The sequence below is a fragment of the Clostridium perfringens genome (assembly GCF_016027375.1).
GTDB classification, from domain to species: domain Bacteria; phylum Bacillota; class Clostridia; order Clostridiales; family Clostridiaceae; genus Sarcina; species Sarcina perfringens.
The window spans coordinates 3,200,386-3,258,056 of record NZ_CP065681.1 but is presented as its reverse complement, the minus strand read 5'-3'; the positions used below and the strand labels follow the sequence as shown (position 1 = coordinate 3,258,056).

Sequence of the window (57,671 nt, the reverse complement as noted above, 5' to 3'; positions counted from 1 at the left end):
TATGTCTAATCCTTTTATTTTATCAAGAGCTTTTAAAACATATGGTTTAAATGGTCCCATTATACAATCAAAGTAGTATTTTAATGCTTCCATATATTCTTCTTCATTAGGAATTAAATCATCAAACATTTCTTCACAAGAATAGTGGCTTCCGAATGAATCACAAGTGATAAGAGTTTTATCTTCTTCTACGTAAGTGTAGATTGTATCAGGCCAGTGTAAGAATGGTACTGACATGAATTTTAAAGTTTTATTTCCTAAAGAAATTGAATCTCCATCTTTAACTGGGATTGATTCGAAATCTCCATTAACTATTTCTTTTATATAGTTAATAGCTATAGGTGACGCTACTATTTTAGCCTTAGGAGCTAATTCTAATATTTTACCTATAGAACCAGCATGGTCAGGCTCAGTATGACTTACAACGATATAGTCAATTTCTGAAGGTTCTACACCTAAGTCTTTTAATCTTGCTATATACTGATCGAAGAATTCAGCTTTTACAGTTTCAAATATTGCTGTTTTTTCACTACCTTTTACAACATATGAATTATAAGTTGTTCCGTAAGGTGTGTACATTATTATGTCAAATACTCTAAGGTTTGGATCTAATGCTCCTACCCAAAATAAATCGTCTTTAATATTTAAGTGCTTCACTACATACGCTACATATTTTTTGTAGAATAATATGCAGCTACCTCCCTTCAAAATGTAATATTTTTTATAAATTAAGAATTATTTTATACATAAACCTAAAATGATATTAAATTAATTAAAAGTACAAATTAGCTTTATATAGAATTACCAATAATTATTTCACTATGTTAAACAAATTTATAAATATTTGATAAAATGATATAAAAAAGTGTAATTATCCTTTTAATTAATTAATAATATCAATTAATAAAATTTATTATTTGATATTATTAATTATACACTTTTAGGGTTAAAAGTAAATAGAAATTGGGCATTATTAACTGATTTTTAAACTAAAAAACAATTGAGAATTTTCAGAAAATTAGCATGAATATTTAATAAGTTTTAGTTAAAAATTGCATGAAACCCTTGGTATAAACTGTAAAAATATCTTTGGATAGAAGTAAAAATAGCCATACTAAAGTATGGCTATTTTAAATTGATTTTTATTTATAATTCATTATTTATTTTTTTTTTTCTTTAAAGTTAAATAAACACCAGCAGATGATAAAGCAAGTCCAGTAGTAGCTAAAGTACCAGCCCCTATAGGTGATCCTGTATTAGGTAAATTTCCATTATCTTTTTTATTTGTAGTAACTTCTAATGATATTTTATCTGATTCTTTTCCGTTTTTATCAATTGAAGATACTTGGAAGTTATATTTAGTATTAGGTTTTAAGTCTTTAGCTAAGAACTCAAGTGGAGTTTTGTCAGCAGGAACTCTACCAATTTCTTTTCCATCTTGATAAATAACGTACTCTTTAATTAAGTCTACTTTTTCAGGAGCCTTCCAACTTAATAAAGCACTATTTTCAGTAATTTCTTTACTAACTAAAGCAGATGGCTCAGAAGGTTTTTCACCTGAATTTTCTGTATCACCAGGTTTGTTTGGATTTTCTGGTTTTTCAGAATCGCCAGGTTGATCAGGATTAACAGGTTTATCTGTATTACCAGGATTATCTGGGCTTTCAGGATTGTTTGGTTTGTCTGGATTTACTGGCTTATCAGGATCAACTGGTTTATTTGAATCATCAGGGTTTATTACAGGTGGTAAATCAACATTTCCATCTAATCCCTTTACAGCAACCTCGTATATTCTAGCTGCAGAGTCTGCACCTTGAGTTGGCTGAATAATATTTAATCTAACATATCTAGCTTTAGTAACAGGGAAAGCATCATTGCTTATAGCCTTTGTATTATCATCTACATTTAATACAGGAGTAAAGTTTTCACCATCATTACTAACTTCAAGAGAGTAAGCTTTAGTGTTCATACCACTGCTTTCTCCACCTGCTTCTGCATGGCTTATTTCTAATTCTCCTATAGTTTTAATATCTCCTAAATCTATTGTTAATGTATGAGGAGCAGAGCCTACGGCACACCATTTAGTTTTAACATTTCCATCTAAAGCATATTGAGGAGCTTCATTCTCGTTTACAAAGCTTGATGCTGTAGCTGATTTATTAAGTGATAAGTTTACTAAACCATCTTTTGCAGCATTTGTAACAGTTATAAGTTCAGTTTTAGTTTCTACATTTTCTCCAGAAGAGTTTTTAGCAGTAAGTATTACTGGATAAACACCTTCTTTTTCATAAGTAACAGTTGGATTTTGTTCTGTACTACTTTCAACTTTAGCACCTGGGAATTTCCATTGGATTTCTTCTGTAACTTCAGAACTAGTGTTAGTAAAGGTTACTGATTGTCCTGGGGCTATTAGGGTATTTGAAACCTTAAATGATGCTGTTGGGGCAGGATAATCAGGCCATTCCATATTTATACTTTGACTATTTCCTCTGTTATAGTTTTTGTTAACAGCAATTACCTCAAAATTAGTATTTGTTTCTTTATCATTTCTTCTTAAATCACTAACATAATAACTTGTATTAGGAGTTGCACCTAGTAAAACTTTAGTTCCATCATTCATAACTCTGTAAATTTCATAATGATGTACATCAGAAGAATTTCCTTCAGGACTCCATGAAAGTCTAGCACCTGCATATATTCCATCTTTAAAGTCAACATCATTTAATTTAGCATTAGATATATTTACTTTTGAACTTGAGTTAGGAATTTCTATTGTTATATTACCTAAGTTTGCAGAGAAGTTATCAACACATACTGGGCTTGAAAGTTTATAAGAAATAGTTTTAATTGATTTTCCTACATATGGTGAAACATCATAAGTAAGTTTAGTCCAATCAGTACCAAGTTTCTTATCAGCAGAAATAGTAGTTTCTGTACCATCATGGAATGTAAGAACTAAATCCATATCTACAGTATTTCCATTAGCCTTAGCAGTAGTAGTGAATTGTACACCTTCAGGTAAAGTCAAATCAGAACTATAAAGTTTTATTGTAGAAGCTTTTCCTTCAGCTAGGTAACCAGAAAGTTTAATTGAGTTACCACCATAGTAAGCAGTAGTATAATCTATGTCAGCTTTTACATTATTATTTTCTTCATTTGAAATAACCCATCTGTAAGTTGGCATTATATCATTTAAACTTCTATTATTCCAATCTTGAGTAGATACTTTATTACCATTAACATAAAAATCATATCCATTACCCATATTAAAGTTAGTTGTAAATGGAAGGCTAGTTACAGCACTTTTTTCAACAGAGTATGTTGAAATCCCTCTCCAATCAACTCCTTGAGCATTAGTTGCCTTTGATGGATCACCATGTTCATTAACCCATAATCTACTTTCGTTTTCTTGGAATTGTTCTGGAGTTTTAGCATCGAAATAAGTCCAGCTTGGACAATATAGACCTAATGAAGTAAATGGAGCTTGGTCATCTCTTTGATAATGAGTCCATCTAAGAGGAGTTTTATATCCATTTGCTTGAACATCTATTCCAGCATATAAGTCATAAGGGTTTATTCCTATTTCTTTAGCTTTTTCATTAGATACTCTTAATAAATCTTTATCTTTTAAACTATTATATGTCCACCAGAAATTTAAGAACATACTATCAGCAACTTTGTTTTTATCTCCATCTAATAAGAAATATTCATTTTTATCAGTTAAAGCATTTTGCCAATCCATATCCCCATCTTTTGTCATGGAATCATACCACATGATTTCAAATTTTCCGTTAGACTTAGCTTTAAATTGCTTTATTAATTCTTGCATAAGCTTAGCATGTTCAGGAGTTAAAGGTTCTTGTTCAGTTCCTTCTGTTTCTTGATTTATGAACCAACCATCAAAGCCATAGTTTTCTGCAACTTCAATTAATTTATCTACTATAGGGAAGTTTCCATTAGCATCTTTTTCAAGGAATTTATTTAACCATTCCATTTTTCCACCATGAGCTGTCATAGGGAAGAATACAGTACCTAAAACAGGAACCCCATTTCTGTGTGCTGAGTCAGTAACATCTGGACTTGGAGGAACTATTAATCCTTCTCCAGCTGATCCGCCCCAGTAAACTAATTTATCTATGTATTGCCAATAAGAGAATGTATTAGCACTAAATTTATTTGAACCTTGTGATGGATTACCACTAGTGTTAGCATTCATTATTGAAATTGCTACAACTTTAACATCTTTATTTTGAGTGTCATTAATAGTATCAAGTTTATCTTTTTCGACTCTTTTTGCTAATGGAACTGTGCTTTTATTAAACTTTGCATCTTTATCATTGTTAGCACTCCATTTTAATAAATCTTCTGGATACCAATAAGATGAGATTGGTTGATTCTGAATTGAGTTTGAAGTTTCTTCTTGAGTTTTCACATAATTTACAACACTTGTATCTTGTTTAGGTGTTGCGTAAGCTATCTTTCCTAAAGGATTAAAAGAAAATGCAAATGCTGCAAAAACACAAAGTAAAGCCCTTCTACGCTTACGCATTTTTTGTTTGTTAGTCATAAAAAATCCCCCTAATATTTAATTTATGTATAACGATTACAGGAAGAATTATTACATAATTAGATATTTTCATAAATATAACTAATTACATAATAAGTGGATAAATTATAGAATTTACATCGTTTTCATAAAATTTATTACTAAATTATGAAAAGATAAAAAAATAAAGATAAAAAAGAAGAAATTTTCACAGAAAAATACAAAAAAAATGAAATTTGGGTTTCTATTAAGAGACTTATGTCGTTAAATAACGATAAAAAATATGTTTATATGTGCATGATTTGACATGTTTTTTTTTATAAAGGTGATAAGATAAAGGTGATTAAGGTTTACATTTATATAAGATTAGGGGAAATAGGGAGGAAATTAAATGAAAATCGTAAAAAATCTGTATAAGGAAATAAATTTAGAAGATAAATGTTACAAATTCTGTTATAGATTAATAGAAAGTTGTTTTAAGGGAACAACAGTGTATGGAATAGAAGTTGAAAGAAAAGATTTTAAGGATTCAGATTTAATTAATATAGAAAGAGATTCAGTTGATAAGATATCTCCAAATAAAGATAAGGTAGAAGTCTTAGTGGAGAAATTGCATAAGTACGAAGTATCACCTATACATCTAATTGATGTTATAGGTGAAGACGTTGATAACTGTGTGGCTGATTTTGCTTTCTAGTAGTATCATAGTAGATAAATATATTAATGATTAAGGGAGAGGATCTCTATGATAATAGGTATTGGTGTGGACATCATTGAAATAGAAAGAGTTAGACAAGCTATTCAAAATAATAAAAATTTTTTAAGTAAGTTATTTACTGAAAGAGAAATAGATTATTTTATTAGTAGAAACATGAATAGTGAGGTTATAGCTGGAAATTTTGCTGCTAAGGAAGCTGTAAGTAAGGCTTTAGGAACTGGTATAAGGGGATTCTCTTTTAAAGATATTGAAATTCTTAGAAATGAATTAGGAAAACCTGAAGTTATTTTGCATAATGGTGCAAATTTAATAGGAAATAAATTAGTTGGAAATAATAATTCACTAAGGGTACATTTAAGTATCTCTCATAATAATAGTAGTGCAATTGCATATTCTGTTTTGGAGGGTGAATATTATGGAAATATGTAGTTCTAATAGCATAAGAAATATGGACAAAGATTATATAGAAAAGTTTAATATGCCAAGCATAGTTTTAATGGAAAATGCCATAATTAAATTTTTAGAAAATATAGATTTAACTAAAGAAAGTTTTACTATTATTTCTGGAAGAGGCAATAATGGTGGTGATGCCTTAGGTATTGCAAGACATCTATTAAATAAAGGTAAAAAAGTTTATGTACATATATTAGAGAAAGAAAAAGAGGGGTCTGTAGATTATAAAACTAATCTTACTATATTAGAAAAGCTAGGTTGCTATATAAAGGGTATCTCTAATAATAAGGATTTAGAGATACTAAAAAATAACATAATAAATAGTGAAATACTTATTGATGGTATTTTTGGAACTGGACTTAATAAGGAGATTTCTGGAATATATTTTGAGGCTATAAAATGTATAAATGAAAATAGTAAATTTACAGTTTCTATAGATGTTCCATCAGGTATAAATTCAGATGATGGTAGTATTTGTGAAATAGCTGTTAAGGCTAATGAAACTATAAGTTTTCAGGTTTATAAATTAGGATTTTTAAATTACAAAAGCTTTGAATATTTAGGCGATTTAAAAATTGTAGATATAGGAATACCTAAGTGTATAGTTTATAAAAACTCAGATAATATGAGATTTACAGATAGAGAGTACATAAGAAATAAATTTCCTTATAGAAATAAATATGGTCATAAAGGTACATATGGAAGATCCTTGATATTTGCTGGACATAAAGGATTTATTGGAGCTGCTTACATGGTAGGGCAAGCAGCCATAAAGACTGGAGCTGGTTTAGTTACAGTTTTTACTCATAAAGATGTCCAAAGTGAATTATCTATTAAGTTAAACGAAGGAATGACAGGAACATATAATTCTAAAGAAGAATACGAAGAATTTATTGGTGGGGCAAATGTAATTGCTTTTGGTCCAGGTATGGGTAATAATGATTTAACATTTGAAGTGTTAAATAATATATGCAATCTTTATAGTGGAACTCTTGTCATAGATGCAGATGGAATCAATGTGTTAGAGAGAAAAAAATCCATTTTAAAAGAATTTAAAGGGGACATAGTATTAACACCGCATCCAGGAGAGATGGCAAGATTATTAGGTATAGAGATTAAAGATGTTGAAAGAGATAGAATTGGAATTGCTAAGGATTTTGCAAAAGAAAATGGAGTTACAGTTCTATTAAAAGGATATAATACAATAATAACTGATGGGGATAAAGTATTTGTGAATCCTACTGGAAATAGTGCTATGGCATCAGGGGGAATGGGAGATACATTAACAGGAATTATAACTTCATTAATATCTCAAGGAGTAAATAGTTTTGATGCGGCTATTTTAGGAGCATATATACATGGATACATAGGTGATGAATTATCCAAGGAGAATTTCACAGTAAGTGCTATGGAAATTATAAAAAATATTCCTAATAAAATTAAAGAATTGATTAGCTTTTAGAATAAAAAGGATTACTAATTAATAGTATGTAAGGTATAAGGTTTCATTGGGAGGATTTTCATGAAGGGTAAAAGAAATGCCATACTCATAATACTATTAATTATAATCTTAGGTGTTATAGGTGGACTAGCTATCTATCAAAGAACTTATAATTTAACACCAGAAGATATATTGGAAGATATGTTTTCTATAGAATCTTATGAAACAGAAATAATATATGATGTTAAAAATTCTAGAGGTCAGTTCCAAGAAAAAGGTAGAATTTATTATGACGAAGAAGTTGGCACAAAAATTGTTTTAGATGATAGAGAACAATTATTTGAAAAGGACAAAATAATAATAAACTACGTTAAAGATGAAAAGACTTATGAAGTTGGAAGAGACTATGATCAGTTCTATAGATTTATGTTCATAAATGAATTAAAGGATTTATGTAATGAAGAACATGAATTTACTTACAAGTGGAATGATGAAAATGAGAAGTCTGAAATAATACTAGAGTTTAAAAATTTAAATGGGAATGAAAATTTTTCAAGAGAAGTAATGATTATAGATGCAAAGAAAAAAGTTCCTAAAGAAGCTACAATTTATGATAGGGATGATTCAGAAAGTGTTTCTATAAAGTTTAATAACTTTAGTAAAGTTAAAAATTAAAATTAATATTGTGATTGCTTTTTTAGCAATCACAATATTAAATGTTGTAAATTATTTATATTTAAGTATAATTCTACATATTTAATATATTTTATTAAGAAAAAATAATAGTAAACAAATTTAATAATAAATATTATGTCAAAAAATATCATTTGCATAAGATGAAATCTTTGACAAGGTGGCATATTTTGTAATATAATCTATACATAATTTTATAACTCTTTTTGCATTTAGGAGTGATGTACATGTCAGTATCAAAGATTAATAAACAAGATTCAAAAAAAGAAAAGAAAATCGAAAATTTTAGTCAATTAAAAGGAAGAAATATAATAACATATAGTGAGGACAAAAAAGAAGACGACTTTTACGAAGCAATGAAGGAAGGATATAAGGCTATGGCTTTAATAAATTCACAATATGCTGAAGAAGGAACTTCTGTAGAATACTTTGATCAAATAGAATATGAGACATGGCTTTGCGGAGTGTGATATAAATGGCTAGTTTGAATGTAAAAAGAGGGGATATATTTTATGCTGACCTTAGTCCAGTTGTTGGATCAGAGCAAGGGGGAATAAGACCAGTCATAATAATACAAAATGATATAGGAAATAGGTATAGTCCAACTGTAATTGTTGCGGCTATAACTTCACAAATAAATAAGGCAAAATTGCCTACACATGTAGAAATTTCTTCTGAGGAATATGGGTTAAATAGAGATTCTGTTGTTCTTTTAGAACAAATAAGAACTTTAGATAAGAAGAGATTAAAAGAGAAAATTGGACATATGACAGAGGATGATATGAAAAAAGTAAATAAATCTTTGTTAATAAGTTTAAATTTACAATAATTAGATAACTTAGGCTATGATTAAATATTTAATCATAGCCTTAATTTTTTACTCTTAAAAAGGAATTTTTCAATATTTTTTAGCTAATAATATATAAAATTTAAAAAAATAATTAACTGTAATCGATATAATTTCTGTATAGTATTAAAGCTATAAATGTGATACTCTAATTAAAACTTTTTCATATAAAAATTTATCCAGGATATACTATTATAGTCTTTAATATTAAAAAGATCAGTTTAAGCCATAAAAATCAAAGAGAAATAGAGTAGTCTAATAGGGTATTAGAGTACTCTTAATGAAAGCAAAAAGCACAAAAAGATTAGCATAAATAAAAAATTACTATATGAAAAATCAATTTTTTGTGATAGAATGAACTTGGCAAAAAGGTAAAACAATATTTTAAAAAAGTTTACATAAATGTACAGGAGGTCATTATGAGCAACAAGATACAAGAGTTAAAAAGCATGTCTAAGGTTATAAGAAAAGACATAGTAACTATGCTTACTGAGTCAGCATCAGGACATCCAGGTGGATCTTTATCAATAGCAGATATAGTAACAATTTTATACTTCGATGAAATGAATATTGATCCAAAAAATCCAAAGGATCCAAATAGAGATAGATTCGTTTTATCAAAAGGACATGCAGCACCAGTATTATATAGTGCTTTAGCAAGAAGAGGATATTTTGATCCAGCAGAATTAACAACATTAAGAAAATTTGGTTCAAACCTTCAAGGACATCCAAATATGAACGACTTACCAGGAATCGATATGTCAACTGGTTCTTTAGGTCAAGGTATATCAGCGGCTGTAGGTATGGCATTAGCTGGTAAATTAGACAACAAAGATTACAGAGTATTTACTATTTTAGGAGATGGAGAGTTAGAAGAAGGTCAAGTTTGGGAAGCAGCTATGTCAGCAGCTCACTACAGACTAGACAACTTAACTGCTTTCGTTGACTTCAATGGATTACAAATAGATGGTGACATTAAAGAAGTAATGAGTCCATGTCCAATAGACAAGAAATTCGAAGCTTTCGGATGGAATGTAATAGTTATAAACGGACATGATTATGAAGAAATAATAAATGCTATACAAAAAGCTAAGAGTACAAAAGGAGCACCAACTTGCATAGTTTGTAACACAGTAAAAGGTAAAGGTGTTTCATTTATGGAAAATGAAGCAGCTTGGCATGGAACAGCTCCAACTAAAGAGCAATGTGAGCAAGCTATAAAAGAGATCGGAGGGGACAACTAATGGCGAAAAAAATAGCAACTAGAGAAGCATACGGAAAAGCATTAGCTGCTTTAGCTAACGAAAATAAGAACATAGTAGTTTTAGACGCAGACCTTTCAAAATCAACTAAAACTGCTGATTTCAAAAAAGCATGTCCAGAAAGATTCATAAATATGGGTATTGCAGAAGGAAATATGATGTCAGTAGCAGCAGGTTTATCAACTTGTGGAAAAATTCCATTTGCTAGTACATTTGCTATGTTTGCTGCTGGAAGAGCATTTGAGCAAATAAGAAACTCAATATGTTACCCAAGATTAAATGTAAAAATATGTGCTACTCATGCTGGTTTAACAGTTGGTGAAGATGGAGCATCACACCAAGCTATAGAAGATTTATCTTTAATGAGAAGTATACCAAACATGACAGTAATATGCCCATCAGATGCAGTTGAAACAGAAGCTGCAATAAGAGCTATTGCTGAATACAATGGACCTTGCTATGTAAGATTAGGAAGAGCAGGAGTTAATGTAATAAATGATAGACCAGAGTACAAATTTGAAATTGGAAAAGGTATAGAATTAAAAGAAGGTAATGATGTAACATTATTTGCAACAGGTATAATGGTTGATGTAGCTATAGAAGCTGTTGAAGCTTTAGCTAAAGAAGGAATTAACGCTAGATTAATAAACATTCATACTATTAAACCAATAGATTCAGAGCTTATATTAAAAGCTGCTAAAGAAACTGGAGCAATAGTTACATTAGAAGAGCATAATATAATCGGAGGATTAGGATCAGCTGTAGCTGAGGTTGTTGGAGGAGAATATCCAGTACCAGTAGTTAGAGTTGGTGTTAAAGATACATTCGGAGAAAGTGGTAAACCAGACCAATTATTAAAGGCTTATGGATTAACTTCAGAAGAAGCAGTTAAGGCTGCTAAGAAAGCAATGAGCTTAAAAAGATAATCTATAAGATATAAAAAAGAAGCAGCATGAGTAATTTTTCTCATGCTGCTTTTTTCTTTATACATAAAAATACAAAAAAAGTATTAATTTGAATTTTATTGCCAAAATATGAATATAAATGTTAATATTAAAAATTGAGGGCAATAATATAAATGATGAATTAATAATTAATTTAAAATGGGGAGAGCAAATTAAATATAAATCTATTTAAGAGGGGGTTTTTAAAATGAAGATTAGTATGAAAACATTAAAAGAGTATGGAATAATTACTTTAGGAGTAATTCTTTTAGCTATATCTTTAGAATACTTTTATTATCCTAATGATATTGCTGCTGGTGGAGTATCAGGTTTAGCTTTAGTTGTTAATAAGATAACAGGTATATCACAAGGAATGTTTATGAATGTTGCTAACGTTATATTATTTGCTTTAGCATTTTGGCTTATAGGTGGAAGCTTTGGAGGACGTAGTATATATGCAGCCTTTGGATTATCCATAACAATAAGTTTAATAGAAAGCTTCTTACCAACTTTTGCAGTAACAGAAAATATGCTTTTAGCTACTATCTTTGGTAGCGTAGTTGGAGCCTTTGGAATAGCATTAGTGTTTAGCCAAAATTCCTCAACAGGGGGAACAGCTATTGTAGCTAAAATATTAAATAAGTATTTACATATTGAAATAGGAAAATCACTTTTATGTGCAGATTGTGTTGTTGTAGTATGTGCACTTCTAGTATTTGGAGTTGATAAAGCCTTATTTGGATTAATTGGTGTTTTTATAATGGGAATATTGATTGACAAAATAATAGAAGGTTTTAACTCATGTAAACAACTTTTAATAATTAGTGAAAAAAGTGAAGAGATTTCTCAGGTAATAATGAAAGAAATTGAAAGAGGATGTACTAAAATAGAAGGTACTGGAGGATATTCAAAGGAACCTGTAACAATACTTTATGTAGTAGTAAATAGAAGACAGTTTATAAGTCTTAAGAAGAAAATTAAGGAAATAGATCCAAGAGCCTTTATAACAGTAAATGATTCTAAAGAAGTCTTTGGAGAAGGTTTTCTTGATTTAGTAGAAATGTAGAACTTTGTTATGATATAATTAAGATGCTTTACATTAAGGTATGAAATATTAACAAAAATTAAGTAGATTAATGTAGAAAAGTAGGGTAAAATAGTAAAATAGATTAGTGTTGATAGCAATCGGGTAAATTTATATATATATTTTCTAAATATTTGTTTAGATTTTAATTTGTTGAGTAGAAAAAAGTTATTAAGGAGTGTTAACAATGATAGAATTTAGGAATGTTAGCAAGGTCTATAATAAGAATGTCAAAGCACTTACAAATGTCAATATAAATATTGATAAAGGTGAGTTTGTATTCTTAGTTGGACCGAGTGGTGCTGGTAAGTCAACTTTCATAAAAATGTTATTAAAAGAAGTTGAACCATCAACTGGAAACATAGTTATGGGAAACGAAGATTTATCTAAAATAAAAAGAAGACAAATACCTTATCATAGAAGAAAAATAGGAATGGTATTCCAAGACTTTAGATTAATACCAACTCTTAATGTTTATGAAAATGTTGCCTTTGCAATGAGGGTAGTAGGGGCTTCACCAAAAGAAATAAGAAAGAGAGTTCCAATGGTATTATCACTAGTTGGATTATCTAATAAATATAAAATGTTCCCAACTGAATTATCAGGAGGAGAGCAACAAAGGGTTTCAATAGCAAGAGCTATCGTTAATAATCCAAAAGTTTTAATAGCTGACGAACCAACAGGTAACTTAGACCCAGAAACAGCTAAAGAAATTATGGAATTAATAGATGATATAAACAAGGCAGGGACAACAGTAGTTATGGCTACTCATGCTAAAGAAATAGTTAACTCAATGAAAAAGAGGGTTATAGCTATAGATAAAGGTGAAGTAGTTAGTGATGTTCAGAAAGGAGGATATGAATATGAAGTTTAGTACTATAGGATATTTCATATCAGATGCTTTCAAAAGTTTAAAGAGAAATAGAACAATAAGTATAGCTTCTATAGCAACTGTTCTTACTACATTATTTATATTTGGAGCATTTTTATTAACTGCTTTAAATGTTAAAAATGGGGTTACAGATGTTCAAGACAAAGTTGAGGTTAAGGTTTTCCTTAAAGATGACGTAACACAAGAGCAAAGGGATGCAGTTGAAGCAAAACTTAAGACTGTTCAAGGGGTAAAAGAAGTAGAATTTGAATCTAAAGATCAAGCCTTTGCAAAGATGGAAGGTTCAAGTGATTATAATAAAGAGATTTTAGCTGGATATAGCAAAGAAAATAACCCATTACCAGCTTCATACATAGTAAGATTAGAAAGCCCAGAAGTAGCTTCAAGCGTTGAAAGCGCTATGAAAACTAATGATAAATTTATGGCTGGTGTAGAAGATGTAGGTAATGACGAAGAGCTTATAGGTACTATAAACTCCTTTGTAAAAGTTATTAATACAGTAGGATTAGTTTTAGGTGTAGTATTCGTAGGTGTATCACTATTCCTAATAGTAAATACAATAAAGATAACAGTTTACTCAAGAAGAAGAGAAGTAGGAATAATGAAATTCGTTGGAGCAACCGACTGGTTTATAAGATGGCCTTTCGTAATAGAAGGGGTTATAATCGGCCTTGTAGGTGGTATTCTTTCAACACTTTTATTATTCGCAGGGTATAACTTCTTATATGGAAAAATTGTATCTTCATCATCACTATATATGCCACAATTTGTACAACCAATGTATGTTTTAACAACAATGTCATGGCAGTTTATACTAGCAGGTATTGTTATTGGTGCAATAGGTAGTATAATAGCTTTAAGAAAATTCTTAGACGTTTAATATCTAATATAGAATATAAAAAGCTTAAAATACGTAAACTATTTAAATATAGCGTATTTTAAGCTTTTTTTTGAAAGGGTGGGTTTTTATGAGTCGCAATAAGGATGAAAAAAATAAATATAATAATATTATTAAAAATCTTAAGAAGAAAAAAGGATTCAGAGCTTTAGCCATGGGTGTTGCCTTAACTTTAATAATTGGTGTTTCTGTATATGCAGGGAATAGATTAACTGCCTTTGGTATTTTACCTATAACTAGTGTAAGTGCAGTTCAATCTTCATTAGAGAAGGTAAATGATACAGAAAATTTTAAAAAGGTATTAGAAGTAAGGGAAATGCTTTATAGATGGTATGATGGAGAAATTGATGATAGTAAATTAGCTGAAGGTGCTATAAAGGGTATGGTTTCATCTTTAGGTGATCAATACACATATTATATGAATGAAAAAGAATTTTCAGATTTTAAAGAAAAAAGTCAAGGAAACTACATGGGAATTGGGATTCAAGTAGCTGTTAAGGATGGTAAGATAGTAGTAATTTCTCCTATTCAAGGAGGGCCAGCTGAAAAAGCAGGAATAAAAACTGGAGATATTATCTTAAAAGTAAATGGAGAACCAGTTTCAGGAAATGAATTGGATAAAGCCGTTTCAATGATGAAGGGTACTACAAAAGAAAATATAAAATTAACATTATATAGAGAAGGTAAAGGCGAATTTGACGTTGATGTTATGAGAGATGTAATTAAAACAGTTAACGTTAAAAGTGAAATGATTGATGGAGATATTGGATATATAGAAGTTTTAGCTTTTGATGAGGGAACAGCTAAAGACTTTGAAACTCAATTAAAAGCTTTAGAAGAGAAAGGTATGAAGGGGTTAATCCTTGATTTAAGAGGAAATCCAGGAGGATTTATGAAAGAATGTGTAGACCTAGTATCAAACTTTGTTCCAAAGGATAAGGTTATAGTGTCTACAATAGATAAGTATGGTAATAAAGAGGAAAGTGTATCTAAAGGCGGAATCGCACAGGGAATGCCTTTAGTAGTTTTAATTGATGGAGGTACTGCTTCTGCCTCAGAAATAGTTGCGGGAGCTATTAGAGATTATGATTTAGGAACTCTAGTTGGAACAACATCCTTTGGTAAAGGAATAGTTCAAGTTGTTTTAGATAAGATAGGTCAAGAAAAAGATGGTACAGCTTTAAAGGTAACTATTTCAAAATACTATACTCCAAATGGAGAAAATATTCACAAAAAGGGTATAGGACCAGATGTTACAGTTGAATATCCAAAAGAGCTTAAAGAAAAGACATATTCAAGAAGTACTGATCCTCAATTTGAAAAAGCCTTAGAAATCATACAAGAAAAGATAAAATAAATAAATTTTTGGAGGACTTAAAATGAATTTACTTATAGAAAATATAAGAGGTATATCTTATGCATTAGTAAGTCCTACCTTGTCTTTAATGTTAATAGTAATAGCTATAATATTTTATTTTAAAAATAGGAAGATAGCTTTTATGCAAAAGTTAATGCTTGGGAGGAGTATTCAATCTCCTCTTGAGATGACTTTACTTCAGATATTAATTGGTATATTAGGAGGGCTAATAGCTAGTTTATTACTAAGTATTTTAGGAGTAACCTTTGAAAATAGTTCTTTAATAGATGTTATTTTAACAGTATCAGTATTTTCTGTTTTATATAAAAATAGATTTCTTAAATTCCCTTATATAGCATCCTTGCTAGGGGTTATAGGAGTTTTAGTAAGTAAAAATACTGAATACTTTGGAAGGGGCTTTAGTTTTTCTATTAATTTAACTTCAATTATTGTATTAATAGGTGTTTTTTCAATAGTTGAGGGTATCTTAGCAATGATAGATGGAGACAAAGGTTATTTACCTATCTTTACTCAAAAGGATGGAAAGTTAGTAGGTGGATTTGGCTTTAAAAGATTTTGGGCACTGCCTTTATGCTTATTAGTTGTTTTAGGAGCTAATAGTGGAAATTCAATTATTAATGAAGTTAAAGATTTACCACAGTGGTTACCATTTTTTAATGGAGATAAAGCAAGAGCACTAATGAGTGTTGCGGCCTTAGGAACATTAGCAGCTTATGGAGCAACTTCATATGAAGGAACTACGTTTACTCAAAGTAAAAGATGTAAGACCATATCATCTGGATTAATTAATATTGCATATGGTATAGTAGTTATAATATTAGCTTATTTATTAAAAGAAAGCTTTATTTTTACTATTGCACTAATTATTTTAATTCCATTACTATATGAACTTAGAATAAGAATGGAACTAAAATTAGAGTCTCTTAGAGAGCCTTTATATTTTTCAAATGATGATGAAATATGCATTTTAGATGTTTTACCAAATTCTATTGCATACAAGAAGGGATTAAGAAGTGGAGATAAAATAGTTAAAATTAATGAAGAAATCCCTAAGAATGAAAAAGAAGTATTTATGGCAATAAAGAGAAATTTTTATGGTTTAGATCTTGAAATAAGAAAAAATAATGGAAATATTGAGAAGCATACAATTACAGGCGAGGATAGAGGAAAGCAGTTTGGCATAGTGTTAGTTCCTAAGGGAATATCCTTTGATAAAGAGATAGATGAATTTTTAGAAAAATTGAAAAAAGCCAGTAAGGATGAAGAAGTAAAAAATAAATAATGGTTAACTTGGCTGTATCTAAGATTCACCTATTAAGGTGAGAATTGTTTTAAGATACAGCCTTTTATAGTTAGGAGGGAAAACATTATGGGAGAATTTAAAATACAATCAAAATTTAAACCTACAGGGGATCAGCCTAAAGCAATAGATACTTTAGTTCAGTCTATTGAAAATGGTAATAGAGGGCAAACTCTTTTGGGAGTTACAGGCTCAGGAAAAACATTCACTATGGCAAATATCATAGAAAGAACTCAAAAACCAACCCTTATTTTAGCTCATAATAAGACATTGGCAGCTCAACTTTGTGCTGAATTTAAGGAATTCTTTCCAGATAATATAGTAGAATATTTTGTTTCATATTATGATTACTATCAACCAGAGGCTTATGTACCTCAAACAGATACTTTTATAGAGAAGGATGCATCTATTAATGACGAGATTGATAAACTTCGTCACTCAGCTACTTCTGCACTTTTAGAGAGAAGAGATGTAATAATAGTTGCTTCAGTTTCTTGTATATATGGACTTGGTAATCCAGAAGAGTATAAAAAGCTTACAATATCTTTAAGACCAGGTATGATTAAGGATAGGGATGAAGTTATTAAGAAACTTATAGAAATACAATATGAAAGAAATGACATAGATTTTGCTAGAGGAACATTTAGAGTAAGAGGAGATAATTTAGATATAATTCCTTCATCTTCCTCTTCTAAGGGTATTAGAATTGAATTTTTTGGAGATGAAATAGATAGAATAAGAGAGTTTGATGTTCTTACAGGAAATATAATTGGGGAAAGACAACATGTTAGTATAACTCCAGCATCTCACTTTGCTGCCTCTGAGGAAACCTTAGAAAAATCAATAAGGGTAATAGAAGATGAACTTGAAGATAGATTAAAAGTTCTTACAGCTGAGGATAAAATATTAGAGGCACAAAGGTTAAAGCAGAGAACAAATTATGATATAGAAATGATTAGAGAAATGGGATATTGTCAAGGAATAGAGAACTATTCAAGAATATTAGATGGAAGAATGCCAGGAACTCCACCTCAAACTTTACTTGATTATTTCCCAGAGGATTTCTTAATGTTTATAGATGAAAGCCATGTTACACTACCTCAAGTTAGGGCAATGTATGCTGGGGATAGATCTAGAAAGACATCTTTAGTTGAGTTTGGATTTAGACTACCTTGTGCATTTGATAATAGACCTCTTAAATTTAGTGAATTTGAAAGCAAAATAAATCAAGTAGTCTTTGTAAGTGCTACACCAGGAGAATATGAACTAGATCATTCTGAGATTGTGGCGGAACAAATAATAAGACCTACAGGACTTTTAGATCCTGTAATTGAAATAAGACCTATACAGGGACAAATTGATGATCTTTATGGTGAGATTCAAAGAACTGTACAAAGAGGATTTAGAGTTCTTATAACAACTCTTACAAAGAGAATGGCTGAGGATTTAACTAAGTATTTAAAAGACTTAAATGTTAAAGCTACATACATGCATTCAGATATAGATACCTTAGAAAGAATGAAGATAATAAGAGAACTTAGACTTGGAGAGGTTGATGTATTAATAGGTATAAATCTCTTAAGGGAAGGTTTAGATATACCTGAGGTAGCTTTAGTTGCAATATTAGATGCTGATAAAGAAGGATTCTTAAGATCTGAAACTTCATTAATACAAACCATAGGTAGAGCGGCTAGAAACTCAGAAAGTAAAGTAATAATGTATGCAGATAATATTACAAAATCTATGGATAAGTCTATTAAGGAAACTGAAAGAAGAAGAGTTATTCAGATGGAGTATAATGAGGAACATAATATTACTCCTACTACTGTAATAAAAGGAGTTAGGGATATAATTGAAGCTACTAAGGTTTCAGAAGAAAAAGAAAATTATGAAAGTGAAGTTAAAAAGGCAGCTAAGAAAGATATTCCTATAGAAAAACTTATAGAGCAATATGAGGAAGAAATGAAGGAAGCGGCTAAAAATCTTCAATTTGAAAGAGCTGCTGAACTTAGAGATATAATAAAGGATTTAAAAGAAAACTCTAAATAAATATTTTTAGCTTTGTTTACATAATTGTGTTTATTAAAGTAATTATTGTATTGAAAAGAGTTTTACAAATTAAAATTAGATGTTAAAATGAATAATAGATTATAAAAATAAATACAAAAAGAGATAAATATTATAATGTAAATAAAAAATAAGTATATAATTAAATGGAATATTAGAGTTAATTATATATATATGATAGTTTTTAATTTTATAAGAAAATCTAAAAGAGCTAAAAGAATGTATTTAAGTTTTAGGAGGAATATATGGCTGTTAAAGTAATTACAGATAGCACTAGTTGCATACCAAAAGATTTAGCAGAAAAGTACGGAGTAGAGATAGTATCTTTAAGCGTTATAATGAATGGAGAAAGTTATAAGGAAGTTGATATAGATAGTGAAGCTTTTTATGATGAATTAGCTAAATGTGATAAACTTCCAACCTCATCTCAACCACCAATGGATGAGTTTTATAATGCTTTTGAAAAATTTGCTAAGGATGGTCATGATATAGTTGCAGCGTTTATATCATCTAAATTAAGTGGAACATACACAACATCACATATAATAAAAGATATGATTTTAGAAAAATATCCTGATGTTAAGATTGATCTTATAGACTCTCAAACTTCAGTAATGGCACTTGGAATTGGTGTGTTAGAAGGAGCAAAGGCTGCTCAAGAAGGAAAAGACTTTGATGAGGTTTCAAAAATAGTTAGAAATACTATAGAAGAATCAGAGATAATATTTGTTCCAGGTACTTTAGATAACCTTAAAAAAGGCGGTAGGATAGGTGGAGCTGCAGCTTTATTTGGAAAAATGCTTAAAATAAATCCAATTCTAACAGTTAAAGAGGGCGCTGTTGTTGTGATGGATAAAGTTAGGACTAAAAAGAGAGCAATAGATAAGATTGTAGAAGTTGTTAAACAGGATTTAAAGGAAAAGGGAATAAAGCAAGCAGTTGTATGTCATATATTAGCTGAGGATGAAGCTAAAGATTTAGCTAAAAGACTTAAAGAAGAATTAGATTTAGACTCTATGATTGGTGAAATAAGTGCAGTTATAGGTGTACATGTAGGAGTTAAGAGTGTAGGTATAGCTTATGCTAGAGAATCTTAATTAAATATAATTTAAAAAGAAGCTTGATAAACTTATATAAGTTTATCAAGCTTCTTTTTATTATTTCACATAAATAGAGGATAGATTTATGTGAAATTTTTATCTAAATATAAACTAAAATTAAAGACTTTATTAAGCATTAAGGTTTTTGTGGTTAAAATTGTATCTGAAACTATAATATGTATATATATTGTGTTAAAATAATGTTACTAAAAGGTTAAGGAGGATTGGAATATTGATTAGTTTAAAAGGGGTTAATAAGGAATACACACAAGGAGTAAAAGCTGTAGATAATTTAAATCTAGAAATTAAAGATGGTGAGATATTTGGTATATTAGGACCAAATGGAGCTGGAAAGACTACTACAATAAGTATGATCACAGGAATAACAGAGCCTACTATGGGAGAAATAAAAATAAATAATATTGATATAAGTAAAAATCCTGTAGAAGCTAAAATGCAATTTGGATATGTTCCTGATAGTCCAGATATGTTTTTAAGATATAAAGGAATAGAGTATCTTAATTTTATGGGAGACGTTTATAATGTTAGCGAGTCAGATAGAGAAGAAAGGATTAAAGACTTAGCTAAAAGGTTTGAAATGACTAATGCCTTGGGAGATAAAATTCAAAGTTATTCTCATGGAATGAGACAAAAAATAATAATAATGGGTGTTTTAATTCATAAGCCTAGTATTTGGATATTAGATGAACCTTTAACTGGATTAGATCCAAAATCCTCATATATATTAAAAGAGATGATGAGAGAGCATGCAAGTGAAGGAAATACTGTATTATTTTCTACACATGTCTTAGAAGTCGCAGAAAAGTTATGTGATAGGGTAGGCATAATAAAAAAAGGGAAACTTATTTTTGTAGGTACATTAGAAGAGTTAAAAGAAGAATTTAAGGGTGATGAATCACTAGAAAAAATGTTCTTGGAGATTACTGAAAATGAATAGAATTAAATTATTATTGAAATATTTTATAGGAAACTCTTTTAATAATGCTTCTAGTAACATAAAATCTAGAAATCTAGCTATAGTTATGTATATCTTAATAATAATAGGAATATCTACACCTATAGCTAATATGATAGATTCTATGTACCCTAACTTTGCTAGTATTGGACAAGAAGGATATCTTCTTTCAATTATATTTTTAATTGGATCACTAACTTTATTGGTTTTAGGAGTTTATGATATTTTAGATTCATTTTTCTTTTCACAGGATATAGAACCCTTAATGCCATTACCATTTAAAAGTGGTGAAATAATGATAGGGAAATTCATAACATGTTTAGTGGATATGTATATTTATTTAAGCATTACAATAATTCCCTTAATCTCTTTTGGATTAAATGCTAAGATAGGATTTTCTTATTTTCTTATGATTATTCCGGTTTATTTATTCGCTCCAATTATAATAGTAATATTTTGTATATTAATAACTATGATTTTAATGAGTTTCATAAATGTATCTAAATATCAAAATACTTTTAAAATAATATTTGGTACATTAGGAATAGTCTTAATTTTAGGAGTGTACTCTTTAAATTCAACAGGATTAAATTCAGAGAATGTTTCAGTGGCACTAAGAAATAAAACAGCATTGGTAGACTTAACTAATAAAATATTCATAACTACTACCTTTAGTGTAAAAGCATTACTTTATAGTAATTCTCTAAAGGGATTATTAAACTTAGGTCTTTTAATTGGTATATCAATAGTAGCTTTAATAATTGCATATTTCTTAGGAAAATCAATGTATAACAAGATACTAAGTAGAAATTTAAATGTATATAGCGAGAGAAAGAATATACTAGAAAATAATAAGAATAAGGTTGTTGTAAGGAGTTCAGTAAGAAAAGCAATGGTATTAAGAGAGCTTAGAACAATATTAAGAGACCCCAGTAACTTTATAAACTGTGTTGTTATGATTGTTTATATGCCTATATTTATATTTATTTTCTTTATTAAAGGAAATATTTTAGTAAATGATACTCAATTAGCAAAGGATACAATAATAATGGCGGCTACTTTTATAGTTACAGCATTAACCATATCAGGTAACTCAGTTGCATCAACAGCCTTAAGTAGAGAAGGAAAAGAAATACTTATATCAAAATACATTCCAGTAGATTATAAGGTACAGATTCAATCTAAGCTTATAGTTTCTTTCATAGTAAATGGATTAGCACTTATATTGGGAATAGCTATATTAATTTATTTAAAGGCATCACCATTGGTTATCGTAATGAGTTTATTAGTACAAATGGGAACAATAGCTACAATATCTTTGGTGGGAATGATTCTAGATTATTTATCACCTAAGTTAGAATGGACAGATACAAAGAATTTATATAGTAAAAATTTTAAGCCATTATTAGTAATGTTAATTTGCTTAGTAATAGGAGGGTTTAATATAGGTTTAATTGTTACCAAAAGCCCATTAATAGTATTTTTAATAGACATGAGTATTTTGCTAATAGTAAGCTTAGTTTTATATAAAATTCTTATGAAAAAAGGATTAGAGGTTTATAAAAGGTTATAATAATTTATAAAAACGTAACCTTTTTATAAATAATAAAATAAGAATATTTGATATTATTTTAGTAAAGAACAAATTAAAATTACAAAATTTTAATTTGTTCTTTTTAAATATATAGACAATTTAAGATATATGCAAATATCATTGGATATTCATAATGAGTTAAAGTGAATATTTAAATGAAGTATAGGAAAAATTAAAATTATAAGGAGGGAGAGAATGAAAAAAATTTTAAAAGTAGTAGAAGTTATATTACTAAGTTTAATAATTATAATGGGAGCTTTAGCTTATTATTTTAGAGGACAAATAGGTTTTTATATAAACATAGGAAAAGAGTATTTAGAGTTTAAGGAAAATCCACCTAGTATTGAGGATTTAAAGAACATTAAAATGAGTGAGGATATGGATTTTAAGGATGTAGTTTATAAAGATACTAATGGCAAAGCTCAGACTTTAGATATTTATGGACCAGAAAAGAAATTAAGACATGGATCACCAGTAATTCTTTATGTTCATGGAGGAAGTTGGGTTTATGGGAACAAAGAAATACCAGATCTTATAGCACCTCTTTTAGATTCTTTTAGGAAAGAAGGATATACCATAATAAGTGTAGGGTATGAACTTGCTACTGATAAGGTTGATTTTAAGAAACAAGCTTCAGATGTTAAGGATGCCATAAGATGGGTTTATAAAAACAAAGAAACTTATGGATTCAACACTGATGAGATAGGAGTTATAGGGGCTTCTGCTGGGGCACATTTATCCTTGTTAGCCACATATAGTGGGGAAGATGAATTTGTTGATGATAAGGAACTTTCTAACTATCCATCAAAGGTTAAATATGTTGTAGATTTCTTTGGACCAACTGAACTTAGTGCCTTAGACATGACTATGGCTTCATGGGATTTAAATAATTCAATAGAGAAAACTGAAAAGCAATTAAGAGGGGAAGAAAGTATAACAGAATACATGGATAAATATAGTCCAATAAATTATGTTAAGCCTAACTTACCAAAGACTTTAATAGTTCATGGACGTCAAGATAAGTTGGTTCCATACAGTAATTCAATGAACTTATATAATAAGAGCAAGGATATGGGTAACGATATTCAAATACTTACCTTAGAAAATAGTGGCCATGATTTTTCTCAAGTTGATGTAAATGAAGTATTTGAACTTGGGTTTAAAGTTTTAAACTTTATACTTTTTAATACTAAGTTTTAATAGAAAGCTAAATTTTTATATATTTTAATAACTACTTATCATATAAGTTTTTTAAAATTAAAGTTTATAAATTATATCATAATTGGTTAAAATTTCACTTTTATTGTAAAAGAAGATATAATAAAACCATCAAATTTTTTTAGGGTAAGGAGTTTTATATGGATAAGAGGTTGTTAAAAGTATTAAAGCATGACTATGCAGTAGAAATGGATAAAAAGAGAAACCTAAAAGCTATAAGAACACTATATGATATGAACGAAAAAGAAGAATACCATATAGATGAACAAACATGGAATGATTTAGATTTAGATAAGGTTTATTCAAAATTAGATAGAAATTATAGTAGTTTAGGAGAAGCTTCCCTTTATTCAATGCTTAGAAATCCACTAAATGATGAAAAAAAGTTAAATAAGAGAAGAGAAGAAATAGAGTACTTTAAAGAAAACGAAGAAGTAAGATTTAAGATTATGTGGATATTTTTTGAGTTAGGAAGAGATAAAAAGAATAGCTTGTTAGATATGATTAATGAAAAGCTAATAGAATCTAATAAGTTTAAATATTATTTTTATACAATTACAGGAAAGATATTGCCTTTAATATTAATACTTACTGCAATCTTTGTAAGCGTAAGTGCAATGCTTGGCTTAATGGCTGTAACCTTCCTTAATATTTATATAAATAGTAAGGAAAGAGACCGTATTAAGGCTAATGGGCTTATGTATTTAAGAAGAGTAATAAAGGCATCTAAGCAGATAGTTAAAATTAATGATAAAAATTTAGATGATTTTAATATAAAGATAAGAGAAAACTTAAAAGATTTAAAATCAATAGATAGAAATACTATAATGATTAGCTTTATTAATATGTGGGGTGGAGTATTTGAATTTATATCTGTATTATTTTTACTAGAAGAAACTGCATATTATAAAATTGCTGATTCAATAGAGAAAAATAAAGATTCAATTTTAAGCCTTTATAAAACATTAGGTGAAATGGAAGCAATAATATCTATTGGAAGTTATGAAGAAGAAAAAAAGGATAAGATAACTAGACCTAAATTCATAAGAGAAATAACATTAGAAATAAAAAATGGAATACACCCAATTATAGAAAATCCAGTAGCTAACTCCATAAACATGAGTAAGAGAGGAATTGTTCTTACTGGAACTAATATGTCAGGTAAATCAACTTTCTTAAGGATGTTAGGAGTAAATATGCTTTTTGCTCAAGCCTTTAATTTTGTTTTAGCAGAAAAATATGAGGGGCCAATATTTAATATAGTTACTTCAATTAGTCCAAATGATGATTTAAGTGTTGGTAAAAGTTTTTACATGGCCGAAGCAGAATCAATTTTAAGAATAATAAGAGCTTTAGATAAGGAGTTACCAGTATTTTGTGCAATTGATGAGATTTTTAGAGGGACAAATCCAATAGAGAGAATATCAGCTTCAGCAGAAATTCTTACTTATATCAATAATAAAAATAGTATTTCTATAGTTGCTACTCATGATAGAGAATTAGTTGACATATTAAAAGAAAGTTATGAGTTTTATTATTTTAGTGAAAATGTTGATAGCAAGAATGGATTAAGCTTTGATTATAAGCTAAAAAGAGGAGTATCTAAAACTAGAAATGCTATAAAATTACTAGAATATATAGGTTATCCAAAAGATATAATAAACAAGTCATATAGAAGATCAGAAAAGCTAGAAGGCTTTATTTAGAAAGGATTGTTAGGATGTTTAAACCAGTTAAAAACATGAAAGTTTATGAGCAGGTTGTTGATCAAATAAAAGAAATGGTTAGAGTAGGACAGATAAAAAAAGGAGATAAGCTTCCTACAGAGAGAGTTATGGCAGAAGAGCTTCAAGTAAGTAGAACTTCTATAAGAGAAGCCATGAGAGCTTTAGAGGTTGTAGGATTAATAGAAAGTAGACAGGGAGCAGGTAATTATATAAGGGAAGAGTTTGATGATGTATTATTAGAACCGCTTTCAATAGTATTTATGCTTCAAAATGGAACAAATAAATATATATTTGAATTAAGAGAAGTTTTAGAATTGTCTACTATATTTTTATCTGTAATGAGAATATCTGATGAAGAATTAAAAAAGCTTGGTGAACTTGTGGAGAGGTTTAAGACATCTAGGGATGAAGAAGAGAATGTTAAAATTGATAGCGAATTTCACAGCATAATTGTTAAAGGTGCAAATAATGTACTTATAACTAATTTGTTAGAAGGGGTATCTGAGTTAGTTGATAAGTTTATAAGTGAAGGAAGAAGAGCTATTTTAAGTGATGAGAGAAATAGAGGAAAGCTATTAGATTTTCATGAAAAAATATATTTAGCTATAAAAAATAGAGATGCTTATTCTGCATATAAACATATGCAAGAGCATTTCCAATTAATAAAGGAAAATATTTAGTAATAGAAACTTTATCTAAAATTAAAGTGAATTTTAACCTATTATAAGCCTATATAATAACTGTAAAAATTGACTAAAATATCTAAAAGGTATAAGGTTAAATTAGGGTATAAAAAGAGACTTTTAGTAATAAATATCAATATAGCATATTAAATAATATGCTATATTTTATAAAAGAAAATTGGTCATACCAAAATTTTTTATGGTATAAAGTTATTATGAGGGGTGAAAGAATTGAATACGTATCTTATGTTTTTTCTTGCTCTTATACCTATAATAATTCTAATTATAGGTTTAGGAGTTCTTAAAATTCCAGCTCATAAAATATGTCCCATAGCTTTAATAATTACCATTTTACTTTCCATATTTATTTGGAAAATGCCTACTATAGACTCCTTAACAGCAGCCTTAGAAGGTATTGCCCTAGGAATATGGCCAATAATGATAGTTATTATAGCGGCAGTATTTACTTATAACTTAGTAGTTCACACAAAGGCCATGGAAGTAATCAAATCAATGTTAATAAGTGTTAGTGATGACAAAAGAATTTTGGTTCTTATACTAGCATGGGGATTTGGCGGCTTTTTAGAAGCTGTGGCAGGCTTTGGAACAGCCGTTGCTATTCCAGTTGGAATAATGGCAGCCTTAGGATTTAATCCTTTTTTTGCCTCTGTTATATGCTTAGTGGCTAATACAACTCCCACAGCCTTTGGAGCAATTGGTCTTCCTGTTATAACCTTAGCTAATGTATCAGGAATTCCTATAGAATCCTTAAGTTATTATGTAGTACTACAATTATTTCTCTTTGTGGTATTAATCCCATTTGCATTGGTAGCTTTAACTGAAAAAAGTTTAAAGGGGATAAAAGGAGTCTTTGGTATAACTTTAGCCTCTGGCCTTTCCTTTGGCATAGTTCAAGTCCTTGTAGCAAAATTTTTAGGACCTGAATTACCAGCAGTTTTAGGATCAATAGTTTCTTTATTAGTTACAATTTTTATAGCAAAAAAATTCTATAAACATAATGAAGAAACAAAAAGAGAAGAAAAGTTTGAATTAAAAAGTGTCTTAGTAGCCTTTTCACCATTTATATTAATATTAGTCATAATAATAGGAATTAGTCCTTTATTTCCAGGCTTATATAATAAATTAAGCGAAGTAAGGACATCAGTTAATATATATACTGGTGTTGGAGCTAAACCATATACTTTTGTATGGTTAACAACTCCTGGAATATTAATATTAATAGCTTCATTTATTGGAGGGTTTATACAAAAAGCCTCTTTTAGAGAAATGGTAGAAATTTTATTGAAGACGATTAAACAAATGAGTAAATCTACCATAACCATACTTGCAATAATAGCTCTAGCTAAGGTCATGGGTTATAGTGGAATGGTTGCATCTATAGCAACAGTATTAGTTATGATAACAGGTTCATTTTATGCTTTTATAGCACCTTTTATTGGAGCTTTAGGAACCTTTGTAACAGGAAGTGATACATCCGCCAATGTATTATTTGGTTCTCTTCAAGCTGAGGCGGCAAATTCTTTAGGAATAAGCCCAGCATGGCTAGGGGCAGCAAATACTTGTGGGGCAACTGCAGGTAAAATGATATCTCCTCAAAGCATAGCTGTGGCCACTGCGGCAACAGGACTAGCTGGTAAAGAAGGAAAGATATTAAATTCAACATTAAAAGTATGTATAGTATATGTAATCTTATTAGGTTTAATAAGCTATTTAGGAAGCCTAATTTTTGTGTAATTTCTGAAAACGTTTATTGATGTTTGTTAATTAAAGTCTCAATTATTAAAGTAGTAAAATTAAAGGATTTATAAAGGGAATGGAGTGATTTTTATGAAGATTATGGTTTGTATTAAACAGGTTCCAGGAACTTCAAAGGTTGAGGTTGATGAAAAAACAGGGGTTTTAAAGAGAGATGGAGTAGATTCTAAAATGAACCCTTATGATTTATATGCTTTAGAAACTGCATTGAGGATAAAAGAAAAGAAAGGTGGAAATATAAAGGTTATAAGTATGGGGCCACCACAAGCTAAGGCAGTAATAAAAGAGGCTTATTCTATGGGAGCTGATGAAGGAACCTTAGTTTCAGATAGAAAGTTTGCTGGGGCTGATGTTTTAGCAACTTCATATACATTATCACAAGGAGTTAAAAAATGTGGAGATTTTGATATTATTCTTTGTGGAAAACAAACTACAGATGGAGATACAGCACAGGTTGGACCTGAAATGGCTGAATATTTAGGAATTCCTCATGTTGCTAATGTTAGAAGAATATTAGATGTTAATGATGATTTTATTAAAGTTGAAATGGATATGCCTAATACAATAGAGGTACTAGAAGTAAAATATCCTTGTCTTTTAACTGTAGATAAAGATATTTTTCAACCTAGATTACCTTCCTATAAAAAGAAACTTGAAACAGATGAAAGAGAAATAAATGTAATATCTTTAAATGATTTTGAAGATAAAGATGAGAAAAAATATGGTTTAAATGGGTCACCAACTCAAGTTGAAAGAATATTTCCACCAAGCAATAATGATGACCATGAAATTTGGACAGGAGATTCATCTGAATTAAGGGAAAGAATGGAAGATAAATTAAGAGAGCTTAAGTTTATATAGGGGGTAAGAGTTATGGGAAGATTAGTTGTTCATCAAGATAAAATAGAGGATGCAAATAGTGTAATAAAAATTTGTCCCTTTGGAGCTATGGAAATAGTTAATGGGAAAGTTGAAATAAATGCAAGTTGTAGAATGTGTAAGGTATGTGTTAGAAAAGGACCTAAAGGAGCCTTTGAGTTTGTTGAAGATGAGAATAAGGTCTTAGTAAATAAGGATGAATGGAAAGGTATAGCCGTTTATGTTGACCATGTAAATGGAGAAATTCATCCAGTTACCTTAGAACTAATAGGAAAAGCTAGAGAATTAGCTGATAAGGTTAATCAAAAAGTTTATTGTTTATTTATGGGGAATGGAATAAAAGATAAGGCTGGAGAGCTTTTACATTATGGAGTAGACGAAGTTATTGTATATGATTATAAAGAGCTTGAAAACTTTAGAATTGAGCCATATACAGCTGTCTTTTATGACTTTATAAACAAGATTAAACCTTGTTCAATTTTAGTAGGAGCCACTACATTAGGTAGATCATTAGCCCCAAGAGTAGCCGCTAGATGTAGAACAGGGCTTACAGCAGATTGTACTATACTTGATATAAAAGAAAATACAGATTTAGTTCAAATAAGACCAGCCTTTGGTGGTAATATTATGGCGCAAATAGTAACTCCAAATTCAAGACCTCAAATGGCAACTGTTAGATATAAAGTTATGTCTGCTCCTGAAAGAAATGAGGAATGTACTGGAGAAATTAAGTACTTTGAAATAGAAAAGGACAAATTAAAATCAGATATAGAAGTTAAAGAAATTAAACAAAAACCTAAAGAACACAGTATATCAGATGCTGAGGTAATAGTAGTAGCTGGTAGAGGAGTTAAATCAGAAAAAGATTTAGAAATCATAAAAGAGCTTGCTGATCTATTAGGTGGAGAGCTTGCAGTTACAAGACCTCTTATAGAAAATGGATGGGCTGATGCTAATAGACAAGTTGGATTAAGCGGAAGAACAGTAAGACCAAAACTTATAATAACTTGTGGAGTTTCTGGAGCTATTCAATTTGTAGCAGGAATGAACAATGCAGATTATATATTTGCCATAAATAAAGATGAAAAAGCACCTATATTCAAGGTTGCTCACTATGGAATAGTTGGTGATATTTATGAAATTGTTCCTAAACTTATTGAAAAAATAAAAGGGGAAGGGGTGCTTTAATATGAGTTATAACAAAATAAATGAAAGTGGAATTGAATTTATAAAAGGAATAATAAATGATAATGAAAGAGTATTTATTGGAGAAGAAATAAGTGAAGACTATTCTCATGATGAGTTAGGTTCAGAAAAGCATATGCCTGATATTGTTGTTAAGGCTATGAGTAGAGATGAAATTGTAGAAATAATGAAATATGCAAATAATAATAATATTCCTGTAACTGTAAGAGGAGCTGGTACTGGACTTGTTGGAGCAGCAGTTCCAATACTAGGAGGAATTTTATTAGATTTAAGTGGAATGAATAAAATATTAGAGTTAGATGAAGATAACTTAACTCTTACAGTTGAGCCTGGAGTTCTTATTATGGAAATAGCTAAATTTGTTGAGGAACATGATTTATTTTATCCACCAGATCCAGGAGAAAAAACAGCAACCATAGGTGGTAATGTTAGTACAAATGCAGGAGGAATGAGAGCTGTTAAATATGGAGTAACAAGGGATTATGTAAGAGGAATTGAAGTAGTTCTTCCTAGTGGAGAAGTCTTAGAGCTTGGTGGAAAAGTTGTTAAAAATAGTTCAGGATATAGCTTAAAAGATTTAATTATTGGATCAGAAGGAACATTAGGAATAATAACAAAAATAGTATTAAAACTATTACCACTTCCAAAGAAGGTAATAAGCCTTTTAGTTCCATTTAATGATTTAGAAAGTGCCATAGAAACAGTGCCTAAAATAATAAAATCAAAGAATATTCCAACAGCTATAGAATTTATGCAAAGAGATTTAATAATATCAGCAGAGGAATTCTTAGGAAAGAAATTTCCTGATAATTCATCAAATGCTTATTTAATATTAAGCTTTGATGGAAACTCAAAGGAAGAGGTTGAAGGATATTATGAAAAAGTAGCTGACATATGTTTAAAAGAAGGAGCTTTAGATGTATTTATATCAGATACAGAAGAAAGACAAGAATCAATATGGTCAGCTAGGGGAGCTTTCTTAGAAGCCATAAAGGCATCAACAAGTGATTTAGATGAGGTTGACGTTGTTGTACCAAGAAATAAGGTAGCAGAGTTTGTAAAATTCACTAATGAAGTAGAGAAAAAACTTAATGTTAGAATAAGAAGTTTTGGACATGCTGGTGATGGAAACTTACACATTTATATATTAAAGGATGAATTATCAGAGGATGAATGGCATAAAAAACTTAATGAAGCTATGGAAATACTTTATAGAAAACAAAGAGAACTTAATGGACAAGTCTCTGGAGAACATGGAATAGGCTTAGCTAAGAGATTATATCTAAATGAATCCTTAAATAAGGCCACAATGGATATTATGAGAGGAATAAAATTAGCCTTTGATCCAAATAATATTTTAAATCCAGGTAAGGTTTGTGAATAAAATAAGTTGAAAATTTAATTAGCATATAAAAGTTAATAAAAAAATACTCCTTTTAAACTTAGTTTAAAAGGAGTATTTTTTATTATGATGTCATTCCGATATACATACCTACAAAGTATGGGATAAGCCATATGAACCAAACTACTAAACTGAATTTGTGGAATATAGCTTTTGCTTTTTCACTACCTCTGTTTAAAACAATTGTTGCCCAAACAGCATGTATAAGCATTAAAATAATAGCAAGCATACCTGTTGATTGATGTATTAATAAATCAGTTGGAGTAATACCTTTGTCAGTTCCTGCAGCAACGATTCTACTCATTGTATAAGTTCCAAGAGTATCGCATACTAAACCACACCAAAAGATTATTACATGTTTTTTCTTTAAGATACCTGCTCTATGCTCGCTCCAAACACCAATTGTATAAAATATTAATGCTAATGTTATAAATATAATAGCTGGAATTAATAATTTAGGCATAAAAAAACCTTCTTTCTTAAATTAGAATAAAATTTTATAGCCTGTCCTTAAGTTGAAGTTTTCATATATTAAAAGAAATCTAAAGTTTGGATTTACTTTAATATGTGAAAATTAATTTTCATTGTGGACTAGGTTCATATTAATAATAACATATTCACAAAAAATTCATAGACCTAATGAGAAAGTTTTGTTTACAATTTGTTTAAAAAATAAAATTTATTTTTAATTTAATATATTTATCTAATTAAAATTAATTTTTAGGGGAATAATTTGTATTTTAAAAGAAATTAAAGAAAAAAATGTATTTAATGATATAATAGATGTAATTAATTATAATAAAAAATTAGGTTTAGAAAGGGGAATAAGAATGTCTAAAAATTTAAAAGAGTACGTAGTTATTATTTGTGCAGCAATAGTATTAACACTTCTTATAAATAAATTTTTACTTTTTAAAATAGTAGTTCCAACTCCATCCATGGCACCAACTATTGAGCCGGGAGATCAACTTTTTGCTACAAGAATACATAATTTATCTAAGATGGAAAGAGGAGATATGATAGTTTTTTATTCAAAGGAATTTGATGAAAGAATGATAAAAAGACTAATAGGATTACCAGGAGATAAGGTGGAAATAAAAGATGATGGAACAGTGAATGTAAATAATGAAAAGTTAGATGAGCCTTATATAAAATACCCAGGTGGGAAAGTGAATATGAATTTTGAAGTTCCAGAAGACAAATATCTTTTATTAGGAGATAATAGAGATAATAGCAAAGATGCAAGGTATTGGAGTGATAAATATATAGATGGTGATGATATATTAGGAAAAGCTCAAATAACCGTATGGCCTTTAAATAGGTTTAACTTTGCTAGCTAAAGAATAAGATTAAGGAGTTATTATGAGTACATGGTTATTTATAGATTGCTTTCTTTTAATATTAATTATATGGTGGATTTATGATCTACTTAAAGGAGAATTCCTAATTAATAAATTAGGGGCAAAGGTGAGTTTTAGATGTATGACAGTAGATAGTTTTGTGTAAAAAGCAATACTACCTACTGTTTTTTACTTTTTAATATCTAATTATAGAGAAAAATAATGATAGTTTTATATATTGTTTAAGATATATCTGTATCACTAATCCATTCAATATCTAAAGCTTCTGCAGCAGCTAAGATTTTGGGGCTTGGAAGTTTATCAGATATAATTGCTTTATATTTTTTCAAGTCATTAATTTTGAAAAAACCAGTTACTTCAAATTTTGAACTATCTATTAGTAATATAGTTTCTTTTGCTTTATCTATTATTCTTTTTTTTGAAACTGCTTGACTAAGACTTACTTCATATACATTAGATTCATCAATTCCCCTTGCTGAACAGAAAGCTATATCAACATTAAAGTGATTAAGTAATGAATTTTCAATATCTAAGTTAACTACAGAAGAAGAGAAGTGCTTTACTTCTCCACCAGTTATAAAGATTTTCATTGTTGGATTTCCGTATTCTGCTAGTCTTAAGGCTGTATTTAGCCCGTTTGTAAAAATTATAAGGTGCTCAATATCACATAAAAATGGACATAATTCATATACTGTAGTGCTAGAATCCAAATAAATACACATTCCAGGTGCTATAAAATCTTTTGCAAGCGAAGCTATAGCTCTCTTTTTGATTACGTTTTCGCTTTCGCGTAAAAATTTAGATGGTTCTACAGTGTTGAAATTATTTAAAATGATTTCTCCATGTAATCTTTTAATTAAACCTTGCTTTTCCAGAAAAATAACATCTCTACGTATAGTAGAAATACTAGAAAAAGTAGATTTAGCTAAGTCCTTAATTTGAATTCTTTTTTTATTTTGAATAATATTAGTTATTTCCATTAACCTATCTTGTTTAAGCATAATGGATTCCCCCTACCCTTAAATATATTTATACATTTAAATTAGCACATTTTTGAACAAATTTGAACTTTTTATTGTAAAAAATTGAAAGGTTTTCAACGTTGTGTTCATGTATTGAAACAATAAGTTTAGGCTTAGTATAATAAGCTTGTAAAACAAATTGGAAAAAATTATTAATAAGGAGAAGTGGCATGGGGAGTGTGTTAGCAGTTGATTTGGGAGCTTCTTCAGGAAGGGCAATTTTAGGTGAATTAAAAGATGGAAAGATAGCCTTAAAAGAAGTAAATAGATTTCCCAATAAGCCAATTTATAAAAGAGGGATTCTAAGTTGGAATACAGATTATTTATTTTCTGAAATTAAAAAAAGTATCATGGAAGCAAAAAAGGTTGCAGAAGTTGAAAGTATTGGAGTTGATACTTGGGGTGTAGATTTTGGTTTGTTAGATGAATATGGAAATTTAATTACCTTTCCTGCTAATTATAGGGATAGTAGAACAAAAGGCATTTTAAAAAGGGTTGCTAGTCTATTTTCTTTAAAAGAACTTTATAAGATTACAGGAAATCAAATAATGGAGATAAATACATTATTTCAATTATTAGCATTAAGAGAAAAGAATCCAGAATTATTTTATCAAGCTAAAACTGTTTTATTGATTCCAGATTTATTTAATTATCTATTGACTGGTAAAATAGCTGCAGAATGTAGTATAGCATCAACAACTCAACTTACTGATCCTCATACAAAAAAATGGTCAAAAGAGGTTTTAGATAGTTTTGAATTATCTAGCCAAATGTTTCCTGAAATAGTTAACGAGGGGAATTTTCTTGGGACAACTAAATCAGAACTAGGATTAGGAAATATAAAAGTTATAAATGTTTGCCAACATGATACTGCTAGTGCTGTTGTAAGTGTTCCTTCTGAAAAAAACTTTTTATTTATTTCATGTGGTACATGGTCTTTGATTGGTACTGAGTTAAATGAACCTATACTCAATGAGCAGGCAATTAAGTTTAATCTGACTAATGAAAGTGGACATAGTGGAACAACTAGATTGTTAAAAAATTGTACAGGCCTTTGGGTAATACAGGAATTAAAAAGGAATTATGAAGAAGAGGGGATTAACTATTCTTACGAAGAAATAGCTAATATGGCTAGTTTAGTTTCATGTAATGAATGCATAATTGATACCGATGATGAAAGTTTTCTAGAGCCAGGTGACATGAGAGAAAGAATAATATCATATGGTAAAAAAACAAATCAAAAAGTACCAAAAGAACCAAAAGAATTCTTTAGGTGTGCTTATGAAAGTCTAGCTTATAAGTATAAAGAAACAATTAAAGAAATTGAGATGATTACAAACAAAAAGTTTGAAGAAATATATATAGTTGGTGGTGGAGCTAAAGCAACATTTTTTTGTCAATTAGTTGCAAATATAACAGGGAAAGAAGTAATAGCTGGACCAGGAGAGGCTACTGCAATTGGAAATATTATAATTCAATTAATTGCATTAAAAGAAATTAAAGATGTTTCAGAAGCTAGGAAAATAATTTCTAATTCCTTTAACTTAACTAAGTATATTCCAGGTGTGAAATAAATAAGGTTATTATTTTTTATAAATTAATAGGAATTAGTAAATGGATTATTAAATTATTTCTATGCAAAGGAGTGTGTAAGGTGAAAACGTATCCAAAAATAGGTATTCGTCCAACAATAGATGGGCGTCAAGGTGGAGTTCGTGAATCATTAGAAGAAAAAGCTATGAAAATGGCTCAGGCAGCAAAAAAATTAATAGAGAATTCTCTTTATTATGCTGATGGAACTCCAGTTCAATGTGTATTAGCAAGCAGAACAATTGGAGGTAGTGGAGATGCTGGAATTGTTCAACAAGAGTTTACAGGAAAAAATATAGTAGCCACATTATCCGTAACTCCTAGTTGGTGTTATGGAACAGAAACAATGGATCTTGACCCAAATACAATTAAAGCTATATGGGGATTTAATGGAACAGAAAGACCAGGTGCAGTTTATTTAGCAGCTGCAATGAGTGGATATGCTCAAAAAGGAATTCCTGCTTTTAAAATTTATGGCCATGATGTTCAGGAGCTAGATGATGATACAATTCCTGTAGATGTTCAAGAAAAAATACTTTCATTTGCAAGAGGGGCTATTGCTGTTGGTCAGATGAAAGGTAAGTCTTATGTGAATATTGGGGCTTCATCTATGGGAATTGCAGGTTCACAAGTAGATATAAGTTTTTTTGAAGACTATTTAGGAATGCTAGTTGAGTTTGTTGATATGACAGAGATTTTGCGCCGTATTCATTTAGAAATTTTTGATCCAATAGAATATGATAAAGCTTTAAATTGGATTAAGGAGAATTGTCGTGAAGGTATAGATATAAATGAAGGAAAAGATTTACCTGACATTGTGAAAAAATCAAAAGTTATTCCAGCGGATAAGGATTGGGAGTTTATTGCAAAACAAGCTATTATTATTCGAGATATTTTATATGGGAATGAAAAGTTAGGAGATTTAGGTTGGGAAGAAGAGGCAAGAGGTAGAAATGCTATAGCAGGAGGATTTCAAGGACAAAGACAGTGGACTGATTGGTTACCTAATGGTGATTTTACTGAAGCGATTATGGCTTCTACCTTTGATTGGAATGGACCTAGACAGGTAACAGCTTTTGCTACTGAAAATGATACATTAAATGGTGTTTCCATGTTATTAGGAACATTACTTACTAATAAAGCACCTATTTTCTCTGATGTTAGAACTTATTGGAGTCCAGAGTCCGTTAAGAGGGTAACAGGAAAAGAATTAACTGGAAAAGCTAAAAATGGAATTATACATCTTATTAATTCAGGTGCATCTGCTTTAGATGGAACTGCAGCTGCAAAAGATAAAGATGGAAATAAAACAATGAAAGAGTTTTGGAATATGACAAATGAAGATGTTCAGTCATGTTTAAAAGCAACAGATTGGTGTAGAGCTAATTATGAATATTTCCGTGGCGGTGGATTCTCATCACATTTTAAAACAGAGGCAGAATTACCAGTTACATTAATAAGAGTAAATTTAATTAAAGGTATTGGACCTACCCTACAAATTGCTGAAGGATATACTTGTGTAATTGATGAAGATATACATCAAATTTTAGATGAAAGAACAGATAAGACTTGGCCTACTACTTGGTTTGCTCCTAATTTAGGGGAATGTGGTTTTGAAACTGTTTATGATGTAATGAATCATTGGGGAGCAAATCATGGAGCATTTGTCCATGGTCATATAGGATCTGATTTAATTACTCTAGCAAGTATGTTAAGAATTCCAGTTACACTTCATAATGTACCACGTGAAAGAATTTTTAGACCAAATATTTTTGAAGGAGCAGGAACAAAAGCTTTGGAAACTGCTGATTTTGAAATATGTAGATTATTAGGGCCACTTTATAAAAAATAGACTTATGGCTATGAAGGGAGTGACAAAACATGTTAATGGAAAAAGAAAGAAAGAAATTAATAGAATATGGGAAAAAATTAGTTGTTGAAAAGCTAACAAAAGGAACAGGTGGAAACCTAAGTGTTTTTGATAGAAATTTAGGTTATATTGCTATTACTCCTTCTGGAATTGATTTTTTTGAAATGAAGGATAGAGATATTGTGATTTTAGATTTAAATGGGAATGTAGTAGAAGGGGAGAATCTTCCTTCTAGTGAATGGCAAATGCATTTAAAATTATATAAAACTAGGGAGGATATTGATGCTGTAATTCATGCACATACACTTTATTCTACAGTTTTAGCATGTTTACATGAAGAATTGCCAGCAACACATTATATGATTGCAGTAGCCGGTAAAAATGTAAGAGTTGCAAATTATGCTACTTATGGAACAGAAGAATTAGCAGAAAATGCAGCAAAAGCTATGGAAGAAAGAAAAGCTGTATTATTAGCTAACCATGGAATTTTAGCTGGATCAAATGATTTGTTGAATGCTTTTAATATTATAGAAGAAGTTGAATATTGTTCAAAGATATACTGTATTTCTAAAAGTATTGGAGAGCCATTTATATTGCCAGATGATGAGATGGAATTAATGGAGAAAAAATTTACTTCTTATGGCCAGCGTAAATCTAAGGAGGCATAGAAATATGAGTAAATATAAAAATGGAATATTAGTAGTTAGTCATGGCCCATTAGCTTCTGCAATTGTAAGTTCAGCAGAAATGATTTTTGGAAAAATATCTGATGAAAGGTTAGAAACATTAACATTAGATGTGGGAGCAAATGTAGATTTATTCTATGAAACAATGAATGATTTAGTTGAAAATTTATTGGTGAATAATGAAAAAGTTATTATATTAACGGATTTATTAGGTGGTACGCCAAATAATACAGCTTTAAAAATAGCAATAGGAAATGAGAGAGTTTCTGTTATAACAGGATATAACTTAATGGTGTTAATTGAGATTTTCTCTAATATTGATAATGAAATAGATAATGATAACTTGATTAAAAGTGGAAGAGAGTTTTTATTAAATCTTAATACTATTATTGTAGAAGAGGAGGAAGAGGAAGAATGGCTATAGAATTTTTGAGAATAGATGATCGTTTATTACATGGACAAGTTGTAACAACTTGGATTAAAAAATATGAAATTGAGCAAGCAATTATTGTTAGTGAGGATGTATACAAAGACAAGCTTAGACAAACAATTTTAAAAACAGCAGCACCAGCAGGAATTAAAGTAGTATTTTTTAACCCTGAAAAATTTATTTCTGCATATCATAAAGTTCCTATTAAGCGTAGAACAATGCTGCTTTTCACAAATCCAAAAGAAGTATTTGAATGTTTAGAGGGAAAAGTTAAATTTGATTATTTAAATGTTGGAAATATGAGTAAGACAAGTTTAAATGAGAAAATCACAGCAGGAGTTGCTGTTACAGATGAAGACAGAAAGTATTTTAAAGAAATTATAAATAGTGGTGTAAAAGTTGAGATTCAAATGGTTCCAAATGATAAGAGTGAAGATATGAAAAATTATATTGATTGAGGAAGGAGTGTATTAAATGATAATACAAATGCTTTTAGTAACAGCCGTTGCTGTTATAGCAACAATTGATTATAATGGACCAGTTTTAATGTTATATAGACCTCTTATTGCAGGTTCGTTAGTTGGATTAGTATTAGGAGATTTTCAACAAGGTATGATAATCGGTGCAACTCTTGAACTTATGTGGTTAGGTGTTACAGCTGTTGGAGGATATACTCCACCAGATACAATTTCAGGAGCTATTGTAGGAACAGCATTAGGAATTTTATCAGGACATGGAGTTACTGCTGGTGTTGCAATTGCAGTTCCAGTTGCAGTTGTAACTCAACAATTAGATGTATTAGCTAAAACTGTAGATATTTATTTTGTAAAAAAGGCTGATGAAGCTGCTAAAAAAGGAGATCCAAGTAAAATTGGATTATATCATCATTCAAGCTTAGTATTAATTGTTTTATTTAAAGTTGTACCTATTTTTGCAGCATTAGTATTAGGTGGAAACTATATTAAAGATTTATTTGATAAAATTCCACCAGTAATTATGACTGGCTTAAATGTTGCTGGAGGTATGTTACCTGCAATTGGTTTTGCTATGTTATTAAATATGATGCTTAAAAAAAATATGTGGCCATATTTACTAGTTGGTTTTGTATTTTCAGCATTCTTAAATTTATCAACAATTGGTATAGCTTTATTAGGTGTTGCAATCGTATTCTTACTTTCAATGAAATCAAATTCAGTTCAAATATCTAATAATACGTGTGAAGTTGAAGAAGAGGAGGTTTTAGATCTATGAATAAAAATGGTTTAGAGAAAAAAACAATAAATAAAGTATTCTGGAGAAGTTTCATGTACGGTGCCTCTTGGAACTATGAACGTATGCAGAACTTAGGATTCTTATATACTATACTACCTACTTTAAAAAAGATTTATAAAGATAAAAAAGAAGATATGAGTGTTGCTATGTCAAGACATTTAGAGTTCTTTAATACACATCCAACAGCAGCGCCATTTATTTTAGGAATTACATCTGCATTAGAAGAGCAAGAAAAGAATGAAGGAGATCAAAGTATTAGAGGTATAAAGGTTGGTTTAATGGGGCCTTTAGCTGGTCTTGGTGATAGTATTATTGGGTTAACTTTATTACCAATCATTTTTAGTGTTGGTGCTTCCTATGCAAAGGCTGGTAATCCACTAGGTATATTTTTAGCTTTATTTTTAATTAATGCTATCAATATTCCACTTAAATATTTTGGTTTAAAATTTGGATATGAAAAAGGTGCAAACTTTATTCAAAGTCAAAAAACTAAATCTAATTTAGAGAATATTACTAATATGTCAATGGCATTAGGTTTAATTTTAATAGGAGGATTAATTCCTCAATGGGTTGGTGTTAATTTTGCATTTGAATATATCCAAGGAGATTTAGTTGTATCATTACAAGAAACTTTAAATAAGATTATTCCAGGGGTGGTACCACTACTTTTAACATTAGGTCTTTATAAGTTGGTTAAAAAAGGAAAGAATCCTGTTGTAATAATTTTTGGAGTAATGATTGTATCTGTTTTATTAGTTTGGTTGAATATTTTAAAATAATAAACTGTTTTAAATTTTCTTTTATTATTCATATAGATAATAAAGTGAATCTATATTAAAAAATTATATGTAGTTTTATAGATGAATAAAAATAAATGTTATTAAAATTAAAGTTATAATAAGGGAGAATATAGTGATGAAAAATGAATTAGATAGTATTATGAAGCGAACAGAATGGTTTAGAGAAAGTCGTTTTGGAATGTTTATTCATTGGGGCCTATACTCTATATTAGGTAGAGGCGAATGGGTTAGAAGTGCCGAAAGAATTTCAAGTGAAGATTATGATTTTTATTTAGAACAATTTAATCCTGAAAGATTTGATCCTCATAAATGGGCAAAAGCAGCAAAAGAGGCAGGAATGAAATATATGATTTTAACTGCTAAACATCATGATGGATTTTGCTTATTTGATAGTAAATATACAGATTTTAAATCTACAAATACAAAGATAAAAAAAGATCTTGTAAGAGAGTTTATAGAGGCTGCAAGGGAAGAAGGGTTAAAAGTAGGATTATACTATAGTCTTATTGATTGGCGTCATAAAGATTATCCTAAGTACAATGATTTATATCATCCTATGAGAGGAAATGAAAACTTTATAAATGAAGAAGTTAATTTCGATAATTACTTAAGTTATATGCATTCTCAAGTTGAAGAATTAGTAACTAACTATGGAAAATTAGATATCTTATGGTTTGATTTTTCTTACGACAAAATGTTTGGAGAAGTTTGGAAAGCTAAAGAATTGATTGATATGGTTAGAAAACACCAACCAGATGTTATTATTGACAATAGATTAGAAACATCTGGAGGAGGATTTGGAAGTATTGTTACAGAAAATCCTAGCCCATATTGTGGTGATTTTGTTAGCCCAGAACAGATTGTACCTCATGAAGGAATTAGAAATTATAAAGGCGATATTGTTCCATGGGAATTATGTTTAACCATGAATAATAATTGGGGCTATAATCCAACAGACAATTTATATAAGCCTGGTAGTGTTTTAATTCGTAAGTTAGTTGAGTGTGTTAGTAAAAATGGAAATATGCTTTTAAATGTTGGGCCTACAGCAAAGGGTGTAATTAATCAACCTAGCTTAGATATTTTAGATGAGTTTGCTAAATGGATGAGTGCTAATGGAGAATCTATTTATGGATGTGGAAGTGCTAGTGAATTACCAAAACCAGATTGGGGTTATTATACTAAAAAAGACAATGTTATTTATGCGCATGTTTTTGAACAACCAATTGGACCTTTAGCATTGATTGGTATTAATGAAAAAGATGTAAAAGCTATGACTTTATTGCATGATGGAAGTGAAGTTAGAATTTCTAAAAGTTGGACTACAAGAGCTTATGATTCTATATTATTTGTACAATTTGGAGAGGTTGCTCATTTCACATATCCATTAGCTGATCCAATCGATACAGTTATAAAAATAGAGTTAAAGTAATTGAGAGGTAACTGTTGATGAAAGTATTAGGAAATTATATTCAAAGAAATTTTCATTATGATGGAAAAAGTTTTTATACCACATCATTTTTAAATCCTATTCTAAATGAAGAAATATTAGTTCATACACAAAATGAATTTATTATCTATTTTGTAGATGGAGAAATATTACCTTCTTCTGAGATGAATGTGGAGATTAAGAAGCAAAGTGAACAACTTTTAGTGGTGAATTTTAGTAAAGATAACTTATCTGTTGAAGTTAATTATTTTGTGGAAAATAAGGTTATAAATAAAAAGCTAACAGTTTTCAATTGTTGTAAACGTATTAATTATATTGACTGTGATACTTTTGAATTTGAGGATACTAATAATATCTATTACCCTAAAAAACAGAATAATATAAAGGAAATGGGGAATTTTAACGGATACTATGTAGAATTAGGGCAACCTATTTATGCAAAATCTTTATTCATGGGAATGGAATTTCCTATGGGAGAAAATCGTATTCAAGAAAGAAAGTATTTTTCAAGGTATTATTATGGAAAAAGTGTAGAAAAAAGATTAGATATACATTCAGCAATTATTGGAGCTGCTCCAGAAAAATCAAAAGAAAAAATTCAAGCTTCATTTTTTGAGTATATTAAAGCTATATCTTTGCCAGCTACTTTTAGAAAACAGTATAATTCTTGGTATGATCATATGCTAAACATTACTAATGATAGCATAATAAAAAGTTTCTTAGAAATAAATAGAGGCTTTAAAAACTATGGAATTACTTTAGATGCCTTTGTAGTTGATGATGGTTGGGCTAATTATGAAAGTGTTTGGGAATTTAATGATAAGTTTCCTAATGAATTAAAAGATATATCAGAATGTGTAAAAAATCTTGGTTCAACTTTAGGACTATGGATTGGTCCACGTGGTGGATATAATGGAACTCAAGTTACTATGAGTGATTGGTTAGAAAAAAATAAGGATTTAAACATAGGATCTAAAAATAAAATTTCTAATGATGTAAATGTAGGAGACTTTAATTATCTTAGAAAGATGAAAGAAAAAATGTTAGAGTACCAAAGCAAATATGACATCTCCTATTGGAAAATTGATGGAATGTTATTAAAGCCAGATACTGAGGATGAAAGTGGACCATATGGTATGCATACTATGACGGCAGTATATGAATTTATGATTAGTCTATTTAATGAGTTAAGAGAAGAAAGAGGAGAAAAGAGTTTTTGGATCAATCTTACATCTTATGTTAATCCTAGCCCTTGGTTTTTAAAGTGGGTAAATAGTCTTTGGATTCAGACTTCACAAGATGTTGGCTTTACTCCAAATGGAGGAAATGATATTCAGAAAATGATCACATATCGTGATTCTCAATATTATGAATTCTTGATTGAAAGAGATATTCAACTTCCATTATGTAGCTTATATAATCATGAACCTATTTATGCAGAGTCTGCAAGTATGTGGTATTTAGATCATCAAATCTATTGTTCTATAGAAGAGTTTAAAGAGTATTTAATGTTTATTGCTACTCGTGGAAATGCTTTTTGGGAATTTTATTATTCTTATTCCATGTTTGATGATGAACGTTGGGAAGTAAACGCACAAGCCATTAAGTGGATTGAGGAAAATTATCCAATATTAAAAAATAGTACTTTCTTTGGAACAAAGCCTAGCCTTATGGGAGTATATGGATACTATTGTCAATCAGATTCTGGTTCAAAATCAATTATTTCATTTAGAAACCCATCAGATGAAATTAAATCTTATAAACTTGAGAATATAGAACCAAAGAAATATGACGTAGTTCTAGGCAATAAAAATTATAAAGTTTTTGAAGATGGTTCCGTTGAAGTTAAATTAAATCCTAAAGAAATTATTATACTTAAGAGTAAATAAAAGACTTTCTAATTTATATGTAAATATAATTAGAAAATGTTAATAGAATTTAGGTTATTAGATTAAGACTTTTATAGAAATTAAGGATTTAATATATGAGAAATAATAAATTTTCTAATTAAGAGTATAAGAAAGTTAGGCTTAAAGTTAATTTAAGATATAAATTAAATATTATCTAAAATCACCCGCAAATCGGGTGGTTTTATTTATACCAAATAAAGATATTTCTAAAGTAGAAGGAAGGATTGAACTATGAGGGTAGTAATTGGAGCTGACAAAGAAGGTATGGAATTAAAAAATATGATTAAATGTTATCTTTTAGAAAATAATTTTGAGGTAATTGATAAAAGTGAGGAGGCATCTGAAGATTTTGTTGAATCAACAGTTGCAATTACTAAAGATGTTTTAGAGAACAAAGGAAGTTTAGGCATTGCCTTTGATGGATATGGGGCAGGTAGCTTTATGGTTGCCACAAAGATTAAAGGAATTATAGCAGCAGAAGTATCTGATGAGAGGTCAGCTTATATGACAAGAGAGCACAATAATTCTAGCATAATTACCATAGGATCAAAAATTGTTGGTAGTGAATTAGCCTTAAATATTGTTAAAGAATTTTTAGAAGCTTCTTATGATGGTGGAAGACATCAAATCCGTGTAGATATGTTGAATAAAATGGCTTAAATTGTTTAAGGTCAATTATTAGGGAGGATTAATTAATGAAAATTGCTATAGGTTGTGATCATATTGTTACTGATACAAAAATTGCAGTATCTGATTTTTTAAAGGCAAAAGGATATGATGTTCTTGATGTAGGAACATACGATTTTACTAGAACTCACTACCCTATTTTTGGTAAAAAAGTTGGTGAAGCTGTAGCTAGTGGAGAGGCTGATTTAGGAGTTTGTATTTGTGGAACAGGAGTAGGAATTAACAATGCAGTGAATAAAGTTCCTGGAATTAGAAGTGCTCTTGTTCGTGATATGACAACTGCTATTTATGCTAAAGAACAGTTAAATGCTAATGTTATTGGATTTGGTGGAAAAATAACAGGAGAATTTTTAATGTGTGATATTATAGAAGCTTTTATTAAAGCTGATTATATAGAAAATGAAGAAAATAAAAAAATAATCAATAAAATTAATAGTCTTGAAGAGAATAAACCTGAACAAAATGACATACATTTCTTTGATGAATTTTTAGAGAGGTGGAATCGTGGAGAATATAAAGATTAGTTATGGGAGGGAAAAAATGATTTTAACAATTACAATGAATCCTTCAATTGATATTAGCTATCCATTGGATGTTTTAAATTTAGATTCAGTAAATCGTGTGACTAAGGTAACAAAAACCGCTGGAGGTAAGGGGTTAAATGTTACTAGGGTATTAAAGCAGTTAGATGCTGATGTTTTGGCAAGTGGTTTATTAGGTGGTTTTTTTGGTGATTTTATAAAAAATGATTTAAATATTAATGGCATAAAACATTCTTTTTCAGATATAAGTGGTGAGACTCGTAATTGTATTGCTATTCTTCATGAGGGGAATCAAACAGAAATACTTGAATCAGGTCCAAATATTTCTGAGAAAGAAGCAAATAACTTTTTAAGGCACTTTGAACTTTTAGTAGATAAAGCAAATATTATATCTATTTCAGGTAGTTTGCCTTTGGGAATATCTAAAGATTTTTATGTTAAAATGCTTTCAATTTGTAATAAAAAAGATAAAAGAGTTGTTTTAGATTGTTCTGGAGAAGAATTAAGACAAGTATTAAAAAATGATTCAAAGCCATTTGCAATAAAGCCTAATATAGATGAATTGTCAGATTTATTAGGTGTAAAAGTAAAAGATAGTATAGAGGATTTAAAATTAATATTAAATACCCCTATGTTTAATGGCATAGAATGGATAGTTATATCTATGGGAGCGAAAGGTTCATTTGCTAAGCATAATGATAAATTTTATAGGGTGATAATACCTAAAATACAAGTTGTTAATCCAGTTGGATCTGGAGATTCAACAATTGCAGGATTAACTAAGGGATTAAATGATGGAGAAACAGATGAAAATGTTTTGAAAATCGCTAATACTTTAGGAATGCTTAATGCACAAGAGCATATAACAGGTTATGTAAATATGGATAATTATAAAAACTTATTTGAAAAAATTAAAGTTGTGGAAGTCTAATTTTAATTAGAATTAATAAATAATAGGTTTTCTAGATTTAGTTTTAATCATTGCTTTCTTCTATTTTTAAGGAATTAATGTTCTTAGCAATCTCATTATCTTCTTAAGCTTTGAAGAAAGTAATGTTTTTTTATAATCTAATTATAAATTTAATAATAGAAATGAAAGGGGGGAATTTAAAATTTTAAGGGGGAAAAGTTATTAAAATTAATATATTAATGATAAATGGGAGGAGTAACTATGAAAAATAATCTGAAAAAATATATCAAATATATTTTAAGTGTAATATTAGTATTTTTTGTAGGGGTAAATGGTATGGAAGTTTATGCTTTGGAAGAAAGCAGAGATGTTTATTTATCTGATTTAGATTGGTTAAATGCTACCCACGGAGATGATACAAAAAGTAAAATTGTACAAAAAAATCATCCTTTCACTCCTGGTAATAATAATCAATCAACAAAAATTTCTTTAAAAATGGAGGATGGAAGTATTAGTGAATTTGAAAAAGGTTTAGGAACTATTGCAGGAAGTCCTTCTACTATAACATATGATATTTCAGGTGCTGGAGTAACTAAATTCTTTTCTTATCTAGGAATAGATAGAAGTGCAAATCCTATTAATGAGCAGTATGCAAAGGTTGATAAAATAGAAGTTGTTGTAGATGGTAAGGTAATATATTCTACAATTAATCAGTTTCCAAATGGATTAACATATGAAACACCTGCTATTAAGGTAGATCTTAATATCCCTGAAAATGCAAAAAGACTTCAACTGAAGAGCTACGCTGGAGAAAAAACTTGGGGAGATGAAGTAGTTTATGCAGATGCTAAATTTACAGCTAAGGGTGATTTTGTGAATCCAAATGATTGGACTCCTGCTGAAAAAAGAAGAGAAATTTCAAATGAGAAGCCATTGCTAATGATACCATTATATGCTAATGGATCTAAATATGAAAAAGGAGATTATGCTTTTTGGGGCGATGACACATTAGTTGGGAAGTGGAAAGAGGTTCCAGATGATTTAAAACCGTATACAGTAATACAATTACATCCAGATGATTTACCAAAAAGAGATGGAGTAGCAGCAGATTTTTATGAACATATGCTTAATGAGGCACAAAGTTATGTTAATCCAAAAACAAATAAGAATGAGCCAATACCTATTGTATTAACAGTTTATACAGCAGGAAATGTTCCAGGATATACAGCTGCTCATTGGTTAACAACTGAGTGGATAGAAGATATGTATTCAAAGTACAGCGCTTTACAAGGTGTATTTAGTACAGAAAATTATTGGGTTTGGACAGATAATGTAGAAAGTAACGCAGCAGAATACTTAAAACTTTCTGCAAAATATGGTGGTTATTTTATTTGGTCAGAGCAAAATAATGGAGGATCTATAGAAAAAGCATTTGGATCTAATGGAAAAACTGTATTTAAGGAAGCTGTAGAAAAGTATTGGGAAAACTTTATATTTATGTATAAGAATACTCCACAAGCTGAAGGAAATGATGCACCAACAAGTAGCTATATGACTGGACTTTGGCTTACTGACTATGCATATCAGTGGGGAGGATTAATGGATACATGGAAATGGTATGAAACTGGCAAGTGGAAGTTGTTTGAAAGTGGAAATATAGGTAAAACTCAAGGAAATAGACAATGGCTTACAGAGCCAGAAGCTTTATTAGGTATTGAAGCAATGAATATTTATTTAAATGGAGGATGTGTATATAATTTTGAACATCCAGCATATACCTATGGAGTTAGAAATGAAGAATCACCATTGTTCTCAAATGTGATTAAAGAGTTTTTCAGATATGTTATTAATAATCCTAGTCCTTCAAAAAATGAAATGCGTGCAAAAACTAAATCTTTATTATATGGTAATTTCACACAAAACGGAAACGGTAATTATTTTGTAGGGCTTAATACAGAGATGAGTCAATCTCCTGCGTATACAACTGGACGTTATGGAAATATTCCAGCAGTTCCATCTTCTATTGAACGCAATAAAATAGAGAGTCGTTTATCTGGAAGTCAGATTAAATTAATAGATATGAATTCATCAGAATTATCTAATATTACAAATAGAAAAGAATATTTTAATAAATTATATAAAGAAGAATATAATGGTAATATATTTGCTCAAAAATTAGATAATCGTTGGTTTATTTATAACTATAAGTATAATGAAAATATTAATCAAAAAGGATCATTTGATATTGCTAATATTAAATCAGAAGTTACATTAGAACCGCATACTTATTTAATTATGGAAGATAATAATCAATCAATTAATATTAAATTAAATAACTATAGAACCAATAAAGATTCTCTTTGGGAAGGTGCTAAAAATGCTGATGAAGCTAAAAAGTTACCAGAAATGAGCAAGGTAGATGCACTTAATTGGGTATATGATAGTTATATAAAAAATACTAATAATGGTGAAAAGAGAACTAGCGTAATTAAATTGATGAATATTGATAAAGCTCCAACTATTACAAATGTTAATGGAATAGAAGGAAGTTATGATATTCCAACAGTAAAATATAATAGTGAAACAAGAAGTGCAGAAATTACAATTAAAAACAATGGAAATATTGATTTTGATATTGTAATTAAGTAATTTAAATGCTTTTGATTAACTTATTTTTTAAAATTTATAAAATGAGGAGTTAGAATTATATTTCATAATTTAAATTTACAATAGGAATATTTTAAGAAAAATTTGAATATAAGATAATAAATAGCTTTAAGCTATAAACTTAAAGCTATTTATCACATAGTGGTTGCTATTGTAGATACCTCTTCTGTGCTCTAAGGTTTTTTGCTTACCTTAGAGCTTTTTTTTAATAAGAGCAAGCCTGTCTATAAAAGATCCAATTAATATCCCTATGGTGTAACAAAGTAAATCACTCCAAAGGAAGCCATGTCCAAGAACTAAGCCGCCAAGGGTTGTAGCTCTAATATTATTAATCCACTTTGCTTGATATATTTGGCTAAATTCTATTCCAAAGGAGAAAAGAATAGCGATTAAAAAAGAAGTATTAGTATTTAGTTTGGGAAGTAGAAATCTAAAGCCAAAATAAACCATAGTTGCCCAAAGGACATCACCTAAGTATGGTGATATTAAACTAGGAACATAGGACATGAATTTTCTAGATAAAAGACCAAGTATCATGGTTAAAATGGTTAATATAAAATATTTTTTTCTCATAAATTTATACCTTTCATTAAATTATATTTTATTAAAAAGCTTTATAGAAATCCTCATTAAGATTAGCTTAATTAGGTTCTTTTAAATCTTGGTTTAGTAAAGAGATAAACTTTATAATTAGTAATAGATTTAAAAGGTTTATTACCTAAATCATAGTTTTATAGGAATCCTATTGTTTAAATTATATCAGATAATAAAATGAAATTTATATTTTAATATATTCCTTAAGTTTTTGTGTTAATTATTGAAGATTATGAATAATATAAAAGTAATTAGATGTATTTAATTAAGCAATCAATTTTTAGGAGGCGCTATTTAGTGACTGATAGAGTAGAGTGTAAACTAAAAGCCAAAGAATTATTAAGAGGAAGATGGGAAAATGCTGTAGGAGCATGTTTGTTATTTTTTGTTTCAACATTTTTATTAAGTTTTTTATTATCTCCAATACCTGTATTCGGGTGGATTATAATTGCACTAATCTCAACATTTTTAACTGGAAGCTTTATAAAGTATTGTATTAAGCTAAATGAAACAGAGGGAAAAGTAAAATACTTAGAATGCTTAATAAGTTTCAAGACTACTCTTAAAATTTTATTATGTGATATTTTAATTGGATTAGTTGTAGGAATAGGTTGGATTATATTTACAATGATATTTTCAGTTGCTTTTATAGCTAGTCAAAGCATCGTAGTATTTATTGTAGTTCTTATTATTTTAGTTGCTTTAGGATTTTTTATAGAGGCAATATTATTCCCTGTACCTATGATATTGACAGAAGATGAGGGTGTTGGAGTAATGGAAGCTATAGAAATGAGCTTTAATATAACTAAGGGATATAGATGGAAGTATATAGTTATGAACTTAAGCTTTATAGGATGGATGATATTATCTTTCCTTACTTTTGGAATAGGTATGCTTTGGTTACAACCATATATGATGTTAACTTACTATCTTTTCTATAAAGGAATAAGAAGTGCTAACACTACTATTTAATAAAAATATACAAAGGAATAAAAATAAATTTTATCATAATTGATAAAACTATTATTTAATTAAAGAAAGATTAAATGAATAATAAGTAGTGAAATAGATAATTTAGAATAAAAGTTGAGATTGTTATTTAATTAAAAAAAGACTGTGCTAAAACTAAGAAATAAGATTTTAGCATAGTCTTTTTAATTATAATTATTTTGATGTGTTCTTTTCTTTTTTGAAAAATTTAAGATAAATGAAAATAATCACAGCAATAATTAAAATAGCTAAAGTGACAAAGGTGTATTTCTCCATTATTGAATTTATAAGTGGTAGATTATCACCTATAAAATATCCTAAGGAAACTAAAAAAATGTTCCAAATACTTATACCTAAAGAAGAGTATAAGATGAAATATTTTAAGCTGAATTTCTCAGCGCCAGCTAATAAAGATACATATGTACGAGTAAGTGGAACTATCCTAGCTAGCAATACAGCTGGCTTTCCATATTTTTTAAACCATTTATTTAATGCTAACATACTTTTTTGACTGCTTGGAAATTTACGTCCTAACCATTCTTGAAGAGGGACACCACCATAGTAGCCAATGGCGTAACAGATTAATGAACCTAATAATCCACCTATAATACTAAATATTATAACTCCAATAAGTGAAAATTCTCCTTGAGATGCACTAAGACCAAAGAAGGTTAAAACCACTTCACTAGGTAATGGGAAACAAGCATATTCTAACCCAACTATTAATAAGATTCCAAAGTATCCAAAGGAACCTACAATATCAATTAAAAATGTTAATAGAGATCCTAAAAACTCCATGCAAAATAATCCTCCTGTCTATTCTTAATTGGTATTATTAGATATAAATATAGACCATGCTAATACCGAATTGGCATGGTCTATAGAAAACTATAATTAAGCTGCTCTATTTTCTTTATTTGATTCTTGAACAGTGTTTGTTTTATTTTCAGTAAATTTTTCTCTTATAAATTTAACAAATTGAACAACTATGAAAGTACATAATGATAATCCATATATAGTTAATAAGTTATTAAGTGTAAGTGGAGCAACTTGGAATAATCCTTCAAATGCAGGTACTAAAAGAACAATGTTTAATAGTACAAATCCTACACCAAATGCAGCCCATAAATATTTATTAGAGAATAATTCTTTTGATACTACATGTTTTTTAGATTTACTGTTAAATCCGTGAACAAGTCTTGATAAACATAAAGTAGCAAAGGCCATTGTACTTGCTAATAGAGGTCCACCTTGGTTTAATCCAATATGGAAGGCTATCATAGTAACAATAGTAATAACTACACCTTCAAATAATACATCTGTAATGAAGTCTTTTGTTAATATAGAAGCATTAGCTTTTCTTGGTTTTTCTTTCATAACTTCTTTTTTATGAGGTTCAAGACCTAAAGCAATTGCAGGTAAACTATCAGTTAAAAGGTTTATAAATAATAAGTGTACCGCAGCAAATGGAACTGGTAATGCTAATATGGAAGCATATAATACTGATAATATACCAGCAGTATTACCAGATAATAAGAATTTAATAGCATTTTTAATATTTGAGTAAATATTTCTACCATTTTCAATAGCTTTTACTATGGTTGCAAAGTTATCATCTGTTAAGACCATAGAAGCGGCATCTTTAGCAACTTCAGATCCTGTAATACCCATTGCAACACCTATATCAGCTTGTTTTAAAGCAGGGGCGTCATTGACACCATCACCAGTCATGGCAACTACATTGCCTTTTTCTTGCCATGCTCTAACTATTCTTATTTTATGCTCTGGAGAAACCCTAGCATATACTGAAATGTGTTCTACCATATTCTTAAGTTCTTCGTCACTAACTTTATCTAAAGCAGAACCTTCAATAGCTTCACTTTCATCTTTTAATATACCTATTTGTTTTGCTATGGCAGAAGCTGTTATTTTATGGTCACCAGTTATCATTACAGGTTTAATTCCAGCTTCTATACAAGCTCTTACGGCTTCAGCAGATTCTTCTCTTGGTGGGTCCATCATTGATATAAGACCTATGAAGGTTAAGTCATTTTCATCATCAAGTTTTATATCTGTTCTACTTTCAATATTTCTATATGCAAAAGATAAAACTCTAAGACCTGTTTTTGAGAATTCTTGGTTAATTTCTTCTATTTTAGCTATATATTCTTTAGTTATAGGTCTAACCCCTTCAGAAGTTTCAATCTTAGTAGATCTTTTAAGAAGAACATCAACAGCTCCCTTAGTAGCTATAATATTTTCACCATGAATGTTATAAACAACACTCATAAGTTTTCTATCTGAATCAAAAGGAATTTCACCAAGTCTTTTAAATTTATCCCTTTGAACAAGTTCATCTACTCCGTATAAATCACCTAAGTTTACAAGGGCAACCTCAGTTGGATCACCTATTTCTTTTTCGCAATCTGTAATTGCATCATTACAAAGTAAACTCATAGTTAATAAATCATTATCTATTTTCTTTTCTAAATTTAATTCATTTGAATCTATTACTTTTCCATCAACAAAAATCTTTTTAACGGTCATTTTATTTTGAGTTAATGTACCAGTTTTATCTGAACATATAATAGATACACTACCTAAGCCTTCAACTGCTTGTAATTTTCTTATGATGGCATTTTCTTTAGCCATTTTTTGAGTTCCTAAAGAAAGAACTATTGTTACTATAGAACTTAAAGCTTCTGGGATAGCAGCTACTGCTAAGGCAACTGCAAACATGAATGCATCTATAATAGCTTCACCTCTATAAAGACTAAGAGCAAATACTATTGCACAGATAACAAGTATTCCAATTGCAAGCTTTTTACCAAAGTTATCTAAGTTAGCTTGAAGAGGAGTCTTCTTTTCCTTAGTATCATTTAATAACTGAGCTATTTTACCTATTTCAGTATCCATACCAACGGCTGTTGCTAAAATAGTAGCTCTACCATAAGTTACTAAGCTTCCAGAGAAGACCATATTTTTTCTATCACCAATAGGGATTTCTTCTCCTTTTATTATTTCAGACATTTTAACTATGCTTTCAGATTCTCCAGTTAATGAGCTTTCATTAACTTGTAAGCTATAGTTTTCAAGAATTCTACCATCAGCAGGAACATAGTCTCCAGCTTCAAGAAATATAATATCTCCAACAACTACATCCTTTGAGTCTATTTCTATTCTTTCACCATTTCTAAGCACTTTAGTAGAAGGTGAGGAGAGAGCCTTTAAGCTACTTAATGATTGTTCAGCTTTAAGATGCTGAATAGTTCCAAGAGTAGCATTTACTATTAATACGAATATGATAACAGCGGCACTTTCAATATCTCCTAAAAACATTGAAATAGCGGCAGCACATATAAGAATTATTATTAGCATGTCCTTAAATTGATCAAGAAATACTTGGAAAGTAGATTTTTTCTTACCTTCAACTAATTCGTTTTTACCATATTTTTCTTCCATGCTTTTAACTTCAGTGTCATTTAAACCGTCCTTGTTTACACCGAGTTCTTTAAAAAGTTCTTCTTTTGATTTTGAATAAACTTTCTTCATATTATTGTCTCCTTTCTTTAATATAAATTATTGATTAAGGATAATTTCTAACAAATAATATCTATGTATAGGAGGCAAAAAAATAAGACTCCTAATATAATCTAAGGAATAGTACATAAAATACCTTAAATTCCTTAGATTATATTAAAAGTCTTGTAACCAAATTGGTGTATAATACCAGGTAACTTTTCGTTAACCGCGATGTTGATATTATAGCTTGCAACTACTCCCTCTTAACACAATAGATATTAAATATTATTAAGTTTAATATCATATTATATCTCTTTGAGTTGTCTGTCAATAAGTTTTTATTACGAAAATACTATGATTTTATTAAGATTTTGAAAACCCTCTTAATAAATACTATGAGCTTATATAAAGATGTGTGAATAAAGGCTTTAGTAATTACGAAAAGAATAATAAGGTCTTTATTTCTTAGAATATTTTTATTGTAGAAGTTATATATTCTATGATAGTATGTAAAATAAAATTATGATTTAGTGTTGGAATAGATGTATTTATTGGAGGATGTGTATATGATGAATTCACATGAAATTGACTTTGAACTTTTTGGAGATGATATGCAATTTGTAGAGATTGAATTAGATCCAAGAGAAACTGTTGTTGCCGAGGCTGGAGCAATGATGATGATGGATAGTAGCATAGAAATGGAAACCATTTTTGGTGATGGAAGCAATAGTAGTGGATCAGGTGGATTTTTTGGAAAGTTAGGAGGGGCTGCTAAGAGGGTTTTAACAGGGGAAAGCTTATTTATGACTGCCTTTACAAATATGGGAGTAGAAAGAGAAAAGGTTGCCTTTGCTTCACCATATCCAGGAAAGATAATTCCAGTAGATTTAAGAAATTATGGTGGTAAACTTATATGCCAAAAGGATGCTTTTTTATGTGCAGCTAAAGGAGTAAGTATAGGAATTGATTTTAGAAGAAAATTAGGAACTGGGTTCTTTGGGGGAGAAGGATTTATACTTCAAAAACTTGAAGGAGATGGTATGGCCTTTATTCATGCTGGTGGTACTATTGTTAGAAAGAGACTTCTACCAGGACAAAAATTAAAAGTGGATACAGGATGCTTAGTTGCTATGACAAAGGATGTAAATTATGATATAGAGTATGTTAAAGGAATAAAGAATGCTGTCTTTGGAGGAGAAGGGATTTTCTTTGCAAGTTTAGTAGGACCAGGGGAAGTTTGGATTCAAAGCTTACCATTTAGTAGACTTGCATCTAAGGTTGTTTCATCTGCACCGCAGGTTCCAGGATCTAGAGATGTTGGGGAAGGCAGTGTATTAGGAGAGTTTGGACGATTATTCCAAGACTAGATTATAAATAAGATTATATATATAATAACTCTATTTTAAAATTATCAGAGCAAGTTTTAAAGTTTTCATTTTTAGAAAATATAAAATTAGTAATGTTTCATTTCTAAGATATAATAAACTAAATAGGTTATTTAATGTTTCTTATGTTCATTAAAATTTTTTTAGTGATAAAACTTTACATTAAAAGAATAAGTAGTTATAATACTATTTAATAACTTAATATGTACTTATATAAGTATATCGTATATGCTCGACGATATGGGTTGAGTGTTTCTACTAGGAGGCCGTAAACATCCTAACTACGAATATATAGGTGATTTCTATATTTTTTTGTGAGATTATTATATATTCCTAGGCTTTTTGGCTTAGGAATTTTTTTAATTCATATAAAATTATTATGTAAAAGCTTTAATTAAGCTTTCTTTTTAATATGCTTTATAGGAATTATCTTTGTAGTAAAGTAGGCCTCTACATAGAGCTTTAATAGATTCAATTAGAAAATTCTAAACAGAGTTATTTATTATAATGAAATAATTTTTATAGCAGGGGGAAAAGGAAGATGGAAGCATTAAAAGAAAAGATATTAAAAGAAGGAAAAGTTAGAGCGGGAAACATACTTAAAGTTGATTGTTTCTTAAATCACCAAATGGACATAAAATTCCTTAATGAGGTTGGTAAGGAATTTAGAAAAAGATTTGAAGGTGAAAAAGTAGATAAAATACTTACAATAGAAGCTTCAGGAATAGCTATTGCAGGGATCGCATCTCAATACTTTGATTATGTTCCAGTAGTTTTTGCTAAAAAGACTGAAAGTTTAAATTTAGATAAAGATGTTTATGAATCAAATGTACATTCATTCACAAAGAAAAAAGATTACAAAGTTAGAGTTGGAAAGCAATTTTTAAATAAAGGCGAAAGAGTTTTAATAATTGATGACTTCTTAGCTCAAGGATGTGCAACTAAAGGAATGATAGACTTAGTTGAGCAAGCAGGTGCTGAGTTAGTAGGAATAGGAATAGTTATAGAAAAAGGATTCCAAGACGGAAGAAAAGTTTTAGAAGATTTAGGGGTAAGAGTTGAATCTCTTGCAATAATAGATAAATTAGAAGATAATAAAGTTTACTTTAAATAATTTATAGAAACTTTTAGCACATAAGTTAGTTACATAATAAATATAAAGATATTGTTTAAAGAAGTTGTATCAAAATAACATGTAAATAAAGCTTAAAAATAATATAAAGTTTTATATATTCATAAGTTTTATTTATTAGTTTTGATATAGCTTCTTTTTCTTTATAAAAATATAGAGCTTTAATTTGTTTTATGAAAGTGTTAAAAAAATTAATTTTATAAACTTAGTGTTGAATAATTATTAAAATTTTCTTTCAAAAACAATGCGAAACTGACAACTTTTAAGAAAGTAAAAAGTTTTTAATTTTAATCAAAAACCACATTATAAGCTAATTTGAGCAATTTTAAGATATAACAACTAAAATTATATAATAGGGCAGAAAATGAAAGTTAATAAAAGTAAAATGTCATTTTTGGAGCTTTTAAATTTTCTTAATAAGTATATAATAGAATTTGTGTTAAAAACTTAGAAAAAGAGGAATTATAATGAACAATAAGCAGAAGGGAATAAGTCTAGTTTTAATAGCGACAGTTTTTTGGGGCATAATGGGCATAAGCAGTAGAATCCTATATGAAGCGGGATTAAGCACAATGTTTATAGCTTTTAGTAGAAGTTTTTTATCTTCTATTTGCTTTTTTATTTGGATAATGATAACTGATAGAAAAATTTTAAAGATAGATCCAAGAGGCTTAGCTATTTCAGCATTATATGGAATAGGAACTTTTGCCTTATGTTTTATTGGATATAACTTGTCCGTAGAATATATACCTATATCTGTAGCTACAGTATTGATGTTTACTAACTCAATATGGGTAACAATCTTTGGGGTATTATTCTTTGGTGAAAAGTTCAATATGAAAAAGGGATCTGTTATCCTATTAACTTTAGTAGGATGCATAATGGTTTCAAATATGTCTTTAGGACATTTTAATATGAGTGCAATAGGAATAGCTGCTGGATTAGGAACAGGATTTTTATTTGCTTTTCAAATAATATTTCCTAAATTTTTTAGTGGTTATAGAAAAGACACATTGCTTATTTATGGCTATATATTTGCAAGTATATTTATAGGTTTATTTACAGATTTTAAAGAATCATTTGATATAATTGCAAATGCACCTAATATTGGGGTGGTCATATTAAATATATTATCTATAGGTATTTTAAGTACATTTATATCTAATACATTCTATATAAAATCAACTGAATACATAGAGGCTAGTGTTACTAGTATATTAGCTTCTATGGAACCAGTACTATCAAGTATATTTGCTTTCTTTATTTTTGGAGAAGTATTAAATGGTAAGCAAATAGTTGGTGCTATATTAATAATTATAGCTGCCATAATATTAGAGTTGAAATTAGATAAAGAAAGAATAAACAATGTATTTAAGTTGAAATTTATAAATCAAAATTAATTAGCTAATAAGTTATAATATAAATTTTAAAAATCCCTGACTTAAAATGAATATTATAAATTATTGATTAGGCTGTATCTATTTAGATGCAGCCTTTTTTTATTCAATAAAATATTTCTTAATGATGAATAAAGTGTTAACATATAATGTATAAAGCAAAATTTACTAAATTTAAAAGGGTGATTAATTTATGGAGATTTTTAAAAAGCAAAGCTTAAAAAGAATACTTAGCGAAGCAAATGAAAATAAGGAAAGAACCCTAAGTGCTTTGGATTTAACACTAATGAGTGTTGGGTCAGTAATTGGTACTGGAGTTATGGTTTTAACTGGGATTGTTGCAGCTAAACAGTCTGGGCCAGCTACCTCC

General features: G+C 29.2%; 51 protein-coding genes and 1 riboswitch (2 of these 52 only partly in view). Of the genes, 44 read left to right on the top strand and 7 right to left on the bottom strand.

Annotation, left to right across the window (positions count from 1 at the left end):
- Positions 1-657 carry the 5' portion of an FprA family A-type flavoprotein gene (locus I6G60_RS15020; RefSeq protein WP_003458024.1) on the bottom strand. 543 nt of this gene lie to the left of the window's left edge, so only the first 657 of its 1,200 coding nucleotides appear in the window; its start codon is at positions 655-657; its stop codon lies beyond the left edge, outside the window.
- 499 nt (positions 658-1,156) lie between these two features.
- Positions 1,157-4,567 (bottom strand): endo-beta-N-acetylglucosaminidase, encoded by a 3,411-nt coding sequence (locus I6G60_RS15015; RefSeq protein WP_138329867.1) that lies wholly within the window; start codon positions 4,565-4,567, stop codon positions 1,157-1,159.
- A gap of 370 nt (positions 4,568-4,937) precedes the next feature.
- Between I6G60_RS15015 and I6G60_RS15010 the strand changes: the two genes are divergently transcribed.
- The 24 genes from I6G60_RS15010 (at position 4,938) to I6G60_RS14895 (ending at position 31,066) form a co-directional block, all read left to right on the top strand.
- Entirely contained in the window at positions 4,938-5,243 is a 306-nt protein-coding gene (locus I6G60_RS15010) for a DUF6514 family protein (protein WP_003458000.1), read from the top strand.
- 48 nt (positions 5,244-5,291) lie between these two features.
- Positions 5,292-5,693, top strand: coding sequence for a holo-ACP synthase (gene acpS / locus I6G60_RS15005; protein ID WP_003458033.1), 402 nt, complete (start codon positions 5,292-5,294; stop codon positions 5,691-5,693).
- Positions 5,680-7,179: a bifunctional ADP-dependent NAD(P)H-hydrate dehydratase/NAD(P)H-hydrate epimerase gene (locus I6G60_RS15000; protein WP_003458085.1), complete on the top strand. Its 1,500-nt coding sequence runs from the start codon at positions 5,680-5,682 to the stop codon at positions 7,177-7,179. The genes acpS and I6G60_RS15000 overlap by 14 nt, the downstream gene beginning before the upstream one ends.
- A 60-nt stretch (positions 7,180-7,239) precedes the next feature.
- Positions 7,240-7,833 (top strand): germination lipoprotein GerS-related protein, encoded by a 594-nt coding sequence (locus tag I6G60_RS14995; RefSeq protein WP_003458078.1) that lies wholly within the window; start codon positions 7,240-7,242, stop codon positions 7,831-7,833.
- A gap of 245 nt (positions 7,834-8,078) precedes the next feature.
- Complete coding sequence (locus I6G60_RS14990; RefSeq protein WP_003465652.1) at positions 8,079-8,321, top strand: hypothetical protein; 243 nt, start codon at positions 8,079-8,081, stop codon at positions 8,319-8,321.
- Positions 8,322-8,326: 5 nt separating this feature from the next.
- Entirely contained in the window at positions 8,327-8,680 is a 354-nt protein-coding gene (locus I6G60_RS14985; protein ID WP_003458025.1) for a type II toxin-antitoxin system PemK/MazF family toxin, read from the top strand.
- Between the two features lie 437 nt (positions 8,681-9,117).
- The gene (locus I6G60_RS14980) at positions 9,118-9,942 is read left to right on the top strand and encodes a transketolase (protein WP_003457968.1); all 825 of its coding nucleotides are present in this window, start codon (positions 9,118-9,120) and stop codon (positions 9,940-9,942) included.
- Positions 9,942-10,886 carry a transketolase family protein gene (locus I6G60_RS14975; protein ID WP_003458019.1) on the top strand — a complete coding sequence of 315 codons (945 nt, stop codon included), beginning with the start codon at positions 9,942-9,944 and terminating at the stop codon, positions 10,884-10,886. The genes I6G60_RS14980 and I6G60_RS14975 overlap by 1 nt, the downstream gene beginning before the upstream one ends.
- Before the next feature lie 226 nt (positions 10,887-11,112).
- Positions 11,113-11,970: a YitT family protein gene (locus I6G60_RS14970; protein ID WP_003458017.1), complete on the top strand. Its 858-nt coding sequence runs from the start codon at positions 11,113-11,115 to the stop codon at positions 11,968-11,970.
- Positions 11,971-12,175: 205 nt separating this feature from the next.
- A complete protein-coding gene (ftsE, locus tag I6G60_RS14965; RefSeq protein ID WP_003458050.1) occupies positions 12,176-12,862 on the top strand; it encodes a cell division ATP-binding protein FtsE in 687 nt (228 codons plus the stop codon).
- Entirely contained in the window at positions 12,852-13,760 is a 909-nt protein-coding gene (ftsX, locus tag I6G60_RS14960) for a permease-like cell division protein FtsX (protein WP_003457959.1), read from the top strand. The genes ftsE and ftsX overlap by 11 nt, the downstream gene beginning before the upstream one ends.
- Before the next feature lie 88 nt (positions 13,761-13,848).
- Positions 13,849-15,135, top strand: coding sequence for a S41 family peptidase (locus I6G60_RS14955; RefSeq protein WP_003458081.1), 1,287 nt, complete (start codon positions 13,849-13,851; stop codon positions 15,133-15,135).
- A gap of 22 nt (positions 15,136-15,157) precedes the next feature.
- Positions 15,158-16,438 carry a site-2 protease family protein gene (locus tag I6G60_RS14950; RefSeq protein WP_111744001.1) on the top strand — a complete coding sequence of 427 codons (1,281 nt, stop codon included), beginning with the start codon at positions 15,158-15,160 and terminating at the stop codon, positions 16,436-16,438.
- 87 nt (positions 16,439-16,525) lie between these two features.
- Positions 16,526-18,505 carry an excinuclease ABC subunit UvrB gene (gene uvrB, locus I6G60_RS14945; protein ID WP_111744002.1) on the top strand — a complete coding sequence of 660 codons (1,980 nt, stop codon included), beginning with the start codon at positions 16,526-16,528 and terminating at the stop codon, positions 18,503-18,505.
- 263 nt (positions 18,506-18,768) lie between these two features.
- On the top strand, positions 18,769-19,620 hold the full coding sequence (locus I6G60_RS14940; RefSeq protein WP_111744003.1) for a DegV family protein: 852 nt from the start codon (positions 18,769-18,771) through the stop codon (positions 19,618-19,620).
- Between the two features lie 235 nt (positions 19,621-19,855).
- Positions 19,856-20,581, top strand: a complete 726-nt coding sequence (locus I6G60_RS14935) for an ABC transporter ATP-binding protein (protein WP_111744004.1) — start codon at positions 19,856-19,858, stop codon at positions 20,579-20,581.
- Positions 20,574-22,172, top strand: coding sequence for a putative ABC transporter permease subunit (locus tag I6G60_RS14930; protein WP_011009726.1), 1,599 nt, complete (start codon positions 20,574-20,576; stop codon positions 22,170-22,172). Before I6G60_RS14935 ends, I6G60_RS14930 begins: the two co-directional genes overlap by 8 nt.
- A 216-nt stretch (positions 22,173-22,388) precedes the next feature.
- On the top strand, positions 22,389-23,393 hold the full coding sequence (locus I6G60_RS14925) for an alpha/beta hydrolase (protein WP_011009727.1): 1,005 nt from the start codon (positions 22,389-22,391) through the stop codon (positions 23,391-23,393).
- A 158-nt stretch (positions 23,394-23,551) separates the two neighbouring features.
- Positions 23,552-25,117: a MutS family DNA mismatch repair protein gene (locus I6G60_RS14920; RefSeq protein WP_011009728.1), complete on the top strand. Its 1,566-nt coding sequence runs from the start codon at positions 23,552-23,554 to the stop codon at positions 25,115-25,117.
- A gap of 14 nt (positions 25,118-25,131) precedes the next feature.
- Positions 25,132-25,818 carry a FadR/GntR family transcriptional regulator gene (locus tag I6G60_RS14915; protein ID WP_197925505.1) on the top strand — a complete coding sequence of 229 codons (687 nt, stop codon included), beginning with the start codon at positions 25,132-25,134 and terminating at the stop codon, positions 25,816-25,818.
- Between the two features lie 234 nt (positions 25,819-26,052).
- Entirely contained in the window at positions 26,053-27,576 is a 1,524-nt protein-coding gene (locus I6G60_RS14910; RefSeq protein ID WP_011009729.1) for an L-lactate permease, read from the top strand.
- A 93-nt stretch (positions 27,577-27,669) separates the two neighbouring features.
- Positions 27,670-28,458, top strand: coding sequence for an electron transfer flavoprotein subunit beta/FixA family protein (locus tag I6G60_RS14905; protein WP_197925503.1), 789 nt, complete (start codon positions 27,670-27,672; stop codon positions 28,456-28,458).
- A 12-nt stretch (positions 28,459-28,470) separates the two neighbouring features.
- Complete coding sequence (locus tag I6G60_RS14900; RefSeq protein WP_003479049.1) at positions 28,471-29,664, top strand: electron transfer flavoprotein subunit alpha/FixB family protein; 1,194 nt, start codon at positions 28,471-28,473, stop codon at positions 29,662-29,664.
- Position 29,665: 1 nt separating this feature from the next.
- Complete coding sequence (locus tag I6G60_RS14895) at positions 29,666-31,066, top strand: FAD-binding oxidoreductase (RefSeq protein WP_011009730.1); 1,401 nt, start codon at positions 29,666-29,668, stop codon at positions 31,064-31,066.
- A gap of 82 nt (positions 31,067-31,148) precedes the next feature.
- Here I6G60_RS14895 and I6G60_RS14890 read toward each other — a convergent pair whose 3' ends face one another.
- Positions 31,149-31,547, bottom strand: a complete 399-nt coding sequence (locus I6G60_RS14890; protein ID WP_003457995.1) for an HsmA family protein — start codon at positions 31,545-31,547, stop codon at positions 31,149-31,151.
- Positions 31,548-31,914: 367 nt separating this feature from the next.
- Here I6G60_RS14890 and lepB point away from each other — a divergent pair, with 367 nt between their 5' ends.
- Positions 31,915-32,424: a signal peptidase I gene (gene lepB / locus I6G60_RS14885; protein WP_011009731.1), complete on the top strand. Its 510-nt coding sequence runs from the start codon at positions 31,915-31,917 to the stop codon at positions 32,422-32,424.
- Between the two features lie 22 nt (positions 32,425-32,446).
- Positions 32,447-32,590, top strand: a complete 144-nt coding sequence (locus I6G60_RS14880; RefSeq protein ID WP_155759202.1) for a hypothetical protein — start codon at positions 32,447-32,449, stop codon at positions 32,588-32,590.
- Positions 32,591-32,666: 76 nt separating this feature from the next.
- Here I6G60_RS14880 and I6G60_RS14875 read toward each other — a convergent pair whose 3' ends face one another.
- Positions 32,667-33,446 carry a DeoR/GlpR family DNA-binding transcription regulator gene (locus tag I6G60_RS14875; RefSeq protein WP_011009732.1) on the bottom strand — a complete coding sequence of 260 codons (780 nt, stop codon included), beginning with the start codon at positions 33,444-33,446 and terminating at the stop codon, positions 32,667-32,669.
- A 191-nt stretch (positions 33,447-33,637) separates the two neighbouring features.
- Here I6G60_RS14875 and I6G60_RS14870 point away from each other — a divergent pair, with 191 nt between their 5' ends.
- The 13 genes from I6G60_RS14870 (at position 33,638) to I6G60_RS14810 (ending at position 48,263) form a co-directional block, all read left to right on the top strand.
- A complete protein-coding gene (locus I6G60_RS14870) occupies positions 33,638-35,041 on the top strand; it encodes a rhamnulokinase (RefSeq protein WP_011009733.1) in 1,404 nt (467 codons plus the stop codon).
- An 80-nt stretch (positions 35,042-35,121) separates the two neighbouring features.
- Entirely contained in the window at positions 35,122-36,909 is a 1,788-nt protein-coding gene (locus tag I6G60_RS14865) for an L-fucose isomerase (protein WP_111744006.1), read from the top strand.
- Between the two features lie 29 nt (positions 36,910-36,938).
- Positions 36,939-37,595 (top strand): L-fuculose-phosphate aldolase, encoded by a 657-nt coding sequence (locus tag I6G60_RS14860; RefSeq protein ID WP_011009735.1) that lies wholly within the window; start codon positions 36,939-36,941, stop codon positions 37,593-37,595.
- 4 nt (positions 37,596-37,599) lie between these two features.
- Complete coding sequence (locus I6G60_RS14855) at positions 37,600-38,037, top strand: PTS sugar transporter subunit IIA (protein ID WP_011009736.1); 438 nt, start codon at positions 37,600-37,602, stop codon at positions 38,035-38,037.
- Positions 38,028-38,501, top strand: a complete 474-nt coding sequence (locus tag I6G60_RS14850) for a PTS sugar transporter subunit IIB (RefSeq protein WP_011009737.1) — start codon at positions 38,028-38,030, stop codon at positions 38,499-38,501. Before I6G60_RS14855 ends, I6G60_RS14850 begins: the two co-directional genes overlap by 10 nt.
- Positions 38,502-38,517: 16 nt before the next feature.
- Complete coding sequence (locus I6G60_RS14845) at positions 38,518-39,294, top strand: PTS mannose/fructose/sorbose/N-acetylgalactosamine transporter subunit IIC (protein ID WP_011009738.1); 777 nt, start codon at positions 38,518-38,520, stop codon at positions 39,292-39,294.
- Positions 39,291-40,094, top strand: coding sequence for a PTS system mannose/fructose/sorbose family transporter subunit IID (locus I6G60_RS14840; RefSeq protein WP_011009739.1), 804 nt, complete (start codon positions 39,291-39,293; stop codon positions 40,092-40,094). The genes I6G60_RS14845 and I6G60_RS14840 overlap by 4 nt, the downstream gene beginning before the upstream one ends.
- Positions 40,095-40,230: 136 nt before the next feature.
- Positions 40,231-41,547 carry an alpha-L-fucosidase gene (locus tag I6G60_RS14835; protein WP_011009740.1) on the top strand — a complete coding sequence of 439 codons (1,317 nt, stop codon included), beginning with the start codon at positions 40,231-40,233 and terminating at the stop codon, positions 41,545-41,547.
- Between the two features lie 17 nt (positions 41,548-41,564).
- On the top strand, positions 41,565-43,454 hold the full coding sequence (locus I6G60_RS14830) for an alpha-galactosidase (RefSeq protein ID WP_011009741.1): 1,890 nt from the start codon (positions 41,565-41,567) through the stop codon (positions 43,452-43,454).
- A gap of 252 nt (positions 43,455-43,706) precedes the next feature.
- The gene (lacA, locus tag I6G60_RS14825) at positions 43,707-44,135 is read left to right on the top strand and encodes a galactose-6-phosphate isomerase subunit LacA (protein WP_011009742.1); all 429 of its coding nucleotides are present in this window, start codon (positions 43,707-43,709) and stop codon (positions 44,133-44,135) included.
- A 35-nt stretch (positions 44,136-44,170) separates the two neighbouring features.
- Positions 44,171-44,686, top strand: a complete 516-nt coding sequence (gene lacB, locus I6G60_RS14820; RefSeq protein ID WP_011009743.1) for a galactose-6-phosphate isomerase subunit LacB — start codon at positions 44,171-44,173, stop codon at positions 44,684-44,686.
- Between the two features lie 16 nt (positions 44,687-44,702).
- A complete protein-coding gene (locus tag I6G60_RS14815; protein ID WP_011009744.1) occupies positions 44,703-45,635 on the top strand; it encodes a tagatose-6-phosphate kinase in 933 nt (310 codons plus the stop codon).
- Positions 45,636-45,875: 240 nt separating this feature from the next.
- Positions 45,876-48,263 (top strand): glycoside hydrolase family 98 domain-containing protein, encoded by a 2,388-nt coding sequence (locus tag I6G60_RS14810; protein WP_011009745.1) that lies wholly within the window; start codon positions 45,876-45,878, stop codon positions 48,261-48,263.
- Between the two features lie 210 nt (positions 48,264-48,473).
- Here the strand turns inward: I6G60_RS14810 and I6G60_RS14805 are convergent, their stop codons facing one another.
- Positions 48,474-48,854 carry a ribosomal maturation YjgA family protein gene (locus I6G60_RS14805; protein WP_003457984.1) on the bottom strand — a complete coding sequence of 127 codons (381 nt, stop codon included), beginning with the start codon at positions 48,852-48,854 and terminating at the stop codon, positions 48,474-48,476.
- 318 nt (positions 48,855-49,172) lie between these two features.
- On the opposite strand from I6G60_RS14805, the gene I6G60_RS14800 reads away from it, so the two are divergent.
- A complete protein-coding gene (locus I6G60_RS14800) occupies positions 49,173-49,847 on the top strand; it encodes a DUF975 family protein (RefSeq protein ID WP_003457977.1) in 675 nt (224 codons plus the stop codon).
- A 192-nt stretch (positions 49,848-50,039) separates the two neighbouring features.
- Here the strand turns inward: I6G60_RS14800 and I6G60_RS14795 are convergent, their stop codons facing one another.
- Together I6G60_RS14795 and I6G60_RS14790 are read right to left on the bottom strand one after the other, a co-directional pair.
- Positions 50,040-50,663, bottom strand: a complete 624-nt coding sequence (locus I6G60_RS14795; protein WP_003458062.1) for a DedA family protein — start codon at positions 50,661-50,663, stop codon at positions 50,040-50,042.
- A 96-nt stretch (positions 50,664-50,759) separates the two neighbouring features.
- Positions 50,760-53,417: a calcium-translocating P-type ATPase, PMCA-type gene (locus I6G60_RS14790; protein ID WP_110035036.1), complete on the bottom strand. Its 2,658-nt coding sequence runs from the start codon at positions 53,415-53,417 to the stop codon at positions 50,760-50,762.
- Positions 53,418-53,953: 536 nt separating this feature from the next.
- On the opposite strand from I6G60_RS14790, the gene I6G60_RS14785 reads away from it, so the two are divergent.
- From I6G60_RS14785 to I6G60_RS14770, 4 genes are all read left to right on the top strand, one after another.
- Positions 53,954-54,754: a TIGR00266 family protein gene (locus I6G60_RS14785; protein WP_111744007.1), complete on the top strand. Its 801-nt coding sequence runs from the start codon at positions 53,954-53,956 to the stop codon at positions 54,752-54,754.
- A 220-nt stretch (positions 54,755-54,974) separates the two neighbouring features.
- Positions 54,975-55,076: riboswitch (purine riboswitch) on the top strand.
- 237 nt (positions 55,077-55,313) lie between these two features.
- Positions 55,314-55,886, top strand: coding sequence for a xanthine phosphoribosyltransferase (locus tag I6G60_RS14780; protein ID WP_004457565.1), 573 nt, complete (start codon positions 55,314-55,316; stop codon positions 55,884-55,886).
- A gap of 485 nt (positions 55,887-56,371) precedes the next feature.
- Entirely contained in the window at positions 56,372-57,304 is a 933-nt protein-coding gene (locus I6G60_RS14775; RefSeq protein ID WP_003458020.1) for a DMT family transporter, read from the top strand.
- Between the two features lie 190 nt (positions 57,305-57,494).
- On the top strand, positions 57,495-57,671 hold the start of the coding sequence (locus tag I6G60_RS14770; RefSeq protein WP_011590140.1) for an APC family permease. Its footprint extends 1,206 nt past the window's final position; only the first 177 of its 1,383 coding nucleotides appear in the window; the start codon lies at positions 57,495-57,497; the stop codon falls past the right edge of the window.

Excerpts from the sequence above, each read along its gene's own strand:
- I6G60_RS15015 (WP_138329867.1), bottom strand. The coding sequence starts at position 4,567 with ATGACTAACAAACAAAAAATGCGTAAGCGTAGAAGGGCTTTACTTTGT.
- I6G60_RS15010 (WP_003458000.1), top strand. The coding sequence starts at position 4,938 with ATGAAAATCGTAAAAAATCTGTATAAGGAAATAAATTTAGAAGATAAA.
- acpS (WP_003458033.1), top strand. The coding sequence starts at position 5,292 with ATGATAATAGGTATTGGTGTGGACATCATTGAAATAGAAAGAGTTAGA.
- I6G60_RS15000 (WP_003458085.1), top strand. The coding sequence starts at position 5,680 with ATGGAAATATGTAGTTCTAATAGCATAAGAAATATGGACAAAGATTAT.
- I6G60_RS14995 (WP_003458078.1), top strand. The coding sequence starts at position 7,240 with ATGAAGGGTAAAAGAAATGCCATACTCATAATACTATTAATTATAATC.
- I6G60_RS14990 (WP_003465652.1), top strand. The coding sequence starts at position 8,079 with ATGTCAGTATCAAAGATTAATAAACAAGATTCAAAAAAAGAAAAGAAA.
- I6G60_RS14985 (WP_003458025.1), top strand. The coding sequence starts at position 8,327 with ATGGCTAGTTTGAATGTAAAAAGAGGGGATATATTTTATGCTGACCTT.
- I6G60_RS14980 (WP_003457968.1), top strand. The coding sequence starts at position 9,118 with ATGAGCAACAAGATACAAGAGTTAAAAAGCATGTCTAAGGTTATAAGA.
- I6G60_RS14975 (WP_003458019.1), top strand. The coding sequence starts at position 9,942 with ATGGCGAAAAAAATAGCAACTAGAGAAGCATACGGAAAAGCATTAGCT.
- I6G60_RS14970 (WP_003458017.1), top strand. The coding sequence starts at position 11,113 with ATGAAGATTAGTATGAAAACATTAAAAGAGTATGGAATAATTACTTTA.
- ftsE (WP_003458050.1), top strand. The coding sequence starts at position 12,176 with ATGATAGAATTTAGGAATGTTAGCAAGGTCTATAATAAGAATGTCAAA.
- ftsX (WP_003457959.1), top strand. The coding sequence starts at position 12,852 with ATGAAGTTTAGTACTATAGGATATTTCATATCAGATGCTTTCAAAAGT.
- I6G60_RS14955 (WP_003458081.1), top strand. The coding sequence starts at position 13,849 with ATGAGTCGCAATAAGGATGAAAAAAATAAATATAATAATATTATTAAA.
- I6G60_RS14950 (WP_111744001.1), top strand. The coding sequence starts at position 15,158 with ATGAATTTACTTATAGAAAATATAAGAGGTATATCTTATGCATTAGTA.
- uvrB (WP_111744002.1), top strand. The coding sequence starts at position 16,526 with ATGGGAGAATTTAAAATACAATCAAAATTTAAACCTACAGGGGATCAG.
- I6G60_RS14940 (WP_111744003.1), top strand. The coding sequence starts at position 18,769 with ATGGCTGTTAAAGTAATTACAGATAGCACTAGTTGCATACCAAAAGAT.
- I6G60_RS14930 (WP_011009726.1), top strand. The coding sequence starts at position 20,574 with ATGAATAGAATTAAATTATTATTGAAATATTTTATAGGAAACTCTTTT.
- I6G60_RS14925 (WP_011009727.1), top strand. The coding sequence starts at position 22,389 with ATGAAAAAAATTTTAAAAGTAGTAGAAGTTATATTACTAAGTTTAATA.
- I6G60_RS14920 (WP_011009728.1), top strand. The coding sequence starts at position 23,552 with ATGGATAAGAGGTTGTTAAAAGTATTAAAGCATGACTATGCAGTAGAA.
- I6G60_RS14915 (WP_197925505.1), top strand. The coding sequence starts at position 25,132 with ATGTTTAAACCAGTTAAAAACATGAAAGTTTATGAGCAGGTTGTTGAT.
- I6G60_RS14905 (WP_197925503.1), top strand. The coding sequence starts at position 27,670 with ATGAAGATTATGGTTTGTATTAAACAGGTTCCAGGAACTTCAAAGGTT.
- I6G60_RS14900 (WP_003479049.1), top strand. The coding sequence starts at position 28,471 with ATGGGAAGATTAGTTGTTCATCAAGATAAAATAGAGGATGCAAATAGT.
- I6G60_RS14895 (WP_011009730.1), top strand. The coding sequence starts at position 29,666 with ATGAGTTATAACAAAATAAATGAAAGTGGAATTGAATTTATAAAAGGA.
- I6G60_RS14890 (WP_003457995.1), bottom strand. The coding sequence starts at position 31,547 with ATGCCTAAATTATTAATTCCAGCTATTATATTTATAACATTAGCATTA.
- lepB (WP_011009731.1), top strand. The coding sequence starts at position 31,915 with ATGTCTAAAAATTTAAAAGAGTACGTAGTTATTATTTGTGCAGCAATA.
- I6G60_RS14880 (WP_155759202.1), top strand. The coding sequence starts at position 32,447 with ATGAGTACATGGTTATTTATAGATTGCTTTCTTTTAATATTAATTATA.
- I6G60_RS14875 (WP_011009732.1), bottom strand. The coding sequence starts at position 33,446 with ATGCTTAAACAAGATAGGTTAATGGAAATAACTAATATTATTCAAAAT.
- I6G60_RS14870 (WP_011009733.1), top strand. The coding sequence starts at position 33,638 with ATGGGGAGTGTGTTAGCAGTTGATTTGGGAGCTTCTTCAGGAAGGGCA.
- I6G60_RS14860 (WP_011009735.1), top strand. The coding sequence starts at position 36,939 with ATGTTAATGGAAAAAGAAAGAAAGAAATTAATAGAATATGGGAAAAAA.
- I6G60_RS14855 (WP_011009736.1), top strand. The coding sequence starts at position 37,600 with ATGAGTAAATATAAAAATGGAATATTAGTAGTTAGTCATGGCCCATTA.
- I6G60_RS14850 (WP_011009737.1), top strand. The coding sequence starts at position 38,028 with ATGGCTATAGAATTTTTGAGAATAGATGATCGTTTATTACATGGACAA.
- I6G60_RS14845 (WP_011009738.1), top strand. The coding sequence starts at position 38,518 with ATGATAATACAAATGCTTTTAGTAACAGCCGTTGCTGTTATAGCAACA.
- I6G60_RS14840 (WP_011009739.1), top strand. The coding sequence starts at position 39,291 with ATGAATAAAAATGGTTTAGAGAAAAAAACAATAAATAAAGTATTCTGG.
- I6G60_RS14835 (WP_011009740.1), top strand. The coding sequence starts at position 40,231 with ATGAAAAATGAATTAGATAGTATTATGAAGCGAACAGAATGGTTTAGA.
- I6G60_RS14830 (WP_011009741.1), top strand. The coding sequence starts at position 41,565 with ATGAAAGTATTAGGAAATTATATTCAAAGAAATTTTCATTATGATGGA.
- lacA (WP_011009742.1), top strand. The coding sequence starts at position 43,707 with ATGAGGGTAGTAATTGGAGCTGACAAAGAAGGTATGGAATTAAAAAAT.
- lacB (WP_011009743.1), top strand. The coding sequence starts at position 44,171 with ATGAAAATTGCTATAGGTTGTGATCATATTGTTACTGATACAAAAATT.
- I6G60_RS14815 (WP_011009744.1), top strand. The coding sequence starts at position 44,703 with ATGATTTTAACAATTACAATGAATCCTTCAATTGATATTAGCTATCCA.
- I6G60_RS14810 (WP_011009745.1), top strand. The coding sequence starts at position 45,876 with ATGAAAAATAATCTGAAAAAATATATCAAATATATTTTAAGTGTAATA.
- I6G60_RS14805 (WP_003457984.1), bottom strand. The coding sequence starts at position 48,854 with ATGAGAAAAAAATATTTTATATTAACCATTTTAACCATGATACTTGGT.
- I6G60_RS14795 (WP_003458062.1), bottom strand. The coding sequence starts at position 50,663 with ATGGAGTTTTTAGGATCTCTATTAACATTTTTAATTGATATTGTAGGT.
- I6G60_RS14790 (WP_110035036.1), bottom strand. The coding sequence starts at position 53,417 with ATGAAGAAAGTTTATTCAAAATCAAAAGAAGAACTTTTTAAAGAACTC.
- I6G60_RS14785 (WP_111744007.1), top strand. The coding sequence starts at position 53,954 with ATGATGAATTCACATGAAATTGACTTTGAACTTTTTGGAGATGATATG.
- I6G60_RS14780 (WP_004457565.1), top strand. The coding sequence starts at position 55,314 with ATGGAAGCATTAAAAGAAAAGATATTAAAAGAAGGAAAAGTTAGAGCG.
- I6G60_RS14775 (WP_003458020.1), top strand. The coding sequence starts at position 56,372 with ATGAACAATAAGCAGAAGGGAATAAGTCTAGTTTTAATAGCGACAGTT.